Origin of the sequence: Bacteroides sp. ET336 (assembly GCF_024733815.1) — a bacterium.
Lineage (GTDB): Bacteria > Bacteroidota > Bacteroidia > Bacteroidales > Bacteroidaceae > Phocaeicola > Phocaeicola cellulolyticus.
In genome coordinates this window covers 57,672-115,342 of sequence record NZ_JANRHK010000006.1, presented here as the reverse complement: position 1 = coordinate 115,342, position 57,671 = coordinate 57,672, and the positions used below count along the sequence as shown (strand labels likewise).

General features: G+C 39.0%; 42 protein-coding genes and 1 riboswitch (1 of these 43 only partly in view). Of the genes, 27 read left to right on the top strand and 15 right to left on the bottom strand.

The window, feature by feature from the left end; all coding sequences use genetic code 11:
• Together NW213_RS08040 and fucP are read left to right on the top strand one after the other, a co-directional pair.
• Positions 1-71, top strand: partial view of an L-rhamnose mutarotase gene (locus NW213_RS08040; protein WP_375338127.1) — the 3' portion only. 316 nt of this gene lie to the left of the window's left edge; only the last 71 of its 387 coding nucleotides appear in the window; the start codon falls outside the window, past its left edge; the stop codon is at positions 69-71.
• A gap of 51 nt (positions 72-122) precedes the next feature.
• Positions 123-1,421: an L-fucose:H+ symporter permease gene (gene fucP, locus NW213_RS08035; protein WP_258322424.1), complete on the top strand. Its 1,299-nt coding sequence runs from the start codon at positions 123-125 to the stop codon at positions 1,419-1,421.
• Positions 1,422-1,488: 67 nt separating this feature from the next.
• On the opposite strand, the gene NW213_RS08030 is transcribed toward fucP, so the two are convergent.
• Positions 1,489-2,259: an ABC transporter ATP-binding protein gene (locus NW213_RS08030; RefSeq protein WP_258322423.1), complete on the bottom strand. Its 771-nt coding sequence runs from the start codon at positions 2,257-2,259 to the stop codon at positions 1,489-1,491.
• On the bottom strand, positions 2,256-2,999 hold the full coding sequence (locus NW213_RS08025) for an ABC transporter permease (RefSeq protein WP_154044160.1): 744 nt from the start codon (positions 2,997-2,999) through the stop codon (positions 2,256-2,258). The genes NW213_RS08030 and NW213_RS08025 overlap by 4 nt, the downstream gene beginning before the upstream one ends.
• A gap of 204 nt (positions 3,000-3,203) precedes the next feature.
• Here NW213_RS08025 and lptB point away from each other — a divergent pair, with 204 nt between their 5' ends.
• The 19 genes from lptB (at position 3,204) to folE (ending at position 24,849) form a co-directional block, all read left to right on the top strand.
• Positions 3,204-3,959, top strand: a complete 756-nt coding sequence (gene lptB, locus NW213_RS08020; protein ID WP_154044198.1) for an LPS export ABC transporter ATP-binding protein — start codon at positions 3,204-3,206, stop codon at positions 3,957-3,959.
• Between the two features lie 141 nt (positions 3,960-4,100).
• Positions 4,101-5,447 (top strand): trigger factor, encoded by a 1,347-nt coding sequence (tig, locus tag NW213_RS08015; RefSeq protein ID WP_154044161.1) that lies wholly within the window; start codon positions 4,101-4,103, stop codon positions 5,445-5,447.
• Between the two features lie 157 nt (positions 5,448-5,604).
• Positions 5,605-6,276, top strand: a complete 672-nt coding sequence (clpP, locus tag NW213_RS08010; protein ID WP_154044162.1) for an ATP-dependent Clp endopeptidase proteolytic subunit ClpP — start codon at positions 5,605-5,607, stop codon at positions 6,274-6,276.
• Between the two features lie 51 nt (positions 6,277-6,327).
• A complete protein-coding gene (gene clpX, locus NW213_RS08005) occupies positions 6,328-7,578 on the top strand; it encodes an ATP-dependent Clp protease ATP-binding subunit ClpX (protein WP_204392983.1) in 1,251 nt (416 codons plus the stop codon).
• A gap of 133 nt (positions 7,579-7,711) precedes the next feature.
• On the top strand, positions 7,712-9,895 hold the full coding sequence (gene recQ, locus NW213_RS08000) for a DNA helicase RecQ (RefSeq protein WP_154044164.1): 2,184 nt from the start codon (positions 7,712-7,714) through the stop codon (positions 9,893-9,895).
• Between the two features lie 157 nt (positions 9,896-10,052).
• Positions 10,053-11,528: an IMP dehydrogenase gene (gene guaB / locus NW213_RS07995; protein WP_154044165.1), complete on the top strand. Its 1,476-nt coding sequence runs from the start codon at positions 10,053-10,055 to the stop codon at positions 11,526-11,528.
• Between the two features lie 80 nt (positions 11,529-11,608).
• The gene (locus NW213_RS07990) at positions 11,609-12,790 is read left to right on the top strand and encodes a hypothetical protein (protein WP_154044166.1); all 1,182 of its coding nucleotides are present in this window, start codon (positions 11,609-11,611) and stop codon (positions 12,788-12,790) included.
• A 36-nt stretch (positions 12,791-12,826) separates the two neighbouring features.
• Positions 12,827-13,693: a peptidyl-prolyl cis-trans isomerase gene (locus NW213_RS07985; RefSeq protein ID WP_154044167.1), complete on the top strand. Its 867-nt coding sequence runs from the start codon at positions 12,827-12,829 to the stop codon at positions 13,691-13,693.
• Positions 13,686-15,059 carry a peptidylprolyl isomerase gene (locus tag NW213_RS07980; protein ID WP_154044168.1) on the top strand — a complete coding sequence of 458 codons (1,374 nt, stop codon included), beginning with the start codon at positions 13,686-13,688 and terminating at the stop codon, positions 15,057-15,059. Before NW213_RS07985 ends, NW213_RS07980 begins: the two co-directional genes overlap by 8 nt.
• 29 nt (positions 15,060-15,088) lie before the next feature.
• Entirely contained in the window at positions 15,089-16,756 is a 1,668-nt protein-coding gene (locus NW213_RS07975; RefSeq protein WP_154044169.1) for an OstA-like protein, read from the top strand.
• 8 nt (positions 16,757-16,764) lie between these two features.
• Positions 16,765-17,061, top strand: coding sequence for a hypothetical protein (locus NW213_RS07970; RefSeq protein ID WP_258322422.1), 297 nt, complete (start codon positions 16,765-16,767; stop codon positions 17,059-17,061).
• Between the two features lie 24 nt (positions 17,062-17,085).
• Positions 17,086-18,978: a DNA mismatch repair endonuclease MutL gene (gene mutL, locus NW213_RS07965; RefSeq protein ID WP_258322421.1), complete on the top strand. Its 1,893-nt coding sequence runs from the start codon at positions 17,086-17,088 to the stop codon at positions 18,976-18,978.
• Positions 18,979-19,130: 152 nt separating this feature from the next.
• Positions 19,131-19,757 carry a DUF3256 family protein gene (locus NW213_RS07960; RefSeq protein ID WP_204392998.1) on the top strand — a complete coding sequence of 209 codons (627 nt, stop codon included), beginning with the start codon at positions 19,131-19,133 and terminating at the stop codon, positions 19,755-19,757.
• Between the two features lie 233 nt (positions 19,758-19,990).
• On the top strand, positions 19,991-20,899 hold the full coding sequence (locus NW213_RS07955) for a peptidoglycan DD-metalloendopeptidase family protein (protein WP_204393000.1): 909 nt from the start codon (positions 19,991-19,993) through the stop codon (positions 20,897-20,899).
• 137 nt (positions 20,900-21,036) lie between these two features.
• The gene (locus NW213_RS07950; protein ID WP_154044174.1) at positions 21,037-21,579 is read left to right on the top strand and encodes a DUF1599 domain-containing protein; all 543 of its coding nucleotides are present in this window, start codon (positions 21,037-21,039) and stop codon (positions 21,577-21,579) included.
• Positions 21,569-22,891, top strand: coding sequence for a BT_3928 family protein (locus NW213_RS07945; protein ID WP_258322420.1), 1,323 nt, complete (start codon positions 21,569-21,571; stop codon positions 22,889-22,891). The genes NW213_RS07950 and NW213_RS07945 overlap by 11 nt, the downstream gene beginning before the upstream one ends.
• 41 nt (positions 22,892-22,932) lie before the next feature.
• Positions 22,933-23,688 (top strand): triose-phosphate isomerase, encoded by a 756-nt coding sequence (gene tpiA, locus NW213_RS07940; RefSeq protein WP_154044176.1) that lies wholly within the window; start codon positions 22,933-22,935, stop codon positions 23,686-23,688.
• 93 nt (positions 23,689-23,781) lie between these two features.
• Positions 23,782-24,243, top strand: a complete 462-nt coding sequence (locus NW213_RS07935; RefSeq protein WP_375338126.1) for an SPOR domain-containing protein — start codon at positions 23,782-23,784, stop codon at positions 24,241-24,243.
• 27 nt (positions 24,244-24,270) lie between these two features.
• Positions 24,271-24,849 (top strand): GTP cyclohydrolase I FolE, encoded by a 579-nt coding sequence (gene folE / locus NW213_RS07930; protein ID WP_154044199.1) that lies wholly within the window; start codon positions 24,271-24,273, stop codon positions 24,847-24,849.
• Here folE and dnaG read toward each other — a convergent pair.
• The 8 genes from dnaG to NW213_RS07890 form a co-directional block, all read right to left on the bottom strand.
• A complete protein-coding gene (gene dnaG, locus NW213_RS07925; RefSeq protein WP_258322419.1) occupies positions 24,846-27,011 on the bottom strand; it encodes a DNA primase in 2,166 nt (721 codons plus the stop codon). The two genes, folE and dnaG, sit on opposite strands and share 4 nt — an antisense overlap.
• 102 nt (positions 27,012-27,113) lie before the next feature.
• On the bottom strand, positions 27,114-28,115 hold the full coding sequence (locus tag NW213_RS07920) for a malate dehydrogenase (protein ID WP_258322418.1): 1,002 nt from the start codon (positions 28,113-28,115) through the stop codon (positions 27,114-27,116).
• 1,057 nt (positions 28,116-29,172) lie between these two features.
• On the bottom strand, positions 29,173-29,649 hold the full coding sequence (gene nrdG, locus NW213_RS07915) for an anaerobic ribonucleoside-triphosphate reductase activating protein (protein ID WP_154044180.1): 477 nt from the start codon (positions 29,647-29,649) through the stop codon (positions 29,173-29,175).
• A gap of 8 nt (positions 29,650-29,657) precedes the next feature.
• Complete coding sequence (locus tag NW213_RS07910; RefSeq protein WP_204393008.1) at positions 29,658-32,045, bottom strand: anaerobic ribonucleoside triphosphate reductase; 2,388 nt, start codon at positions 32,043-32,045, stop codon at positions 29,658-29,660.
• 26 nt (positions 32,046-32,071) lie between these two features.
• Positions 32,072-32,254: riboswitch (cobalamin riboswitch) on the bottom strand.
• A gap of 246 nt (positions 32,255-32,500) precedes the next feature.
• Positions 32,501-33,919 (bottom strand): CCA tRNA nucleotidyltransferase, encoded by a 1,419-nt coding sequence (locus tag NW213_RS07905; protein WP_258322417.1) that lies wholly within the window; start codon positions 33,917-33,919, stop codon positions 32,501-32,503.
• A 145-nt stretch (positions 33,920-34,064) separates the two neighbouring features.
• A complete protein-coding gene (locus NW213_RS07900; RefSeq protein WP_258322416.1) occupies positions 34,065-36,515 on the bottom strand; it encodes a TIM-barrel domain-containing protein in 2,451 nt (816 codons plus the stop codon).
• A 141-nt stretch (positions 36,516-36,656) separates the two neighbouring features.
• Complete coding sequence (locus NW213_RS07895; RefSeq protein ID WP_258322415.1) at positions 36,657-39,602, bottom strand: helix-turn-helix domain-containing protein; 2,946 nt, start codon at positions 39,600-39,602, stop codon at positions 36,657-36,659.
• Positions 39,602-40,492: an AraC family transcriptional regulator gene (locus NW213_RS07890; protein WP_258322414.1), complete on the bottom strand. Its 891-nt coding sequence runs from the start codon at positions 40,490-40,492 to the stop codon at positions 39,602-39,604. The genes NW213_RS07895 and NW213_RS07890 overlap by 1 nt, the downstream gene beginning before the upstream one ends.
• Positions 40,493-41,101: 609 nt before the next feature.
• On the opposite strand from NW213_RS07890, the gene NW213_RS07885 reads away from it, so the two are divergent.
• Positions 41,102-41,605, top strand: a complete 504-nt coding sequence (locus tag NW213_RS07885) for a YhcH/YjgK/YiaL family protein (protein WP_258322413.1) — start codon at positions 41,102-41,104, stop codon at positions 41,603-41,605.
• Positions 41,606-41,670: 65 nt separating this feature from the next.
• Here the strand turns inward: NW213_RS07885 and NW213_RS07880 are convergent, their stop codons facing one another.
• Together NW213_RS07880 and NW213_RS07875 are read right to left on the bottom strand one after the other, a co-directional pair.
• Positions 41,671-45,771: a two-component regulator propeller domain-containing protein gene (locus NW213_RS07880; protein ID WP_258322412.1), complete on the bottom strand. Its 4,101-nt coding sequence runs from the start codon at positions 45,769-45,771 to the stop codon at positions 41,671-41,673.
• A gap of 117 nt (positions 45,772-45,888) precedes the next feature.
• Complete coding sequence (locus tag NW213_RS07875) at positions 45,889-46,140, bottom strand: type B 50S ribosomal protein L31 (RefSeq protein ID WP_013617874.1); 252 nt, start codon at positions 46,138-46,140, stop codon at positions 45,889-45,891.
• Positions 46,141-46,530: 390 nt separating this feature from the next.
• On the opposite strand from NW213_RS07875, the gene NW213_RS07870 reads away from it, so the two are divergent.
• The 5 genes from NW213_RS07870 to NW213_RS07850 all read left to right on the top strand — a co-directional run bounded on the left by NW213_RS07870 (position 46,531) and on the right by NW213_RS07850 (position 52,842).
• Positions 46,531-47,535, top strand: coding sequence for a class II fructose-bisphosphate aldolase (locus tag NW213_RS07870; protein WP_154044186.1), 1,005 nt, complete (start codon positions 46,531-46,533; stop codon positions 47,533-47,535).
• A 148-nt stretch (positions 47,536-47,683) separates the two neighbouring features.
• The gene (locus NW213_RS07865) at positions 47,684-48,484 is read left to right on the top strand and encodes a UDP-2,3-diacylglucosamine diphosphatase (RefSeq protein ID WP_258322411.1); all 801 of its coding nucleotides are present in this window, start codon (positions 47,684-47,686) and stop codon (positions 48,482-48,484) included.
• Positions 48,481-49,599 carry a glycosyltransferase family protein gene (locus NW213_RS07860; protein ID WP_258322410.1) on the top strand — a complete coding sequence of 373 codons (1,119 nt, stop codon included), beginning with the start codon at positions 48,481-48,483 and terminating at the stop codon, positions 49,597-49,599. Before NW213_RS07865 ends, NW213_RS07860 begins: the two co-directional genes overlap by 4 nt.
• Positions 49,600-49,708: 109 nt before the next feature.
• The gene (locus NW213_RS07855) at positions 49,709-51,769 is read left to right on the top strand and encodes an RNA degradosome polyphosphate kinase (protein ID WP_258322409.1); all 2,061 of its coding nucleotides are present in this window, start codon (positions 49,709-49,711) and stop codon (positions 51,767-51,769) included.
• Positions 51,770-51,903: 134 nt separating this feature from the next.
• Complete coding sequence (locus NW213_RS07850; protein WP_239469100.1) at positions 51,904-52,842, top strand: Ppx/GppA family phosphatase; 939 nt, start codon at positions 51,904-51,906, stop codon at positions 52,840-52,842.
• Between the two features lie 67 nt (positions 52,843-52,909).
• Here the strand turns inward: NW213_RS07850 and NW213_RS07845 are convergent, their stop codons facing one another.
• From NW213_RS07845 to NW213_RS07835, 3 genes are all read right to left on the bottom strand, one after another.
• Positions 52,910-55,321: a TonB-dependent receptor gene (locus NW213_RS07845; protein ID WP_375338125.1), complete on the bottom strand. Its 2,412-nt coding sequence runs from the start codon at positions 55,319-55,321 to the stop codon at positions 52,910-52,912.
• Between the two features lie 85 nt (positions 55,322-55,406).
• Complete coding sequence (locus NW213_RS07840; protein WP_258322408.1) at positions 55,407-55,988, bottom strand: response regulator transcription factor; 582 nt, start codon at positions 55,986-55,988, stop codon at positions 55,407-55,409.
• Positions 55,989-56,021: 33 nt separating this feature from the next.
• A complete protein-coding gene (locus NW213_RS07835) occupies positions 56,022-57,665 on the bottom strand; it encodes an NAD(P)/FAD-dependent oxidoreductase (protein WP_258322407.1) in 1,644 nt (547 codons plus the stop codon).
• Positions 57,666-57,671: the final 6 nt, after the last annotated feature.

The window sequence follows — 57,671 nt, the reverse complement described above, 5'->3', positions numbered from 1 at the left end:
AGTGCTCTGAACCGGGAAGTACATCATCCGAGAAGTGGCAGCCTATGGAAAGGATGTTTTACCTGTATTGATTTTTTTTATACCTTTCTATTAATTCATTAACCTAAACTTTAAAATTATTCATGAAACAATCTATTATTAGCAAAGACGGCGTAAGCTATTTGTTCCCTTTTGTATTGATTACGTTGTGCTTTGCATTGTGGGGATTTGCAAACGACATTACCAATCCGATGGTAAAGGCTTTTTCAAAAATATTCAGAATGAGTGTTACCGACGGAGCTTTGGTTCAAGTGGCTTTTTATGGCGGATATTTTGCTATGGCTTTTCCGGCAGCCATGTTTATAAGGAAATATACATATAAAGCCGGAGTATTGTTAGGATTGGGATTGTATGCTCTCGGTGCATTGGCTTTTTTCCCGGCAAAACTTACAGGTGACTATCATCCGTTTCTGTTGGCATATTTTGTTATGACATGCGGACTGTCTTTCCTGGAGACAAGTTGTAATCCATATATACTTTCAATGGGAACGGAAGAAACAGCTACGCGTCGTCTTAATCTGGCTCAGGCATTCAATCCGATAGGTTCTCTGATGGGAATGTATGTTGCCATGAACTTTATCCAGAATAAATTGAATCCAATGGATACTGCAGAAAGAGCGCAGTTGAGTCAGGCTGAATTTGAAGCAGTCAGAGACTCGGATTTGTCTGTTCTCATTGCTCCTTATCTGGTGATTGGTCTGGTCATAATAGCTATGCTTATAGTTATCAGGATGTCGAAGATGCCGAGAAATGCAGATCAGTCACATTCTATCGATTTTATTCCTACATTGAAGCGTATTTTCTCAAGACGAAGATATAAGTATGGTGTAATAGCACAGTTCTTTTATGTAGGTGCTCAGATAATGTGCTGGACATTCATTATCCAGTACGGTACACGTCTGTTTATGGCACAGGGAATGGAAGAACAAGCGGCTGAGGTACTTTCTCAGAAATATAATATAGTGGCAATGATTATATTTTGTGTAAGTCGTTTCGTCTGTACATTTATGCTCCGTTTTGTCAAACCAGGAATGTTACTTATGGTTTTGTCCGTAGCGGCAATGGTACTTACAGCAGGAGTTATCTGCCTGGAGAATATTTGGGGAATGTATTGTCTTGTCGGAGTTTCAGCTTGTATGTCTCTGATGTTCCCTACTATATATGGTATAGCATTGAAGGGTATGGGCGATGACGCCAAATTCGGTGCTGCCGGGCTGATTATGGCTATTCTTGGAGGCTCTGTATTGCCACCGCTTCAGGCATCCATTATAGACTGCAAGAATTTGTTTGGAATGCCAGCCGTGAATATTTCGTTTATACTTCCGTTGATTTGTTTTGTTGTAATAGTGGCTTACGGATATAAAATGAGAAAAGAAGCATAAATCTTTTATAAAAAATAAAATTTCCCTGTCAATATTTTCATGAGATATCGGCAGGGAAATTTTGTTTTTATAGGTTCTTGTTTTTATTTTCTTCCGTCTTTACTTTCCTTAAAAGGTCGGATGCAAAAATGAAATTGTTCAGCCTTTCATTAGTTGCCGTAAACACTTCGTCTTTTGTACCTGACCATTCTTTGTGTCCCTGATATATGTACAGGATGCTGTCACCTATACCCATCACTGAGTTCATGTCGTGAGTGTTGATTATGGTTGTCATGTTGAATTCTGTGGTGATGTCGTGTATAAGTTCGTCAATCACCAAAGAAGTCTTAGGGTCAAGTCCTGAGTTTGGCTCGTCACAAAACAGATATTGCGGGTTCAATGCTATTGCTCTGGCTATTGCTACTCGTTTTTGCATACCTCCACTTATCTCGCCTGGATATTTATTCTGTGCATCCAGAAGGTTTACCCTATCCAGACAAAATTGTGCGCGTTTTACCCGGTCGCGATATGTGTCGTTCGAAAACATATCAAGAGGGAACATAACATTCTCAAGTACGGACAGTGAATCGAATAATGCTGCGCTTTGGAATATCATGCCCATTTCCTTACGTAGAGTTTTCTTTTCGACCTTTCCCATACCGAGGAGATTTCTGTTGTCATAAAGCACTTCACCTTTTTCTGGTGTCAGAAGTCCCACAATACATTTCATTAGAACGGTTTTACCGGAACCGCTCTGACCTATGATGAGGTTGGTCTTTCCGTTTTCGAAAGTGAAATTGATGTCATCAAGGACTCTTCTTCCTTCGAATGACTTACATATAGATTTTAACTGTATCATCCCATTAATAGTTGTGTAAGAATTAAATCTGAGAATAGAATGAGTACGCTGCTTGAAACAACGGCGTTTGTACTTGCCTTACCTACGGAAATGGAACCGCCGTCAACTGTGTATCCGAAATATGCCGAAACGCTGGCTATAATGAATGCAAAGAACAGTGACTTGATAAAGCTGCACCAGATATACCACTCTATGAAGCAGTATTGAAGACCGTATTCAAGGTCGGTGGCGTTCATTATACCCGCAAACCATGCTGTACAGAATGCTCCTATAATTCCTGCGAATATACTGAATATGACAAGAAACGGAATCATGGTCATAAGTCCCAGAATCTTAGGTAGGATAAGGTATGATGCCGAGTTTATACCCATAATCTCAAGTGCGTCTATTTGTTGGGTGACACGCATTGTGCCTAATTCGGATGCAATGTTGGAGCCTACCTTACCTGCCAAGATAAGACACATTATGGCTGAAGAAAATTCAAGCAACAGGATTTCTCGGGTGGTATATCCTACTACAAATCGTGGCATCCACGGACTTTCTATGTTCAGCTTTATCTGGATACATATAACCGCTCCGATGAAGAATGAAATCAGGAGTACTATACCGATGGAGTTGATTCCAAGTTGGTACAATTCGTTTACATATTGTTTGAAATACATTCTTACTCTTTCAGGGCGTGAAAAAACTCTGCCCATGAGAATAACGTATTTGCCTAGAATACTGATTGGTTTTATCATGATGTCAAAAAATAATTTGTTGCAAAAGTACTGTTTTTTAGCTATTAAATAATAAAAGATAGGATGATTTTAATGTAAATGACCATATAACCCAAGAATTTTACTACTTTTGTGCCCAAAATAAGCTATATGGAAGAATTGAAAGATAAAGAATACGAAGGTAAGTCCGTTAATGCCGGTTCGCAGGCGGATTATAATGAATGTATGGTGCTTCGTACGGAGAATCTTGTCAAGAAATATGGTAAACGAACCGTTGTTAACGATGTTTCCATCAATGTCAAACAGGGAGAAATCGTAGGACTTTTAGGACCTAACGGTGCCGGAAAAACCACTTCATTCTATATGACAACCGGACTTATAGTTCCAAATGAGGGACATATATTCTTGAATGATGAAGATATTACATCATATCCGGTTTACAAGCGTGCACAAAAGGGTATTGGCTATTTGGCACAAGAGGCTTCTGTGTTCAGAAAAATGAGCGTTGAAGATAATATTGCTTCTGTTCTTGAGCTTACAAACAAAAGTCCGGAATATCAAAAGGAAAAACTGGAAAGCCTTATAGCTGAGTTCAGATTGCAGAAAGTGAGAAAAAACTTGGGTGACCAGCTTTCGGGTGGTGAGCGTAGAAGAACGGAAATAGCAAGATGTCTGGCTATTGACCCTAAATTCATTATGCTTGACGAGCCTTTTGCGGGAGTTGACCCTATTGCAGTTGAAGATATTCAGCATATTGTCTGGAAGCTTAAAGACAAGAATATAGGAATTCTGATTACCGACCACAATGTGCAGGAAACATTGAGCATTACGGACAGGGCATATCTGCTGTTTGAAGGTAGAATCCTTTTTCAGGGAACTCCGGAGGAGTTGGCAGAAAACAAAATTGTGCGTGAGAAGTATTTGAGCAATAGTTTCGTGTTGAGAAAAAAAGACTTCCAGATACAGCCTGAACGTGATTGATGAAATCGTGTGAAGACCTGTTTGAAATTTTTTTTGTCCTGACTTTTTGGTAGTTGCAAGATTAAACACTATTTTTGCACACCCCAAAAAGTTTATACTTTTGAAAATAAGAATAAATAATTAATATAAAACAATTAAGAAATGAATATTTCATTACAGAATGTAAGCAACGTAAGTGCTGTGCTTACTGCGCAAATCGAAAAAGCTGATTATCAGGAAAAAGTTGAAAAAGCGTTGAAGACACTTCGTCAGAGAGTAAATATGCCTGGATTCCGTAAAGGTATGGTTCCGATGGGTCTTATCAAGAAACAGTATGGTGTTTCTGTACTTCTTGAAGAAGTTGACAAGCTGTTGCAGGAAAAAGTTGGTGAATATATCCGCGAAAACAAAGTGAACATGTTGGGTACTCCACTTCCAAAGGAAAACAACGCTAACTTCGAAACAGACGAAAACTTCGAATTCTCTTTCGATATTGCTTTGGCTCCTGAATTCTCTATAGAATTGTCAAACAATGATACTGTTGACTACTATGATATCGATGTAACTGACGAAATGGTAGAACAGCAGGTTAATATGTACAGACAGCGTACAGCTAAATATGACAAGGTTGAAGACTATCAGGAAAAGGATATGCTGAAAGGTCTTTTGGCTGAGCTTGATGAAAACGGAAATACAAAAGAAGGCGGTGTTCAGGTAGAAGGTGCAGTTATGATGCCTACATACATGAAGAACGACGACCAGAAAGCTATCTTCAACGGTGCTAAGGTAAACACTGTATTGGTGTTCAATCCTTCTGTAGCTTTCGATAACAACGAAGCAGAACTTGCTTCTCTTCTGAAAGTTAAGAAAGAAGAAGTTGCTAACTACAAAGGTAACTTCAGCTTCCAGATTGAAGAAATCACTCGTATGATTCCGGGTGAATTGAATCAGGAATTGTTCGACCAGGTTCTTGGCGAAGGCAAGGCTTCAAACGAAGAAGAATTCCGTGCTCAGGTTAAGGAAAGCATCTCTACTCAGTTCGTTGCTGACAGCGACTATAAGTTCCTTATCGACTTGCGCGCTTACACTATGGGTAAGGTTGGTAAATTGGAATTTGCTGACGATTTGATGAAACGTATCATGCTTGACAACAACAAGGAAAAAGGTGAAGAATACGTAAACGAAAACTACGAAAAGAGCCTTGAAGAACTTACTTGGCACTTGATCAAGGAAAAACTTGTTGAAGCTAACGGTATCAAGATTGAACAGTCTGATATTCAGGATATGGCTAAGGAAGCTACTCGTGCTCAGTTCGCTCAGTACGGTATGATCAATGTTCCTGAAGAATTGCTTGAAAACTACTCTAAAGAAATGCTTAAGAAACGCGAAAGCGTTGAAGCTCTTGTAAACAGAGCAATTGAATCTAAGCTTGCTGCAGCTGTTAAGGGTCAGGTAACATTGAACCACAAAGCTGTATCTGTAGAAGATTTCAACAAAATGTTTCAGTAATATAATTCCAGGCTGAAGTTAATTGCTGAGGCTTATTATAATGGAAGAGGCTTTTAACCGAGGCTTTTCTGGTTGGTGCAAGCTCTAGTCCTGTACTCGGAAAAGAAATGGCTAAAAGTCTCTTTCTGTATTTTTAAAAGATAAAAAAATATAACTTATGGATGATTTCAGAAAATATGCAACCAAGCATTTGGGAATGAGCAGCATGGTGCTTGATGATGTTATAAAGTCACAGGCTGGTTATCTTAATCCTTATATCCTTGAAGAAAGACAACTGAACGTTACTCAGCTTGACGTGTTCTCTCGTTTGATGATGGACCGTATCATCTTCTTGGGAACAGAAATCAATGATTACACAGCCAATACATTGCAGGCTCAGTTGCTGTATCTTGACTCTATAGACTCAGGAAGGGATATTTCCATATATATAAACTCACCGGGCGGATCTGTATATGCCGGTTTGGGAATATATGATACAATGCAGTTTATCAGCAGTGATGTGGCTACTTTCTGTACAGGTCTTGCTGCTTCAATGGCTGCTGTGTTGCTTGTGGCTGGTCAGGAAGGCAAACGTTCTGCATTGACACACTCACGAGTGATGATACACCAGCCTCTGGGTGGCGCACAAGGTCAGGCTTCGGATATAGAAATTACAGCGCGCGAAATATTGAAGCTCAAGAAAGAGTTATATACTATCGTGGCTGAACATTCGCATACTGATTTTGACAAGGTGTGGGCGGATTCGGACAGAGACTACTGGATGACTGCACAGGAAGCGAAGGAATATGGTATAATTGATGAAGTTATGTCTCGCAAGCCTTCTTTGTAATTTAAAAACTTGCAAACTCAAAAAGAACTAAAGAACTAAAATTTATAGTCATTGGAAAATTCAAAAACAACTAGAAATAGGAACAAATGCAGCTTTTGCGGACGTTCGGAAAATGAAGTAGGTTTTCTGATTACCGGAGTGAATGGCTGTATTTGTGATTCGTGTGTGGAACAGGCTCACGAAATTGTCAAGGAAGCCAATATGCATTCCCATGCAGGGAAAAACGGCAATCTGAAATTGGATGAATTGCCAAAGCCTGCAGAAATAAAGGAATTCCTTGATCAGTATGTTATTGGTCAGGATGATGCAAAAAGATATTTATCAGTGGCTGTTTATAATCATTATAAACGTTTGCTCCAGGTATCGGACAATAATGATGTGGAGATAGAAAAATCCAACATAATTATGGTCGGAAGTACCGGTACGGGTAAAACTCTGTTGGCACGAACTATAGCTAAACTGTTGAAAGTTCCGTTTACGATTGTTGATGCTACTGTCTTGACAGAAGCCGGTTATGTAGGTGAGGATATTGAAAGTCTTCTTACAAGACTTCTTCAGGTAGCGGATTACAATGTGGAAGAAGCTGAACGAGGCATCGTCTTTATTGATGAAATAGATAAGATAGCCCGTAAAGGAGATAATCCTTCAATAACAAGAGACGTCAGTGGAGAAGGAGTACAGCAGGGATTACTTAAATTGTTGGAAGGTTCTATAGTGAATGTTCCTCCTCAAGGTGGAAGAAAACATCCTGAGCAGAAAATGATTCCGGTAAACACAAAGAATATACTGTTTATATGCGGTGGCGCATTCGAAGGTATAGAACGTAAAATAGCGCAAAGACTTAATACGAATGTAGTAGGATATAATTCGGTAAAAGAGTCTGTGAAGATTGACAGGAATAATATGATGCAGTATATTGCTCCTCAGGACTTGAGATCATTTGGATTGATTCCGGAAATAATCGGACGACTTCCTATACTGACTTATCTGAATCCGCTTGACAGAACAGCTTTGCGTAATATTCTGACAGAGCCTAAGAATTCTATTATCAAACAATATATCAAACTTCTTGAAATGGATGGAGTGAAACTTGTTTTCGAACCTGAAGTTCTTGACTATATTGTGGATAAGGCGGTAGAATATAAATTAGGCGCTAGAGGACTGAGGTCTATCGTTGAAACTATAATGATAGATGTCATGTATAATGTGCCTTCTAGCAATGTAAGCGACTTTGTGGTGACGCTTGATTATGCAAAAGAACAAATGGGAAAGACTAATCTGTCCCGCTTGCAGTCTGTTTAAATTATAAATGAAAAAAATACATCTTCAGATGATTTTTTTCACGTTTTATTTGCGTAATATTGAAAGTTGTTTATAACTTTGTTACATAAGAACTTTTCAGAATATCGTTGAATCATTTAATTCATAGGAAGCAATGGCGGAAAAAATCAATTTAGCGGAACAATTGAAGAGGTATTTCGGTTTTGATACTTTCAAAGGAAATCAGGAGGCTATCATAAGAAGTCTTCTTGACGGTCATGATACTTTTGTATTAATGCCTACTGGAGGTGGAAAGTCGTTGTGCTACCAATTACCTTCCTTGCTTATGGAAGGTACGGCTATTGTAATTTCGCCGCTTATTGCGCTTATGAAGAATCAGGTGGATGCTATGCGTAACTTTAGTGAAGAAGATGGAGTTGCGCATTTCATCAACTCGTCACTGTCAAAGTCGGCTATAGATCAGGTTAAGGCTGATATCTCGTCAGGTAAAACAAAATTGCTGTATGTTGCGCCGGAATCTCTTACCAAAGAAGAGAATGTGGATTTTCTGAAACATGTGAAAATCTCATTTTATGCAATTGATGAGGCGCATTGTATATCTGAATGGGGACATGACTTCAGACCTGAGTACAGAAGGATACGACCTATCATAAATGAGATAGGAAAGGCTCCTGTTATAGCTTTGACGGCTACTGCCACACCTAAGGTAAAAATGGATATCCAGAAGAACTTGGGAATGACTGATGCTGCCGAGTTCAAGTCTTCATTTAATCGTCCTAATTTGTATTATGAGGTTCGTCCGAAGACAAATAATATTGATAAGGATATAATAAAATTTATAAAGCAGAATCCTGAGAAATCAGGTATCATATACTGCTTGAGTAGAAAAAAAGTTGAAGAGTTGGCTGAAATACTTGTAGCAAATGGCATTAAGGCGAGACCATATCATGCCGGAATGGATGCAGCTACAAGAAATATAAATCAGGATGATTTCCTGAAGGAAAATATAGATGTCATAGTTGCTACTATCGCATTTGGAATGGGTATTGATAAACCGGATGTAAGATATGTTTTGCATTATGATATTCCTAAAAGTCTTGAAGGATATTATCAGGAAACAGGACGTGCGGGACGAGATGGTGGTGAAGGACAATGTATAGCATTCTACTCGAACAAGGATTTACAGAAACTGGAAAAGTTCATGCAGGGTAAACCTGTGTCTGAACAGGAAATAGGCAAACAGCTTCTTTTGGAGACTGCTGCATATGCGGAATCTTCAGTATGTAGAAGGAAGATTCTGATGCACTATTTCGGTGAGGAATATACGGAAGATAATTGTGGTAATTGTGATAACTGTTTAAATCCTAAGAAACAAGTGGAGGCTCAGGAATTATTGTGTGCAGTGATTGAAACAATCGTTGCTGTTAAAGAAAATTTCAAACAAGATTATATTATTGATGTGTTATTGGGTAAAGAAACATCAGAAGTGTTGGCTCATAAACATGATGAACTGGAAGTGTTCGGTTCAGGAATGGGTGAAGAGGAGCGCCTCTGGAATTCTGTAATACGTCAGGCACTTATTGCCGGATATCTGGCAAAAGATGTAGAGAATTATGGATTGCTTAAAGTTACTCCAAGCGGACATAAGTTCTTGAAGAACCCGAAATCATTCAAGATAGTTGAAGATACAGACTTTGATGAAGATGAAGTTGAAGAAACCCCGATGAGAGGTGGAGCTTCGTGTGCTGTGGATCCTGTATTGTATTCTATGCTTAAGGATTTGCGTAAGAAAATGTCGAAGAAACTTGATGTTCCTCCTTACGTAATATTCCAGGATCCTTCTCTGGAGGCAATGGCTACTATATATCCGATTACCCTTGAAGAGTTGCAGAATATTCCGGGCGTCGGAGCCGGTAAGGCAAAACGTTATGGTCAGGAATTCTGTGATCTGATAAAGACTCATTGCGAGGAGAACGAAATAGACAGACCTGAAGATTTAAGGGTGCGTACTGTAGCCAACAAATCTAAACTGAAGGTCTCTATCATTCAGAGTATAGACAGAAAAGTAGCTTTGGACGATATTGCTGTTGCAAAGGGTATAGATTTCCAGGAATTGCTTGATGAAGTTGAGGCTATAGTATATTCCGGTACTAAGCTTAATATTGATTATTTCCTTGATGAAATTATGGACGAAGACCATATGTTGGATATCTATGATTATTTTAAGGAATCGGAAACAGATAAAATAGAAGATGCCATGGATGAACTTGGTGATGACTATACAGAGGAAGAAATCAGACTAGTCAGAATTAAGTTTATTTCAGAAATGGCAAATTAATTGATATTTTGATGTAAACAACTAGCTTCGCCGGTTTGTAGCCTTGGCGAAGCATTTTTTTTGTCATAAAAATATGTTAATATAATTGTCTGCTCTTATATAATTCGTATAAAAATCGTATATTTGCACGCAATAATAATCAAAAGCATAAAGCCCTATGTCATTTATTGCAGATAAAGTTGTTATGGATGGATTGACTTACGATGACGTTTTGTTGATCCCTGCCTATTCTGAAGTATTACCTAAAACAGTCGAACTTACGACTAAGTTCTCAAGAAACATCGAGTTGAAAATTCCTTTCGTAACTGCCGCTATGGATACAGTTACAGAATCTCAGATGGCTATTGCTATTGCCAGAGAAGGAGGTATCGGTGTAATCCACAAAAATATGTCTATTGCCGAACAGGCTCGTCAGGTTGCAACAGTGAAACGTGCTGAAAACGGTATGATTTCAAATCCTGTTACTATAAATAGGGATGCAAAGGTGATCGACGCCTTGAATATCATGGCTGAATACAAAATCGGTGGTATTCCTGTTGTGGACAACGAGAATTATCTTGTAGGTATCGTTACTAACCGTGACCTTCGTTTCGAAAAGGACATGGAAAAGAAGATACAGGAAGTGATGACTTCTGAAAATATCATCACAACAAAACAGTCAACAGATATGGAGACAGCAGCTCAGATCCTTCAGGAAAATAAGATTGAAAAGCTTCCTGTAGTTGATGAGAATGGTAAGTTGATAGGCCTTATAACTTATAAGGATATAACTAAAGCAAAAGACAAACCGATGGCTTGCAAGGATGCACAGGGACGTTTGCGTGTAGCTGCAGGTGTAGGTGTTACAGCTGATACATTGGAACGTATGGAGGCATTGGTGAATGCCGGAGCAGATGCAATTGTTATTGATACAGCACACGGACATTCAAAATATGTAATAGATAAGCTTAAAGAAGCAAAGAAGCGTTTCCCTAATGTAGATATCGTAGTTGGTAATGTGGCAACAGGTGCTGCTGCAAAAGCATTGGTAGAAGCTGGTGCAGATGCTGTTAAAGTAGGTATCGGTCCTGGTTCAATATGTACTACACGTGTGGTAGCCGGTGTTGGTGTACCTCAGTTGACTGCTGTATATGATGTGGCTAAAGCTTTGGAAGGTACAGGTGTGCCTTTGATTGCTGACGGTGGATTGCGTTACTCTGGTGATGTGGTTAAAGCATTGGCTGCCGGTGGATACAGTGTAATGATAGGTTCGCTTGTTGCAGGTACAGAAGAAGCTCCTGGTGATACAATCATATTCAACGGACGTAAATTCAAGTCATATCGTGGTATGGGTTCTTTGGAAGCTATGGAAAATGGTTCTAAAGACCGTTATTTCCAGAGTTCTACTACTGATGTTAAGAAACTTGTTCCGGAAGGTATCGCAGCACGTGTTCCTTATAAAGGTACACTTTACGAAGTTATCTATCAGTTGACTGGTGGTTTGCGTGCCGGTATGGGATATTGTGGAGCACACAACATTATGGAACTTCATAACGCCAAGTTTACACGTATTACAAATGCTGGTGTATTGGAAAGTCATCCACATGATGTGGCTATTACAAGTGAAGCTCCTAACTACAGCCGTCCTCAATAATATCATTTAGAATATTAGTGTTGGCATGGATTATATATAATGCGTTTACGCTTATGTATGGTCCATGCTATTTTTTTATCATGAGAAGATTATTTGTATTATGTTTTATGTTTATATGGTGCTGTCTCGGACTGTATCCGTATAATCAGTCCGACAAAGTCATATTGAAAATAAATGGTGATGAAATCCTTTTGTCGGAATATGAACAGTATTATAGAAACATATCAAAAATATCAGATTGTTCTGTAGAGGATTATTTTTATTATTTCCTTCAGTTTAAGTTGAAAGTATATGAGGCCAAGAGTAGAGGTATAGACGAAGAGTCCGGTTTTAAGAAGGAATTTGGGCTTTTAAGTAATGAATTGTCGGGAATAGATGATCTTAATGAAAAACAGCAAAGTGGCAATGCTGTTATTCAGGTGATTACTTATAAGCTACGTCAGAATGAAGTGTCTGATAAGGCATTTGCTTTTATGCAGGATGTGTATTCTAAGATTATATCCGGCGAACAGACAGAACGTATTCTTGCCAGAGATGCAGACTCAAGATTAGAGCAATGTGTATATCATGATACAAGGTTTTTGCTGAATGAAGTAAAAGATGCCATGAGTGGCATTTCTGTAGGAGGATGTTCAAAGCCTTTTATCTCTCCGGAAGGAGTTAATATAGTAAGATTGCTTCATGATGAAAGTGATGCTCATTCTGTTTTGAAAATGGCTTATGAAACGTTGCTTGCAGCAGAACTTGATAAGAAGGATGATTTGTTAACTTCTAAAGCATCGAAAAAAGATTTGGAGGAATTCTTCAAACGGAACAGGGGTAAATACAGATGGGAGTTTCCGCATTACAAAGGAGCTGTAATTCATTGTAAAAGCAAAAAGGCAGGTTCTAAAATAAGACGTAAGTTGAAAAAGTTGCCTATGGAGTTATGGAATGATAAACTGAATGAATTGATACGTGAAAATAAAGTTTATGATTCTGTAATTGAAGTCGGTCTTTTTGAAATCGGCGAAAATGAATACATAGATAAATTGGCCTTTAAATGCGGAGAATATAAAGAAATGAATGAGTTTCCATATACTTTTATTCTTGGAAAGAAGCTTGACTATATGGCTGATAATTATCATGATGTATATGATGTGTTGATTCAGGATTATAAACAGGAATGCGAGACGCTTTATTTTCAGGATTTGGAACGTAAATTTAGGGTAGAAAAGTATATAGACGTTTTAAAAACAGTTAATTGTGATGGAAGTAATTGATTTATACAGTATCTTCGTTCACTGATTTATTGAAAAATGTACTACAGATATCTTTTTTGTATTATAACGGCTTTTGTATTGCTTGCTTCCGGGTGTACCGAGACAGTTGACCATAAAGGTAAGACACCACTTGTTCAGGTGGGTGATAATTATCTTTATATGGAAGATGTCATGGCGGTAACACCTCCTGGAATATCTGAAAAGGATAGTGCCGAGATGGCTGACAGATATATCAAAAACTGGATTGATGATATGTTGCTTTATGCAAAAGCTGAGGGTAATATACCTGATGATGCCGGAATAAATGAATTGGTCAATTCGTATCGTAGGGAGTTGATAACTCATACATATATAGAGCAGATTGTAAGTCAGGAAGTTGAAAGCCTAATTCCTGATAGTGAGGTTGAAGAGTACTACAATGAAAATAAGGATGCCTTTCTGGCTGTTGAGCCATACATAAAAGGTCTTTATATAAAAGTACCGAAAACTGCTTCAGGGATTTCTCAAGTAAGGCAGTGGTATAAGGACGGTTCTGAACGCTCAGTTGACAAGATAGAAAAATACGGTTTGCGTAATGCTGTTGATTATGAGTATTTTTATGACAGGTGGAGATCTGTGAATGACTTTTTTCTTAGATTGCCGACTGATGCTGACAAAGAAAAAAACAATATTGGAAAGAATAAGAATATAGAGTTAAGTGATTCTGCATTCTATTATTTCCTTCATATAGAAGATTACCTTGGAAAGGGTGAAATTTTGCCTTTGGAATATGCAGGGAAAGATATTAGAGAAATAATTATGAATAATAAAAGGGTGGAGTTTATAACAAAAATGAAGAAAGATTTGTATGACGAAGCCTGTGATAATAATGATATAAAATATTTTAATGCCTCAAATGAATAAATTAAGTGTAATTCGATTTGGTTTTTTCCTACTATTATCTTTTGTGGGATTGACAGTAAATGCCCAGGACAATGTTATTGACGAAGTCGTTTGGGTGGTTGGCGATGAAGCTATTCTGAAATCTGATGTTGAGAATGAAAGGTTGAATGCCCAATATGAGGGACGACGTTTTGACGGAGATCCATATTGTGTCATTCCGGAAGAACTGGCTGTGCAGAAACTGTTTTTGCATCAGGCAGAGATTGACAGTATAGAAGTTTCAGAGCAGGAAGTTATACAGAAGGTAGAGCAGCAGACTGCATGGCTTATCGATCAGATAGGTTCAAAGGAAAAAATGGAGGAATATTATAATAAGACATCTACTCAAATACGCGAAATGTTGAGAGAAAATATCCGTAACGGACTTATTGTGCAGCAGATGCAACGTGAGCTTGTAGGGGATATTAAACTGACACCGGCAGAGGTGAGAAATTATTTCAAGAATTTGCCTTCTGACAGTATTCCTAGTATTCCTACTCAGGTTGAGGTGCAGATTATAGTACGCGAACCGAAGATTAAAGAGGAGGAAATAGAAAGAGTAAAGAAAAAACTTCGTGATTTCACTGAACAGATATACAAGGGAGAATCTTCATTTTCTGTATTGGCTATGTATTATTCCGAAGACCCGGGTTCTGCACGCCGTGGAGGTGAATACGGATTTACAGGAAGAGGTGAGCTGACACCGGAATTTGCGAATGTAATATTCAATATGACAGATCCGAAGAAGATTTCAAAAGTGTTTGAAACAGAGTATGGATACCACATAGCACAGCTGATTGAAAAAAGAGGTGATAGAGTAAGTTATCGTCATATACTTATGAAGCCTAAAGTTGATGAACAGGAAATAGAAGAGGCGCTCAACAAGCTTGATACCTTGGCTAATGATATACGAAAAGGAAAAGTGACATTCGATGAGGCTGCCACATGGGTATCTCAGGACAAGGATACAAAGAATAATCATGGATTGTTGGCCAATCCTCAAACAGGAACTTCTCGCTTCGAAATGCAGCATCTTGCCGGACTGGTATCTCAGGAAGTTGCAAAGGTAGTTGAAGGTATGCAGATAGGTGAAATATCAAAGCCATTTACGATGATTAACTCGAAAGGTAAGGAGGTGTGTGCCATCGTTAAGCTGAAAAACAGAATTGATGCACACAAGGCTACCATTACTGAAGATTATCAACGCCTGAAGAGTATGGTGACAGCAAAACGCAGTGAAGAGAAAATTCAGGAATGGATTGTTGAAAAACAGAAAAATACATACGTTCGAATTAATCCTAATTGGAGAAAATGTGATTTTAAATATCCGGGATGGATCAAGGAATGATAATTTACATTATTGCCTAAATAGACAGAATGTTTGATATAAAGAAAAAAATAATGTTATTTGGCGGGCAGAGAGTACTGTTGTTATGTACTCTCTGCCTGTTGGGCTTTTGCCTGACGGCTGCCAATATGCAGGACGGCAGGACACAGACTCAGCCGAAACAGAAAAGTAAGGTGTATTTGTTGCGTGCCGACAAACTGAAAAAAGACGCTCTGCATCCAGACGCGCAAATAGTGGTTGGAAACGTAGTCTTCCGTCATGACAGTGTGTATATGTATTGCGACAGTGCATATTATTATGACAAGATAAATTCATTCGAGGCATTCAGCAATGTACGTATGGAACAGGGGGATACTTTGTTCCTATATGGTGACAGATTGTATTATGACGGGCTGACCCAAATTGCGCAGATGCGAATGAACGTAAGAATGGAAAACAGAACAACGACATTGCTTACCGATAGCTTGAACTATGACAGAATATTCAATCTCGGATATTTCTTCGATGGTGGAACAATGATGGACGACCAGAATGTACTGACTTCCGAATGGGGAGAATATAGTCCTTCTACCAAAATGTCTGTTTTCTATTACAATGTGAAACTGGAAAACCCACAGTTTACAATGCTGTCCGACACGTTGAAATACAGTACATTGACAAAGGTGGCAAATATTGTTGGTCCTTCTGATATTTACAGCGACAACAATTATATTTATTCCGAGTCGGGATATTATGATACACAGACCGGTAAAGCAGACCTGTATCAGCGCTCGGTGTTGACAAGCGACAGCAAGCAACTGACGGGAGATTCATTGTTCTATGACAGAAACACAGGTATTGGCGAGGCTTTCTCAAACATAGTAATGACAGATACTCTAAACAAGAACATGATGCTGGGGGACTATGGTTATTACAATGAGAAACTGAAAAGTGCTTTCGTTACGAAGAATGCAGTAGCGATAGATTACTCTCAGGGAGACAGTCTTTTCCTACATGCTGATACCCTCAGTATGAATACTTTCCATCTTGACACAGACTCTATGTATAGGGAGGTAAAGGCATACCATAAGGTAAGGTTTTACAGAACAGATGTCCAGGGAGTAGCAGACTCACTGGTGTTCTCGTCGAAAGATTCATGTCTTATCATGTATAAAGATCCTGTCCTATGGAATGAAAACCAGCAACTTTTGGGCGAACAGATAAATATATACATGAACGACAGTACCATAGACTGGGCACATATCATCAATCAGGCTCTTTCTGTGGAACAGATACCTGTAGATACTACATTGTTCAATCAGATTTCCGGAAAGGAAATCAAGGCGTATTTTGAAGACGGACTTATGGAAAAAGTAGAGGTGATAGGTTCTGTCCGGTTAGTGTATTATCCAATGGACTCCGACAGTCTTCTTATAGGAATGAACGTGTCTGAAACCAGCCAGCTGGATATCTATCTTGAAAACCAGCAATTGGAACGCATGGTGATGAGTCCTAAGTCGAATGGTACTCTATATCCTATGTCTCAGATACCTTTGGAGAAAAGTCACCTTGATAATTTCGTATGGTTTGACTATATTCGTCCTTTGAATAAGAAGGATATATTCAACTGGCGTGGCAAGAAACTTGAAGATCAGCTGAAGAAGAATGTTCGCGGACCGATAGAGTTGCCTAACCAGCATTTGTTTAACGATAAATAGATAATATTATGGGAATGTTTACAATGAGAAAACCGAGAGCGTATCACCATGAGTATATCTATGTGGATGAGCGTAAGGAAAAGCTGCAGAATATAGAGGAAACTGCAAAACGTGAGCTTGGCATGTTGCCTCCTAAGGAGTTTTCTCCTGAAGATATCAGAGGAAAATTTGTTGAAGGTACAAAATATCTGAAACGTCGTAAGGAGAGTGGCAGAAAACCGCTCAGTTATGCAACATTGTTTGTGGCAATTGTGTTATTGCTTTATATCCTGCATTATCTTGTAACAGGTAGCTTTACTTTTTGATTAAATAAAGGAGAAACATAATTTATGAGCGATATAATCCGTTTGTTGCCCGACTCTGTAGCCAATCAGATTGCAGCGGGTGAAGTTATCCAGAGGCCGGCTTCGGTGATAAAGGAACTGGTTGAGAATGCCATTGATGCCGGAGCAGGACATATTGATGTATCTGTGACAGATGCCGGAAAGACATGCATCCAGGTGATAGACAATGGTAAAGGAATGTCGGAAACAGACGCGCGTCTGGCTTTCGAACGCCATGCCACTTCAAAGATACGCGAGGCTTCGGATTTGTTTGCTCTACGGACTATGGGCTTCCGCGGAGAGGCGCTGGCATCTATTGCTGCAGTAGCCGAGGTTGAGTTGCGTACAAGGCAGCACGGTGAGGAGCTGGGTACATCTATTTTGATTTCCGGCTCCAAAGTGGAAAAGCAAGAACCAGTGGCATGCCCTGAAGGAAGTAATTTCATAGTGCGAAATTTGTTTTTTAATGTTCCTGCAAGAAGAAAATTCCTCAAATCAAATCAGACTGAACTGAGTAACATAATATCGGAATTCGAAAGAATAGCTCTCGTAAATCCGGAAGTATCGTTCACATTCCATCATAATGGAACGGAAATTCTGAACCTGCCTGCCATACAGCTTAGACAGCGCATAATGGGAGTGTTCGGCAAGAAATTGAACCAGGATCTGTTGTCGCTGGATATCGATACTACTATGGTAAACATTCACGGTTTTATAGGTAAGCCCGAAACGGCCAGAAAGAAAGGTGCACGTCAGTTCTTCTTTGTGAATGGCAGATATATGCGTCATCCTTATTTCCATAAGGCTGTGGCAGATGCATACGAGCATCTTATTCCGGTAGGTGAACAAGTGTCTTATTTTATATATTTTGATGTGGATCCTGCCAATATAGATGTCAATATCCATCCTACCAAGACCGAAATAAAGTTTGAGAATGAACAAGCCATCTGGCAGATATTATCTGCGGCTGTAAAGGAAACATTAGGCAGATTTAATGCCGTACCTTCGATAGATTTTGATACCGAGGGTATGCCTGATATTCCAGCCATTGATATGGCCGGTTCAATAGGAAGTGAACTTCCGCCTACTTCGTATGACCCTTCATATAATCCGTTCAACCAATCGTCTTCTATTGTTCCCCCGTCGTCTTATTCTTCAGCAAGCAAGAAAAAGACAGAATGGGAGCCATTCTATCAAGGATTGGAGAGACAGACACGTATTGTGGAGGAAGATGTGAGTCCTTTCTCGGAAGAAAACGTTTTCTCGGGAAAATTTCATGAGGATGCAGAAGAGGCTACCATATATGATGAGCATCCGGATGCTGTCATTACGGAAAAAGCTGCGCAGCATTATCAGTACAAAGGAACATATATTCTTACTTCGGTGAAATCCGGACTTATGATTATTGACCAGCATAGGGCACACGTAAGGATACTGTATGACAAGTATATGGATCAGATACAGAAACACGTAGGATTGTCACAGCGTATGCTGTTTCCGGACATGATTCATTTTTCACCTTCCGAAGTTCCTGTACTGGAAGAAATTATGGATGATTTGACATCATTGGGATTTGAACTCAGTCCGCTTGGTGGAGGAACATATTCCATTAATGGTGTACCTGCCGATATTGAGGGACTCAATCCTGAACAGCTGATAACTAATATTGTTCATTCGGCAATAGAGAAAGGCTGTAAGGTGAAAGAAGAGGTTCAAAGCATGATTGCACTTTCAATGGCACGTGCTTCTGCCATTGTTGCTGGTCAGGTGCTTTCCAACGATGAAATGAATGCTTTGGTTGACGGGCTGTTCTCTGCTCCGGCACCAAATTATACACCAGACGGAAAGACTGTTCTTGCACTTATGAATGATGATGATATAGAGAAACTTTTCCGTTGAAAGCATATATCCTGCTGCTGACAGCTGTGAGCAGAGCTTCTGACAATTGTCGGTAGCATTGCCGACCTTGGTCTGCACCACTGCCGACAATTGTCGGTACCAGAATATATCAAGGAGTTTCGATGTTTATTAAATGCTTTTAAAATATAAATATGAGATTAATTCTATTGTTTTCTATACTTTTAAGCCTTTCGGCTAATGCACAAAATATAAACTCAGTATTCGTTTCAATGCCTGACTCACTTTCTCCGCTACTGACTAAGGTAAACCGTCAGGACTTTGCCGATTTCCTGTCATCGGGAATGAAGGCTGTAGTAAAGAACAGATTCGGAGGTCAATCGGAAATGCTTAAGCTTACGGACGATTATCTGAAGCTTAAAACCACAGAGGCATCATCAGAGGAAATGAAACTGTTGCCATTAAACGATTCGGTAAATGTGGTTTGTGTGGTAAAAACATACAACGGACCAGCAGAAGACAGTCAGGTATATTTCTATTCTACCGACTGGAAAGAATTGCCGTTGCATAACTTTATTTCTCTTCCGGGACATGAGGATTTCTATAAATCTTCTAATGACAGTGTAAGCACAGTTTCAAGAGAAGATTTCGCCAATGAAATGTATATAATGAAAGCTGAATTGTCAGACAAGGACAATAGTATTGTATTCAAGTGTAATACTCTTGAAGCTATGGGCAAGGAAAGTGCCGATATCATGAAGCCATATACAGTGGATTCATTAAAATTCAATTGGAATGCCGGAAAGTATGTAAAGGAATAGTAACATCTATATTTGCTCAAAATATGTTACTCAACATATAATACTTGTTTTTACGTATATAGTGTATGAAAATACGTAAAAAATGCTTAATCTGACTTGCCTCGCTCCACAAAAAAACTTATCTTTACAAGGATTTTTTGAAAACCTTTTTAGTTTTGAGTTGTTAGGTATAAGGGATAATATGTATAAAACGTGTATTTCTTATACTCATATATAAAAATATTAACTGTAAAATGCTTATTAAAATTCTTAGAACATTATCGGTCGCAGCTTTTGCTTTGGTGTCTGTAAATACTTCGGCACAGGACTTGTTGGCCAAGCAGGCACCCATAGATAGGAAGCTAAAGTCTGTTGACTCACTAGCTTTGGTACGTCAGATTGAAACAGAACAAGCCTTCTACCCGGCTTATTCGCTTTATCCGGAATGGAGCAATGAAAGGGTTCATGCCTACGGAAACAAAGTGACTGTACCGGATACTTTCAGAATAGATTTAACAGGCTTCTGTATGCCTACACCACATACAAAGATTACTTCGAAGTGTGGCCCCAGATGGAGACGTATGCACAACGGACTTGACATAAAGGTATATATCGGCGATACAATACGTGCGGCGTTCAGCGGTAGAGTAAGAATCGTGAGATATGAACGTTCTGGTTATGGTAAGTATGTGGTAATTCGCCATGATAACGGACTTGAAACAATCTATGGTCACCTTTCGAAGCAGCTAGTCAAGGAAGACCAGTTCGTAAAGGCTGGCGAGGTAATAGGTCTGGGGGGGAATACAGGACGTTCAACAGGTTCGCATCTTCATTTCGAAACAAGATTGCTCGGTCAGGTAATCAATCCTGAGTTCCTTTTCGATTTTCCAAAACAGGATATTGTGGCAGACAGCTATCTATTCATAAAGGGAGCCAATATGTATAATTATCAGCGTACAAGAGCGTTGGCTGCACTAAAGAACGGTGACATGAAGAAGGTTACAGCAGCCGCTAACTCCATACGTTATCATAAAATTAAAAGTGGTGACACTTTGGGCTCAATATCAAGAAAATATCATATCTCAATTGACAAGCTGTGTAGCATGAACGGTATAAAACGTAATACAGTTCTTAGAATCGGACAGGTGTTGCGTTGTTCATAATTCTGTATAATACTTTAATATAGAATCTTATTTGACGTTTATATGATTAAAAAAGGTGGAATGCAAAAGCATTTCCACCTTTTTTATTATGTGTTTATACGAAAAATAAGTAACTTTGCCACATATTCAATTGGTTTATGAAAGATACTAAACAACAGTTTGAACACGTTATAGAAATATGTCGTAGCCTTTACGAAAAGAAATTGCATGATTATGGCGCAGCGTGGCGCATCATGCGTCCGTCTTCGGTAACAGACCAGATATTCATAAAGGCTAACCGCATCCGCAGTATAGAAGTGAAGGGTGTTGCCCTTATCGACGAAGGTATCCGTTCGGAATTCATAGCAATAGTAAATTATGGTATAATAGGACTTATCCAGTTGGAACTGGGTTTTGCCGAGACTAACGATATGAGCATAGAGCGTGCGCTTGAGATGTATGACAAATACGCAAAGAAAGCATTGGAGCTTATGTTGGCAAAAAACCATGATTACGATGAGGCTTGGCGCAGTATGCGTATATCGTCATATACGGACTTGATTCTTATGAAGATATACAGAACCAAACAGATAGAAGAACTTGGTGGTGAGACATTGGTTTCGGAAGGAGTGGATGCCAACTACATGGATATGATTAACTATTCGGTGTTCGGATTAATAAAACTTGAGTTTGGAGAATAAGTATATACATAGGGCTGTTTATGTAGGCGTAAATATATGTCGCTTCCTCTTGGCTATAGTATTCCTGTTTTCGGGATTCATTAAAGCCAATGATCCGATGGGAACAGTCTATAAAGTAGAGGACTATTTTGAAGCTTTCTGGCTGGCCGGATGGATTTACGGTTTTGTACCTTATCTTATAGCCTGGATAATGGCTATAGTGGAATTTACTTTAGGTTCTTACCTCCTGTTTGGGATACGACGTAAATTGGCTTCAATATCCTGTCTGCTTTTTATGCTTGTAATGACTCCTCTTACGTTGTGGCTTGCTGTTTCCAATCCTATTTCAGATTGCGGATGTTTCGGTGATGCCGTTCATTTGTCAAATTGGGATACTTTTTGGAAGAATGTAGTCCTTCTTCTGGCGTCAGTATTTGTCTTTGTGCGTAACAGGAGTGTATTCAAGTTAGTGACTGACAAGATGGATTGGCTTGTAGCCATGTACAGTACTGTCTTTATATTTCTGTTCACATATTTCACCCTTAATCATTTGCCGGTATTTGACTTTCGTCCGTATCATATAGGGGCTGACATCAAGGCAGGAATGGAGATACCTGAGGGGGTGAAACTTCCTGTTTATGAAACCATATTTACATATCAGAAAGATGGTGTGAAGAAGGATTTTACTATAGATAATTTCCCGACCGATACCACATGGACATTTGTAGAGTCGCAGACTGTACTGAAAGAAAAAGGCTATGAACCGCCAATCAAGGATTTTGTTGTGATATCGAATGACGATGGCGCTGATATAACTGAAGAAATTCTGAATAGTAACTATGTCTTTCTTCTGGTTTCGCCATGGCTTGAAAAGGCTGATGACAGTTCAATGGATCTGATAAACGAAGTGTATGATTATTCGTTGGATAATGGATATAAGTTCTATTGTGTAACTGCATCATCGGATGAAGCTATATCAAGATGGCAGGATTATACTGGAGCGGAATATCCGTTTGCTACAATGGACGAGATAACGCTGAAAACCATTATTCGTTCCAATCCGGGTATGATATTGTTGAAAGACGGTGTGGTGATAAGAAAATGGAGTAATTTCTCTTTGCCTGACGAATATCAGCTGTCTGGGCCTTTGGAGGAACTTCCTATAGGACAACTTGACGATAATACATTCTGGACAAAGGTTACAGAAATGTTGGTTTGGTTCTTCGGACCGTTGATATTGTTCATAATCATAGATTTGATATGGTTGAACATACACAGAAAGAAAAAGTTTGTTCCTGCTCCAAATAAAGGAGTAAATGAAAAGAAAGATTGATTATAACCTTTTATATTTAACTATTTAATTATTTCAACAAGATGAGAAAAAACATTGTAGCAGGTAACTGGAAAATGAACAAGAACCTGCAAGAAGGTATTGCTTTGGCAAAAGAATTGAATGAAGTTTTGACTGCTGACAAGCCAAACTGCGACGTGATAATCTGTACTCCGTTCATCCACTTGGCTTCTGTAACTCCTATCGTTGACAGCTCAATCATCGGTGTAGGTGCAGAAAACTGTGCAGACAAAGTTTCAGGTGCATATACAGGTGAAGTTTCTGCAGAAATGGTAGCTTCTACAGGTGCTCAGTACGTAATCCTTGGTCACTCTGAACGTCGTGCTTACTATCACGAAACAGTAGAAATCCTTGAAGAAAAAGTTAAACTTGCTTTGGCTAACAACTTGAAGCCAATCTTCTGTATCGGTGAAGTTCTTGAAGAACGCGAAGCTAACAAGCAGAATGAAGTAGTTGAAGCTCAGCTTGCTTCTGTATTCTCTTTGTCAGCTGAAGATTTCGGTAAAGTAATCTTGGCTTACGAACCAGTTTGGGCTATCGGTACAGGTAAGACTGCTACTCCAGAGCAGGCTCAGGAAATCCACGCTCACATCCGTTCATTGGTTGCTGCTAAATACGGTAAGGAAGTTGCTGAAAACACTTCTATCCTTTACGGTGGTAGCTGCAAGCCTTCTAACGCTAAGGAATTGTTCGCTAATCCTGATGTTGACGGTGGTCTTATCGGTGGAGCTGCTTTGAAAGCTGCTGACTTCAAGGGTATCATCGACGCATTCAAATAATTTATTGCAGACACAGGTCTGTAGTTTAAATAATATGGCAGTATTCCGGAAGTTATGTCCGGAATACTGTCTTTAAAAATTCAATCAACCGGTATGATGAAATATTTTTTATCTTTAGTCTTTACTGTCTCATCGGGAATTGCCGTGGCACAGAGTAATATAGTGGAAAGTTTGCAGACAAACGTTCCCGGTCAAGGTAAGGTGACTGTACATCAGGATGCCCAGATAACCGATATGATAGGCAAACGTTTTGTCAGGACTGGCTCTTCTGAAGCGCAGAGAGTTATAAAAACACGCGGATATCGTGTACAGGTCTATGCAGGCAATAATTCCCGTCAGGCCAGAGATGAGGCTAACATTGTGGCAGAGAAGGTTAAGGAAAAGTTTCCAGATATGCCGGTATATACATTTTTCCAACCGCCTCGCTGGTTATGCAGAGTGGGCGACTATAAAAGTATAGAAGAGGCCCATGTAGCAATGAGACTGCTGAAAGCTGAAGGAAGTTTTAAGGAAGTGGCAATAGTGCGTGAACAGATAAATATTCCTATAGAATAATATATACAGATGATGATGACAACCGATATGATAAACTGGCCTGAAGAGAAGGTTCAGAAATTGATGGGGCATTACAGGGAGATATTGTCATTGCTTGGAGAAGATCCTGAGCGTGAAGGACTTCTGAAAACACCGGAACGTGTTGCAAAAGCAATGTTGACTCTTACAAGAGGATATGAAATGGATCCGAAAGCAGTGCTTAATGCTGCAAAATTCCAGGAAGAATACAGTCAGATGGTCATCGTGAAGGACATAGATTTCTTCTCTTTATGCGAACATCACATGCTTCCTTTCTATGGTAAGGCTCATGTAGCTTATATCCCTAACGGATACATAACAGGATTAAGCAAGATAGCACGAGTGGTGGATATCTTCTCGCATCGTTTGCAGGTGCAGGAACGAATGACTCTGCAGATTAAGGAGTGTATTCAGGAAACATTGAATCCGCTTGGAGTGATGGTTGTTGTAGAAGCCAAACACATGTGTATGCAGATGCGTGGTGTAGAGAAGCAGAATTCAATAACCACTACATCCGATTTTACAGGAGCTTTTAATCAGGCAAAGACTCGTGAGGAATTCATGAATCTTATCAGAAACAACCATTAATAGAGACTGGTGGTACGATCGCCTGCATCTTTCAGAATCATGTTCTGTGTTTCAGTCAAATCCTTGAAATGTGCCATTATCTCTGCGCATTTCTCCGGATTGGAAGCTACGGCAGGATCGTTCAGTGCTTGAAGGGTATGTTTCATCTCTTCCTTTAAAATAGAAATCTTAAAATCCAGCAGCAGGCGGGGAACTAGTTCGTAGAGACGTTCTTCGTCTGTTATTATTTTCTGGCCTTTAGAATGATAATTGCTAAGCTGGTACCTGTCGCTCGACATGTCGGCAGCAACCTTGCTTATCTGCGGATCCGGATTTGACAGAAAATATCTCTCTGCCACAAAGTTTTCATTGTGTACGTTCTCTTCCGCTTCCTTAAGTATCTTTCTGTGTATAGGATTGTGGAACTGTATGTCGTCAACTTTCAGATTGTATGCAATATATTCAGTTACGGTGAATGGCTGTTCGTTGCCTTCTTCGTCTTCTACACAGCACACTACTTTCTCTCCATATCTGATAATCATTTTCACAAGACTTTCTTCCTGCTTGTAGAAAACCTTGTTCTCATTTCCCTGTGCAGGGATGTATGATGAATATGTGTCAACCGGTGATATCTCTTCCGGCATTAATTCTGGAGGGGGTATATTTCCTTCAGGTGGAAGAACGGGAGTTTCGTTTCTATCAATAGTAGGATTACTCACAGGTGGAACAATATCTGCAGTATTGTTACTATTGGCATTACTGTCTGAAGCTATTTTCTCTTCTTTTTGCGTAGTGGAGATTGCCTGCTGCCTTCTGTTGTATTCCTCTCTCTGTCTCTTTCTTTCTTCTTCCTTTTCCTTACTTTCTGCTGCCTGTTCAATAAGTTTGGCTGTAGCTTCAACCAGGATTTTTTCATCCATTTTAAGCAGCTGGCTGCACTCTCTGATATATACAGAACGGACTATGCTGTCGGGAATGACCGATATACTTTTTACTATGCTTGAAATCAGTTCAGCCCTTTTGATAGGATCTTTGCCTGCCTCTTCCATAAGCAGGTTGGTTTTGAAGCGTATAAAGTCAACTTCATTGTTATTGATGTATGCCTGATATTCCGTAGCATTATGTTTTCTGGCGAAGCTGTCAGGGTCCTCACCGTCTGGAAGCAGACATACCTTTATATTCATACCTTCTTCCAAAAGCATGTCAATACCGCGGATACTGGCTTTTATACCTGCACCGTCGCCATCGTATAACACTGTGATGTTGTTCGTAAATCTGTGTATCAGTCTTATCTGATCTGATGTAAGTGCTGTTCCTGATGATGCCACTACGTTCTCAATACCGCTCTGATGCATTGAGATAACGTCTGTGTAGCCTTCCACAAGGAAGCATCTGTCCTGGCGGATTATTGACTGTTTGGCAAAGTATATTCCGTACAACTCCTTGCTCTTATGATAGATTTCGGATTCAGGAGAGTTGACGTACTTCATCTGTACGTTTTTTGTTGCAGCGCTGAGTACACGTCCTCCGAATGCAACAACTTTTCCGGTGATGTTGTGAACCGGGAAAATCACACGTCCCCAGAAGCGGTCGCGTATGGTTTTTCCGTCGTCCTTCATGTAGCACAGTCCGGTTTTGAGTAACAATTCTTGCTTGTATCCTTTCTGTACTGCTGCTTTAGCCAATGCATCTTTTGACTCAGTACAATATCCAAGCTGGAATTTCTTGATAATATCGTCACGGAATCCTCTCTGGCGGAAATAAGTCATACCAATGCTTTGTCCGTCAATGTTGTTGTATAAAATGTCCTGAAAATATTCTGCTGCAAACTGGTTGACAAGGAAAAGACTTTCTCTCAGACTTTGAGACTGCTTTTCCTCCTTTGTAAGCTCTCTTTCCTTTATTTCTATATTATACTTCTTTGCAAGCCATTTCAGAGCCTCATAGTACGACAGTTGTTCGTGTTCCATTATGAAATGTACTGCGTTTCCACCTTTTCCGCAGCTGAAGCATTTGCATACTCCCTTGCTTGGAGAAACGCTGAACGATGGAGTCTTTTCATTATGGAAAGGGCACAAACCTACGTAGTTGACTCCACGCTTGCGCAGAGTAACGAAGTCGGAAACAACATCAACTATTTGTGCTGCATCAAGAATTCTGTCTATGGTGGCCTGATCTATCATACTGGCTGCAAAAGTACATAAAAAATTATGATTTATGGGTATAAAAATAGGGGAAACCACATATGCGGTTTCCCCTGATATAATTTTAAACCTGAATATTAATTATTTAATATTTGGGTTCAATGCGTTCCATTCTGATACTGGAGGAAGAACGCCCATAGCGATAACTTCGTCACGAAGAGCGCACAAGTGTTCGTAGCTCTTATCCAAAGCAGCCTGTTCTTCAGCTGTTCCGTTCAAAGCAGCGCAGTGGCAACCTTCAGTGTCGATAGAAGTTTCCCAAGCCATCATGATATGGTCATACTTATCATTTGATACGTAAGTACCAGCTGGCCAACGGAATGCTTTACCACCCATAGCAGCACCAATCATTTCGATAGAAACGTATGATGGGCTCTGGAATGAAGAACGTCCGCGGAGGTTGATGATGTTAGCACCACCCTTAGTTACTTTCTGCTGGATTTCAGCCCACTGTTCTTTAGTCAAAGCATCTGTACCGATGATGTCAGTCAAAGCTTTGCCGTTAACTTTAGCTGTAGAAGCGAATACAGCCATCTGTTCGCCATGACCACCATATGTACGGCAGTTTTCAACAGCGTCCATAGAAATACCGAAGTGTTTAGCTAATTCGCTGCGAAGACGAGTAGAGTCAAGAGCTGCAAGAGTTGTAACCTGACCTGGCTTCAAACCTGAGTACAACAAAGTGATAAGACCAGTGATATCAGCTGGGTTGAAGATGATAACAATGTGTTTTACATCTGGGCAGTAAGCCTTAACGTTCTTACCGAATTCTTCAGCGATAGCTGCATTACCTTTAAGAAGGTCTTCACGAGTCATACCTGCTTTACGAGCAGCACCACCTGAGTTAACGATATATTTAGCACCTGTCAAAGCTTCTTTGATATCAGAAGTGAAAGTGATGTTTACACCTTCAAAGCCGCAGTGGAACAATTCTTCTGCTACACCTTCCAAACCTGGAGCGTATGGGTCGTACAAGCAGATGTTAGGAGTCAAGCCCATCATGATTGCAGTCTGAGCCATGTTAGAACCGATCATACCGGCAGCACCTACGATAGTAAGTTTTTCGTTTGTTACAAATTCCATAATTCTAATTATTTATGTTATGTTATAAAAGTGTTTTTATTGTCTGTTTTTCTTTCTTGCGCTACAAAGTTAAGAAATAATCGAAGAAATAACAGATTTACCGATGGCAAATAAATAGTATTTTCTGTGCTTTTATACTTAATTACGGAAAAAAATCATTATTTCATTTTAGTTGTATTGAAATTGTAATGATGATGTTGCAATTATGGATATTGATAACTTGTGTGTATTTCGTTTCTTGAGAGATTGTATATGATTTCCTGATGAATGTTCGAACTTATTATATAAAGAGAAAAGTTAGATTGATCAGAATTAAAATAAAAAAAAGGCGTCATTCATCATCTTGAATGCCGCCGGCTTCCTGAAAGAACCCCCCAATTTAGGGTTCTTTGTTTCTTTGGTTTTTCTAGTCTTAATTGTTATCCTTTTTAATCTTTTCTTTTTACCTTAGCACTAAACCTATTGATCTTTTTACCTTTTATCCTTAAACTGAAAACCTTTTACCTTTTTACTAATACCTTTAACTTTAAACCTAATACCTAATCTTTACTTTAAACTAATAACCTTTATCTAATACCTTTTTATTTTTATACCTTAAGTAAGTCTAATACCTTAAATGTTTTGTGCTATTTATTAATTTACTCTCTGGTTTCACAACCACGATACAAAGGTATGGATATTTTTTTATTCTGCAATAAGTTGTGATTGTTTTTTATATTAATATATGTTTTTCTTGATTTATATCATGTTTTCGTATATGTAGGCTCCGTGCCCGCGAACGGAAAAACACAATTAAGTATGTATTATGGTTAATCTTGTGTTTTAGTTGATAAAATCGCAATTAAAAAACGGAGTTTGAAGCGATAATGTTAATTTTAAGATTATATACGGTATTTGATATTTGTGTTGTATAACATATTATATACACCTTATGCCTTCAAATTTGAAAACGTAATAATTATGCGATACAATGTGTATATATATGTTCTTTTATAAAGAAAACAAGGACTGGAGAACTTCCGTAATGGTTTCTTCAGTCCTTTGTATATGGCTTTTCTTATTGTTTAAGTAGTTTCTTAAGGTGTAATATCCTTTGATTGCTGCTTCCTCTGAATTCAAGGGTAGGGGAGTATAAGCTTTCTTCAAATCTCCCATCTACAAGTACATCTATATATTGCAGTAAATTCTTTCTTCTGTTATCGTTTATGAGTTCTTCCAGTGTATAACCGGTGTAGCACCATATATTCAATCCTGTTGATTTACGAACTTTTTCTAGAACATTACCGAATTCTTCAGGATTAAAGAAAGGATCTCCTCCTGTAAAAGTTACTCCGTCTAGTAGAGGATTACCGTTTATTTCCTTTATTATTCTTTCTAATGCTTCTTCGGTAAGTGGTTTTCCTGCTTTGGGATTCCATGATTCAGGATTATGGCATCCTTTGCAACGGTGACTGCATCCGGCCAGATAAATAGAATACCGGATGCCGTCGCCATCGACTATTGTTTCAGGATATGTATATAAATAATGTAGCATGTTTCAGATTAGGCATGTTTTACCCTGTCGCGTTCTTCTGCACGTTTTGCCGAGTTCCAGCTGTTCAAATCACCTGTCAGGTAACCTGTGATACGGCGCATGCGGAGTATGTTCTCGCTGTTACATATCGGACATTTGCTGTAGATCACACCTCTGTATCCACAGTTGTGGCATGTATCAACCGGATGGTTTATCGAACCGTATCCAATGCCCTCGTCGTTCATTACTTTCACTATTTTGGCTATAGCTTTTACGTTTTTCTGAGCCTCACCGTCCAGTTCCACGTATGTAATGTGCCCTCCAAGGGTAAGTGCATGGAAAGGAGCCTCGCATTTAATTTTGTCAACGATGTTGATAGGTTCTTTTACATCAACATGGAATGAATTGACGTAATAATCTCTGTCATTTACTCCTTCTATAATACCATATTTGCGCTTGTCCATTTTTGTGAATCTCCCAGACAGGCCTTCTGCAGGAGTGGCAAGGACAGAATAGTTAAGATGATATTTCTCTTTATATCTCTTGGCTACTTCGTTCATTTTCTCTACAGCTTCGTAAAGGGTATCCCATGATTTTTTGTTGTGTCCGTGTCCCTGGCCGTAGAGTGCAACCATTGCGTTGTGACCTCCGATGAAACCTATACCAAGTGTTCCCTGATTCAGTATGTCACCGACTTCTTCATTTGGATTTACATTGCATCCGCCTTTCCAAACGTTGTTGCCCATCATGAACGGGAACTGTCTTGCCAAGGCTGTCTTCTGATACTGGTATCTTGAATAAAGCTGTTCGGCGATCATTTCTGCCATCTCTTCTACCGATTGAAGGAATACTTCTTTGGCTTTTTGTTCAATAGCCTCCTTGTTGTTTGAATCGATAATACTTTCTGCCTTAATTCTGGCTTCTATAGCCAGTCTTGGCATATTCATAGTGGTGAATGACAGGTTTCCTCTTCCCAGTGATGTCTTTTCGCCATTAATGTTTTCGAATACTCTTGTGCGGCATCCCATTGTGGCAAGTTCGTATTTATATCTGTGTGGATCATCGGCTTTCCATAATTCATGTTTGTTGAATGGAGTATCAAGGAACATGAAGTTAGGAAATAAAGCCTTGGCTGTGGTACGGCATGCTTTTAGGAAAAGGTCGAAGTTTGGTGCCTTGAACTGTAGCTTTCCTTCCATTGCGGCATCGAAGTCGCTCATTGCAAGCTGATAATCCTCTTCCGAATATGATACTCCATCCTTTATCTTGAAAATTTGTATCGGGAATACAGGAACTTCACCGTGAGCTCCAAGACCTTCTATTGTAGATTTAAGCAACTCTTCTATAACCATTCTTCCTTCTGCCGACGTGTCTGTACCATAGTTTATAGAACTGAAAACTACTTGGTTACCGCCTCTTGAGTGCATCGTATTAAGATTGTGGATAAAACCTTCCATCGCCTGGTGAGTATCTTTGCGAGTACGTTCGTTTGCCTTGTTTAATATATGTTCCAGGTCTCCCTTTTCTATGCTTGCACCTATGGATTTTAGCTCCTCTATAAGGTTGTTTTTATCATCTTCAGACGGGATTATTGTCATGAGATGCTTTTTTACACGGTCTTTCAGAGTCTCTTCTGTTATGTCAATGCCTTTCATTTCCATAAAGAAAGACATGATTGAAGCTACACTCTTCTGGTAGCTTTTCAGAACTCCTTTGGCCATAAAGAAATCGAATGCCGGTATTGCCTGTCCTCCGTGCTGTTCGTTCTGGTTAGTCTGGAAGATTATTGTAGCAAGAGTGGCATAACTCTGTATAGACTGTGGAGTACGTATGCTTCCGTTCTTTGTGTGAAATCCTCTCTCGAACAAGTCTTCCAGATCATACTGTATGCATGTGGTAGTCTTTGTCGGATAATAGTCCAGGTCGTGAATATGAATATCACCCAACTGGTGTGCCTCTGCATATTTTTTAGGCAGAAGGTACTTGTAAGTATAGTCTTTTGTAATTTCAGATGCAAAAGTCATCATCTGCCCGGCCGGAGTATGGCTTGACATGTTGGCGTTGCTAAGGTTGACATCATTCTTGTCGATAGCCACAATACCATCCATGATATGTTTTATTTTCGTCTTGCGGTCGCGTTCGGTGTTTCTCCACTGCCTGTAGATGATATATTTTTTCGCTACTTCCGGTCTTACTTTCATCAATTCCATTTCTACAAGGTCCTGTATTTCTTCCACGCCTATGGTAGGTGTATTGAAATGGTTGATTACCCTCTGTGTTATTTCATCGATAAGGGTTTCGCAGTCTGTAAGATCTGATGCTACGAAAGCTTTTGTAATGGCGTTGTAGATTTTTGCAGATGAGAAGTTTTCCCGCTTCCCGTCTCTTTTGATGATGCAGATGTCTTTTGTTTCCATTTTTTGTCTTTTAAATCATACAATTGTTTGTTTTTTCTTTTCAGGGCAGGTCTTCTGACTGATCTTTCCGCGGAACACCTTCCCGCCAATGAGGCAGTGGTCGGAATAACCTTGTTCCGTTTCACCAAGAATCACAGCAGCGGGTACTGTTACCGATTTTCACGGTATTCCCTTTTGAGACTGATGTCACTCTGAAAAAGTATTGCAAAGCTATAAACAAATTTCTGAAATAAAAAACATCAAAATGTTTGGAATTTACAAAAATGGAAATTTTTAATTCTTGAAAATGCTCTAGAGTGGTCTGTGAGCGAAGTTTATGGGAAATTATATTTGATGTGGATTTAAAATATATTAGATTTTTGGTAATTTTGTTTTAGGCTTTGTTTTAGTCTTGTAAAAAAATATCATCCTGTAGATTACAATAATACTACAGGATGATAAAAATTGGGATTATATTATTCATTAACAGGTTTCAAGCCCATCTTTTTTGCTTTTTCCATCATATATTCAAATGCTGCATCGTGTTCGTTAGGTATTACACCGTCCAGAATAGCATCTTTGATATAACTTTTCAAGTCACCTATTTCGCGGCAAGGCTGTAAGTTGAAAACTCTCATAATCTCAGCTCCATCTACAGGTGGTTGGAAATTTCTTATCCTGTCTTTTTCTTCAAGGTCTTTCAGCTTTTGTCTTACAAGCTTGAAATTGTCCAGGAAACGTTGTTTTCTGGCTTCGTTCTTAGAGGTGATATCCGCTTCACACAGACACATCAGATCGTCAATATCGTCACCTGCTTCAAAGAGTAGTCGTCTTACTGCAGAATCAGTAACCTCTTCGTCGGCTATTACTATAGGACGCATGTGGAGGCTCACCATTTTCTGGACATATTTCATCTTCTCGTTCATGGGAAGTTTCATTTTCCTGAATATGTCCGGTATCATCTTCTCACCGATGTAGTTATGGTTATGGAAAGTCCATCCGGCTTTCTGTTCCCATCTTTTTGTTTTGGGTTTGCCTATGTCATGAAGCAGGGCAGACCATCTGAGCCACAGATTGTCTGTAGCTTTCGATATATTGTCGAGTACTTCAAGCGTGTGATAAAAATTATCCTTATGGGCTCTTCCGTTTCTTGTCTCTACACCTTGTAAGGCACATAGCTCAGGGAATATAAGTTCCAGAAGCCCGCATCTGTCAAGATCTACGAATCCTTTCGACGGTATAGGAGATAATATTATTTTATTCAGTTCGTCTGCTATACGTTCCTTTGATATAATCTTGATACGTTCCTTATTTCTTCCTAAAGCTTCGAATGTCTCGTCCTCTATGTAGAAGTTCAGCTGTGTGGCAAAACGGATACATCTCATCATTCGCAGAGGGTCATCGCTGAATGTTATGTCCGGATCAAGAGGGGTTCTTATGATTCTGTCTTTAAGATTCTCCATACCGTCAAATGGGTCAACCAACTCGCCGAAACGGTCTTTGTTCAGGCAGACGGCCATAGCGTTTATTGTAAAATCGCGTCTGTTCTGGTCATCCTCCAGTGTTCCGTTTTCCACTATTGGCTTTCTGCTGTCGTGGCTATATGATTCTTTTCTTGCACCTACAAATTCCACTTCGATGTCTCTGAACTTCACCTGTGCTGTTCCGAAATTCTTGAACACCGAAACATTAGCTCCTTTGCCTAATTTTTTGCCTAGTGCCTGTGCTATTTCTATACCGCTTCCTACCACTACCACATCAATGTCCTTTGAATGTCGTTTCAGGAATATATCTCGCACATAGCCTCCTACTACATAGCATTCCAACCCTAGTTCGTCTGCAGTTTCGGATATTATACTAAATATTTTATTGGAGAAATGTTCTTTTAATTCCATATATAGAAATCTGTTGTTTGAAGTGCAAAGGTACAAAAATGTCTTTTTTCTGCAATATATAAACATAAATAGGAAAGTGAATATTACAATTTATACGCAATATTCACTTTCCTATATGGTTATAATAATAACTTTATTTGTACTATTATATCTTTACATTTATTTTCTTTCCGCTGTATGTAATGACTTTTTCTTTTCCGTCGGCTGTACGTATGGTAAAGTTACGTTTGGTCAGCATACCGTTATATTCACCTTTACGTGCATCAATTGTGAGAATACGTTTTGTGTCGTTCCATTTCATCTGTATTTCAGTGTATGCTCCGGACTCATAATTGTAATTATCACCTTCGTCTTCATAAAGTGTAAATGTTCCGTCCGCTCCCGGATATACGTTTATTATCAGATTATCCCATTTCTTCTCGTTTGTATATTGCACATCCGGACCTATAGGTATGATGCTACCTGCACGGACAAAAAGTGGTATTCTGTCAAGTGATGTCTTGATTTTCAATTTTTGTCCACCGTCGAAATTCTCGTTAGTCCAGTAATTATACCATTTGTTTCCTGATGGAAGATAAACTTCCATTTCTTTAGACTGTGTAAAGTCAACATTTAATGAAAGGTTTACCTGATTGTTTGTTGTCTTATTCCATCCTTCGTTCTCTTTTAAGATATTTTGTTTTTGCTCAGGTGTGTATTGTGCGTGAAGAACAGGCGCTACGAGGAATGCTTTTCCGAACATGTATTCGTTACCTATTTTCCATGTGTTTTTGTCATTCAGGAAATCCATGTAGAGGGCACGCATAAATGTTGACTGTCTGTGTGAAACCTCCCAGGCTGTAGAATAGATATAAGGCAGTAGGGAATAACGTAATTTCACAGCATCTACCAATGCGTCATAAACCGGTTCGCCTGCTTTGCCGTACCAGAAAAATTCACGAGGAGTGTCGGCACCGTGACTACGCATCATCGGACAGAAAACTCCGAATTGTAACCAGCGTACATAAAGTTCCTGATACATTGGGTTTCTTGTGGCACTGGCATTTCCATTAGTGTTATATGAGCCGGCGAAAAAGCCTCCCAAATCAGAATTCCAATGTGGCATTCCTGTGAGTGAGAAGTTAAGTCCTGCAGTTATTTGTTTGCGGAACATATCCCATGATGACTGTACATCGCCAGACCATACGTTTGAGGCATATCGTTGTTGTCCGAGGAAGCCTGAACGGGTTAATATGATAACACGTTTGTCGCTGGTTTCTGCACGCTGATGGTCGTAAACACCTCCAACAGTCATAAGAGGATATGCATTGCGTACGCTGCGGTATGAACCTAAGTAAGTCTGGCGGTCAAAGTCGCTATCTTTCCAGTTGAAATGGTCTGGTTCTGTTGAATCCATCCACCATCCGTCCATACCTAATTGGAATATACCTTTGTTAAGGTAATCCCAGTAAATGTCACGTGCCTTAGGGTTGTAACAATCGTAAACTCTAACTCCTGATGGATATTCCATGTTTGGCGGCCAGCCTTCAACTCCTGATTGTGGCCATGTCTCTATGTTGAATAAGAGTCCTTCTTTATCTAATGTACGGTATGGTTTTGTTGCCGGTCCGAAAGAAGACCATATAGAAATCATCATATGCGCGTTCATTCCGTGTATGCTGTCAATCATGGCTTTAGGATTGTCGAAAGACGGATTGCGGAAGTCCATTGCATTCCACAGATAGTTATGTCCCCAGTATTGCCAGTCTTGTATGATGCAGTCTAATGGAATACCTAATTCTCTGTATTTTTTTACCACACCTACAGTTTCTTCCTGGCTTTTGTATCTTTCCTTACTCTGCATAAATCCGTAGCTCCACAGTGGCATCATCGGTACTTCTCCTGTCAAAGCACGTACTTGTGCTATAACTCCGTCGGCAGAACCACCATACATGAAGTAGTAATCAATACAGTCTCCCACCTCGGAACTGAATGAGGTTTCATTTTCGTTGTCTGTATAAGTAGTCGCGGAATAATTGTCCCAAAATACTCCATAACCTTTTGTTGACTGAAAGATAGGTGACACATCTTCAACATTACCTTGAATTAATACTTTACTCATGTTGCGTTGCATCATCTGTCCGTTTTGTAACTGTCCCAGACCGTACAGTCCTTCTTCCTTATCTGTAATAAATCCCTGATAAACGGTATATGTATCTCTATCGGCATCCTTCATCGGAGTAAAAGGCTTTGAGTTTTCATTCTCTTTCAATAGAACAGTACCGTCTGTTTTGGCATAGGTTATTATACCATTTTCTGTATTGAGAGTAACAGTCAGTACAGGGCTTTTCATTACAATTCTGCTGTTGTCTGATGTGGCGATTTTTACTCCGGACTTATTCGGCTTTGCAATAACGGAGAGACTTTTCTTTTCTACAGTCTTTCCTAGCGGTGTCTTTAAAATTCTCAGACTGTTTGGAGTGAACCACTGAACTTCTACATCTATTTTTTTTTCATTGATGGAAGTCTTTATGCCGTTTTCTGTTTCCTGGTATTTTTGCGACCATACAAAAATCGGCAATGAACATAATGCTAAAATCAATAAACTTTTTCTCATGGTTTGTATGTTTGATTAAGAGATAATTTAATTACACTTTAAAATGTGGATTCAATGTTTTTCGTACATGCAAAATTATCATGATGGCATAAGAAAAAGTTGTAAATATGTTGCAGATAACAATATATTGGTTGAAATTTATCAATGCTTTTTCAGTTGTTGGACGTATTGTGAAGGACGTACACCAAATTCTTCCTGAAAACATTTACACAGATAACTTGAAGTGCTGAAGCCAACACTGTCTGCCACTTCGGCAACAGTATAACCTTTTTCCAGCAGTTGTGCTGCCCGTTTAAGACGAACGGAGCGTATAAAACTGGTAGGCGTTTTTCCAACCAAAGCTATCAACTTACGGTAAAGTCCAGTGCGGTCCATTCCCATGTCGCGACTTAGTGTTTCCACGGAGTATTCCTGATTGTCCAGATTCTGCTCTACATTTTTAAGGACTTTTCGTATAAATGCTTCGTCTGTTTCGCTTAAGAGTTCCTGTTTTTCTTCTTTCTCGTTGATAGTGTTTATTTGTTTCTTTCTCGTTTCTTGCTGTTCCAGCAATTGACGCATCTCAACAATCAGTACATCTAGGTTTATATTGTTTTCATCGGTCGGTATAGGCAATAATGCTCCTTTTGAAAGTTGCTTTACTAATGTTTGTAGTTCTGTAGCATTCTGACGAATAGACTGCAGTTGTAATTTGCTCCTTCCTTCGTCCATGTGCATAATTACAGCATCCAGAGGAGATATTATCTTTTTAATCGGTTCTTCCAGTTCCTGATTAATGTTTTGGATGAATGTTGTTTTCATTTCATCCAGTTTTTCTTTCTGTTCACGTATTATGCTTCGTTTCTTTTTTCTGATATATAGAAGTATGAAAGCTGCTATGCAGCTGCCGGCTAATATTATATAAACGGTATAAGCATATCCGGTTTTCCAAAACGGAGCTTTTACTCGTATTTTAAGCTCGGCATATTTATCTGTCCATCCTTTGCCGTTTCCTGTAGCGCGTACTTTGAATGTATAGTCACTGGGAGGCAAATCTGTGTAAGTGGCTCTTCCTCTACCGTCTGTTGAATGGATTTCCAGTTCTGTCTTGTCTATTCCGTTAAGTTGATAACGATAGTATGTCTGTGTCGGATTTATGTAGTTCATGGCGGCAAACTCTATTGTAAAGAAGTTCTGGTCATGGCGCAGAACAATCTCTTTTGTCGTTGTTATAGGATTTTTTAATATCTGCTTATCATGATAATACATTCCGTTGTTGATTTTCTCTCCAAACAGGTTAAATCCGACGAACAATGGCAAATAAGGGATTTCTTCTGTTTGTGCAGAAGATGTATTCAATATGTTGAAACCGTTAATACCACCCCAGTAGATGGTGTTGTCGGAAGTGATATAGACAGAACGTTCGCAAAACTCATCGGTTATGACTCCATCATATTGATTGAAGTTGACAAATGAGTATCCAAGCGAATCGGCTGTGTTTCTGTTCGCTTGCATGTTGCTTATTCCATTGGCAGTGGAAATCCATACGGAACTGTCAGGCGTTTGTATTATGCTACGGACTGAATTATTTACAAGGCCATCGGATGTGTGAAATCTGTGTTCTTTCCCGGTTTTCACATCCAGTAGCATAAGTCCGTCTTCTAATCCTATCCAAATTTTTCCACTTCCTGCCGTATAAATACAGTTGCAAGGATGACATGTCGGATGGAAATCGGTTTTATTGTTTTGTTTATCAAATATAAACCATCCGTCTCTGGTAATACCTACCAATAAATCTTTTCCGATTTTGGCAGTCTGAAGTATTCTTTTATTATTGAGGTTGTCGATTTTTTCTTTTATAATGGTCGTTTCCTTACCTTTATACACTGAAATGTTGCCTGATTTTGGGCTATATAAATAATTTCCAGTATCAGTCTTTACTATGATATCTTTGTTCCTAGTCTCTTCAAATCCTGTCACGTGCATTGAAGTTTCTTCAGGAAGAGAGAACATAACTTTTCCGATATTTTGAAAACGAAAACGGTTAGGATGGTAATATAGGATACCACGATTTAACGTACCTATCCACATTCCACCCTGAAGGTCATTGTACAGCGTGCTTATTTCTGTGTCAATCTTTCTACCGTCAACCAGTTTAAATGTCTGTATGTATTGCTTTTCTTTCAGGTCGGGTGAAATGTTGTAGAGTCCGTCATGTCCGCTAACCCAAATGCTGCCGTCGCGGTCAATGGAAAGATAGTTGAACCATGAGTCTGTATTCATGACTATTTCCCAGCTCTTTTTATATATGTTGAAATTTAGCATTATGCCACCGCCTGTGCCATTACATAACTGATAAAACGAATCATGGCCTTGTACTACATACGAAGTATTTCCGTATAGTGCTTTGGGCAGGTCGGCCGGTACATTACGTCTGTACAATTCTTTTCCTGACACTATATCATGGCATATCAGCATTCCTGATTTGTAGAATAGATAAAGTTTGTCGTCTATTACTCCTAAATCATAAATCTGATCATTGTCCAGTGAAACCTTATTTTTGAAAATAAATGTATTTTTCCTGTCTTTACTTATGTGTAATAAATCGTCTTTTTCCGTGATAACCCATAAATCACTATATTTGTCCATGAACAAATCTTTCAACGGTGTGTTTATTCCCCATTCTCTGAATATGGAATCCGGACAATTCAGGAACTCTTCGCGTGTAATGTCGGCAACCATTAAAGTATGATTGTTCTTAACCCACACATATCCGCTGTTGTCAACATACGTATGGTTAAATCCAGAATATTCCGATAATCGGCATATGTTGTTCTTATTATAGTGAAGATATGTAAAGCTGGTTCCGTCGTATATGTTTATTTGTCCTTCTGTTGTTATCATCATACGTCCGTCCGGTAGTTGTGATATGTTTCTGACTTTATTGCCGGACAGCCCTTGTGATGCGTCCAATGGTGTGAAAACATAATGCTTTTCAGAAAAGACCGGTTCTGCTGCAAATATCCATAACAGGATTAAGAGTCTTAATGTTGCAGTATTTTTTATATCTATTTTTGTTAGTTTATATTTAATGTATTGTGCTTTCATTAATAGTATATCTTTTTATATTCAATAGGAGTAAATCCCGTATATTTCTTGAACACTTTTGAAAAATACGCTATATCGTAGAAACCAAGATAGTATGATACTTCCTTTATATTACTGTCACTTCCCGACAGTAGCTGTTTAGCCTCCTGTATTTTCAGTTCTTGAATGTAATGTGCAGGTGATACCCCGGTGTAGTCCTTGAAGAGTTTGCGAAACCATGAATAACTCATGTTTATCTTGGAAGCTACATCTTCAGCTGTTATTCCTTTCAGCAAGTTTTCTCTTATAATGATTTTTGCTTTGTCTATTTGTTCTTCAGTAGCCGTGTCGAAACATCTGTTATAATCATAATACATTGTCATACCAAGAATCAGATTTGCTATTCCTGCTAGATATTGTTGGCAGGCAGCTTTTTCTTCATTGGCAACCTTTATGGCTTGATTATACAGGTTAACAATATTGTCCTGTACTCCTATCCTGTATATTATTTGTTCTTTGTTGAAGAAATTGTTTTTGAATCTGCTGTCCATGTTTGCTCCTTCGAAACCGATCCACATTTCAGTCCATCCGGTTTTCTTATCAGGCATGTAGCTGTGCCATTGGTTTGGTCGAAGTATAATCATGTCACCTTCCTTTATTTCCATGCTATCCTCAGGTGAGGTGAAAAATATACCTTTACCTTTTATTATATATAGAAGTTGATAGCTGTCCAGTTTTCTGCCACGCGACGGTGTGAAGAAAAATTGTGCCGGATGACCTGTACGGGGCGGGTATGTTTCGTAGTTCTTTTCAATAGTTTCACATCCTACGGTATTGACATTTATGTCCCAGTCCTCATCACGTTGGCTACTTATAAGATATTTATAGTTTTTCGTAAAATTGTTTTTCATTATATCGTGGTTTTTGCAAAGATATGTAATTCCATCAAATCTTCCATTTCTAACATCATTTTTTACCTGTTGTTTCTTTATATGGTAACTTGTATTTTAAATACAAAGTACGTTTACTGAAAATGAAATAACGTAATATGCGATGACATTTACTTTTCATTTATTTGATTATTACATCATATATTGTTATTATGTTTTTAATGGAAGAGTTTCTGCAGATATGTGAATTCCTATGTAAAACTAACTATTATAATCTAATATAAAAGAAAAAAGGCAGAGGACCTTCCTCGTCTTGCTAAGGCCGCTTATGCAGATGTATGTACTCCTGGTAACCCTCGTGAGGTGACAGAAGAGATAATCCTTGAACTTTACAAGAAGACTTTGTAATTACCCCATATTAGTTTGTTTCCTAATCCTGCAAGGAGTGTTGTGTCCCTTGCAGGATTTTTGTATTTTTGCCATCATAAACTTGTTACATTACATTTATTAAATCTTACCAATATGAAAAAGTCTATTAAATTATTGTTTATTTTATCGTTATCGATGTTGTTTTGCAATTTAACGTATGCCCAGAATTGTTGTTCTAAAATAAATTATACTAATTGGGTTATGCAGAGGGGATGGAGTAACGGATTTCAAGCTTTGCCTGATGTCTGCACAAATCTGAGTGAATTCTATTCACAATATCATAAAAACAAAAAACAATGGGATGCTGTGTTTGCTTGGCTGGCACAGACAGATTTGCAGACTATACCTGCAGGAAAACATCAGATTCAGGATACAGAGTTGTTTGCCAGTGTTGAGGATGGTGTAAACGATCCGTTAGAGAAAAGAGGGTCTGAGTCTCATTATCATCATATTGACCTGCAATATGTTGTAAAGGGTACAGAGCGTTTTGCATTGCTTGACCATGATACTTCATATCCTAATAAAGCGTACAAACCTGATATTATAGGTTACTCGTATGATGCTTCAAAGGCTATGTTTATAGACTCAACTCCAGAACGATTTTTCTTATTCTTCCCGTCAGACTGGCATATAGCTAAAATACAAACTGATAAGGAAGATCAAAATATAAGAGTCGTAGTCGTTAAGTTGGATTATATAAAATAAGATTATTATAAATAAGTAAAACCTCTTAAATGTAACAAGAATACAATTTAAGAGGTTTTATTTTTTCAGTCATTATTCTCTTTCTCAGATTTGTCTTTTTGTGCTTTTTCTTCTTCCATTTCGTATTTCTCGGAAGTGTATTCTTTTGGAGAAACACCGAAAATCTCTTTAAATGTACTAGAGAAATGCGATAGATTGCTGAAGCCTACAGCATAAGCTACTTCTGAAATTCCTAGTTTCTTTTCTTTCAACAGTTTGGCTGCTTGCTGCATTCTTATATTCTTGATAAAGTCGCGTGTTGACAGGTTGGTAAGTTCTTTTAGTTTTCTATGAAGATGAACACGGCTCAAACCTACTTCTTGTGCCAGCATTTCAACATTTAGAGTCGGTTCTGACATATTATTGTTTATTACCGACATAATCTTATCCATCAAAGCTTCGTCTGAAGATTTTATATTTATATCCTTTACTTTTTCTTTTTGCTCCTGAGCGCCACTGAACTTATTTTTCAGGATACGTCTGCTGTTGAGCAAATTTAATATTGTGCTTCTTAGGACTTCAGTGTTGAATGGTTTTATTATATATGCATCAGCTCCATGTTCAATTCCTTCCACCTGTTCTTCTGTTTTACCTTTGGCTGTAAGCAGGATGACAGGTATATGGTTGATGTTTACATTTTGTTTGATTTTCTTGCATAATGTCAGTCCGTCCATTTCATCCATCATAACGTCACTAACCACCAAATCAACATGGTTGGTGAGTATGTGCTTATAGGCTTCACGTCCGTTGCTTGCCAATGATATTCTGAACTCGTCAGACAACTCATCTTTCAGGAATTCCTGAATTTCTTTTTCATCGTCAACTATCAGTATGGTAAAATTGGTTTTTGATTTCTTCTTTATAGTATTTTCTTCTTCGTTTATATCTGATATTGATGACGATATTTGCTGGATGTTGATATCATTGTTCACGTATGTGTCATTCTCTTCTATCTGTTCCAGACTTATATGGTCGCATCCTTTAGGTATTCTTACAGTAAATGTGGAACCTGAACTTCCTATATTATTTTCTGCTGTTATTGTTCCATAATGCATTTCTACGAGTGAGCGTGTCAGATGTAGTCCAACTCCTGTACCGCCCTGATTATGTACGCCATTTCCGCTGATTTGATAGAATCTTTCAAATATACGTTCTTTTTGGTTTTCATCCAGTCCTATGCCGCTGTCTGTTACCTTTATTTCAATATAGTTTTTTAACGCTCCTTTTGCATTCGGATTTTCACCATGGCATAGACTGACACAAACTTTACCATTATCAGGTGTATATTTGAATGCATTTGACAACAGGTTCATCAATACTTTGTCGAAATTGTTTATGTCTATCCATCCCATGAGTGTTTCGTCTTCATGCTCGAAACTGAAGCTTATGTTTTTCTGGCGTGCAGTGTTTTCGAATGTAATCATAAGGTCGTTTATGAAACCTACAAGGTCTGTTTCACGGAAATGCATCTGCATCTGTCCCTTTTCAATTTTTCTTATGTCCATAAGCTGGTTTATGAGACGCAGTATCCTTTTTGCATTTCGGTAAATCATCATGTATGTTTTGCCTGTCTCCTTATCATTATTTGCTGCAATTAGCTTTTCCAATGGGTTTATAATCAGTGTCATAGGGGTACGTATCTCATGTGAGATATTTATGAAGAACTGTAGTTTTGCTTCATTAATTTCTCGTGCATGACGTATCTCCATGAAGTCGCGCTTGCGTCGTATCTTGATTCGTATATAGTTCACTGTCAACCATATAAGTATTATCACAGGTATGGAGAATAGTATATATGCCCACCATGTCTGATACCAAGGGTAGGATATATGAATATTATATACGTATGTATCCGATGTTATATTTCTGTTTACTGCAAAAACTTCTAAAGTATAATCTCCCGGAGGTAGATTGTTGAATGTTATGTAGTTTTCACCGCTTCTTGTTGACAGCCAGTTCTTGCTCAGTTTTCCAATTCTGTATTTATATAGAATATGTGACGTACTTCCATAGTCCATAGTTGTGAAAAATACTCTGAAAGTGTTGTCCTTATGACTTAATCTGAATGTTTTTGCCCGTGTGACATCTTCGCTTATTATCTTTTTTCCTCCTGATAGAGAATTGGTATTTATACTCTTTCCGAAAACCTGGAAGTCTGATATTGTAAGACTAGGTTTTGATATTGAGTCTGTTATCTCAGACGGGTAAAAACATGTGATACCATTTGTACCTCCGAATAAGATTTCCCCATTTGCGGATTTATATGCAGCACCGCGTGTGAATTCGTTACCCTGAAGTCCGTCTTCACTATAATAATTGGTAAACGTATTGTTACGTTTGCTGAATTTACTTATTCCATTGAATGTACTTATCCAGATATGTCCACTGTTATCTTCGCATAAACCACATATCACATCGTTTGACAATCCGTCGTTTATACCAAATTGTTTTATTTCTTTATTTGATTTGTTGAATGAGTATAATCCTTCGGATGTACCTAGCCATATTGTCTTTTCGCTGTCTTCCAATATTGAATAGCACATCTTGTCTTTAATGATATAGTTTGTTCCGGTGAAGTTTATGAAACTTTTGTTTTTAGGATTAAAACAGCTTACTCCTTTGAAATGTCCTATCCATATATATCCTTCACTGTCACAATATAATGTGTTTATCCAGTTGTCTGCCAGGCAATCACCGTTTTCATCCTTGTCGCTTTCCTTGAAATATGTTATTTCTTTACTGTCCAGATTATATACACACATACCTGTACCGTATATACTTATATAAAGATTTCTGTTGTGGTCTTCAGCGATGCTGAATACACTTTCGTTTTCCAGTCCAGATATACGGTTGAATGTTCCGGATTGTGTATCAAATAGTCCTATCCCTTGGCTGTAACTTCCAAGCCAGATATTATTTGATGAATCTTCGAATATGTTTATAATAGTATTCGGGAAAAGAGGCTTTCCTTCTTGCGGAGTATAATGCTTAATTAATCCATAATTTGAATTTAAGAAGTATAGTCCTTTGCTGTCAACTCCTATTAGTATATTGTTTTTGCTGTTCTTAAGTATAGACATTACGCATCCGTCGTCAATGGGACTGTTGTCTATTTGCTTGCCTCCGTAGAATCTGAAAGGATTAGTCTTCTTGGGTATAAGCACTACTCCCTTTTGGAAAATACCAAACCATAAGTTTCCTTCTTTGTCAAAAAGGATACTATGTGCTTTTGTATTTCTCAGGTCTATAGCTGCATCTGCTATATACAGATCTTGTGTTTGTCTTGTGTCTTCTCTGTAAATTTTTACACCTGCTCCGTCTGTTCCTATGTATAGTTTATTATCGCATAATACAAGCGTTTTTATTGGCAGATTGCCCAAACTCGTAATTTTGTCTATGCTGTTTTTTCCTTTGTTGAAAATGTAAAGTCCCTTGGTGAATGTCGCCATGTATATATCACCATTGGCATTTAAGGTCATTGAAGTAATATTACAGTTTTCTACTCCTGGCAGTTGTACTTTATCTATTTTATTGTTATGAGTGTCATATGTAATAACTCCGTGGTCTTCTGTTCCTATCCATATTATACCGTCATTATCTTCAATTATAGTGTTGACTTTATATATGCCAGTCCTTCTTATTTCGTTTATACATGAGCCTGTATTGTTTTCGGTATCAATTCTGAATAATCCTTGATTTGAAGTTGCAACCCATATTTCACCGTTTTTCCTTTCTAGTATATCCGATATGTGTGGTATTGTGATTTTTCCGTTGATATATAATCTGACGTTCATGAAATTGTTCTCGTCACGGTTGTATTTCATCATTCCTGCTACAGTACCTATCCAGATATTGTCGTTCATGTCTTCATACACCACTCTTGAATAGTTGTTGCATATTGATGTAGAGTCATTTTCATCGTGTGTATAAAGTGTAAATCTGTTACCGTCGAATTTGTTCAGTCCATACTCCGTTGCTATCCATATAAAACCTCTCTTGTCCTGATAAATATTGTTTATCAAGCTGCTTGATATATGGTCACCAGTAGTATAAATAACACTTGTTTGTGCTAAAATATTGGTAAAAAAGAATATTAGTATTAGTAATCCTGACAGTTTATATTTCATCGTATTATATTATATGTTTAACTTTTCACAAAGGTAATTAAAAAATGAGAACTACAAAAATAAAAGCGGGCAACCTGTTTTGAAGATTGCCCGCTTTTATCGTAAACTCGTATTAAATTATTTCTTGATACGGTTGTAACGGTTCATGAACTTATCAACACGTCCTGCTGTGTCAACCAACTTAGACTTACCAGTGTAGAACGGATGAGAAGTGTTAGAGATTTCCAACTTAACCAATGGGTAAGTTTCACCTTCGAATTCAATTGTGTCTTTTGTAGCACAAGTTGAACGTGAAAGAAACATATCACCGTTTGACATGTCTTTAAATACTACCGGACGGTAGTTCTCTGGATGAATTCCTTTTTTCATTTCAGTATATACTTTATTTATTATTATTTTGACTAGTTGGTAACACTTAGTCGTGTGTAATGGTCTGTTTCGGGTTGCAAAGATACGCTTTTTCTTTTAAATGAGAAAACTTTATCAATCTTTTTTGTGAAATCTTTTTCTCTATAAATAATATATAATGTGTATTTCCCTTAATGTATAGATTAAAAAAGCATTGTTGTATTCATCGGCTTTGTAAAACTTGCAATATCTACATTGCATTATGCGTACTCAGGTTTGTAATATTTGCCATATTTTATCAATATATGTATGTTTGTGTATATTTTTTTCTTTTAAAATAGAAGTTCTGTATATATAAATTGTTATTTTTGCAATGGAATTTAATCACTAACATTATAAATAGTAAAAACAATGGTTAATTACAAAGACTTAGGCTTGGTGAACACAAGAGACATGTTTGCCAGAGCAATCAAAGGTGGATATGCAATCCCTGCTTTCAACTTCAATAATATGGAACAGATGCAGGCTATCATCAAGGCTGCAGTTGAAACAAAATCACCTGTTATCCTTCAGGTTTCTAAAGGTGCTCGTCAGTATGCAAACGCTACTTTGTTGCGTTACATGGCTCAGGGTGCTGTAGAATATGCAAAAGAATTGGGTTGTGCACATCCTGAAATCGTTCTTCACCTTGACCACGGAGATACATTCGAAACTTGCAAGAGCTGTATCGACTCTGGTTTCTCTTCAGTTATGATCGACGGTTCTCACCTTCCATACGAAGAAAACGTTGCTTTGACTAAGAAAGTTGTTGAATACGCTCACCAGTTCGATGTAACTGTAGAAGGTGAACTTGGTGTATTGGCAGGTGTTGAAGACGAAGTTTCTTCTGACCACCACACTTACACTAACCCAGAAGAAGTAATCGACTTCGCTACTCGTACAGGTTGCGATTCATTGGCTATTTCAATCGGTACTTCTCACGGTGCTTACAAATTCAAACCAGAACAGTGCCATGTTGATCCTGCAACAGGTCGTTTGGTTCCTCCTCCATTGGCATTCGACGTATTGGATGCAGTTATGGAAAAACTTCCTGGATTCCCTATCGTACTTCACGGATCTTCTTCAGTTCCACAGGAAGAAGTTGATACAATCAACCAGTATGGTGGTAAATTGGAAGCTGCTATCGGTATTCCAGAAGATCAGTTGCGTAAGGCTGCTAAGTCTGCAGTTTGCAAGATCAACATCGACTCTGACTCTCGTCTTGCTATGACTGCTGCTGTACGTAAAGTATTCGCTGAAAAACCAGCTGAATTCGACCCACGTAAGTATCTTGGTCCAGCTCGTGACAACATGGAAAAACTTTACAAACACAAAATCATCAACGTGTTGGGTTCAGACAACAAATTGGCTGAATAATATTTTATTTTAATTATATGATTGTGGAGATTGTCCGTACAGGGCAGTCTCCACTTTTTTATGCATAAATGTATTGTTTTGTTAATCTAAAGTACATGTTTTTGTAATATTGATTCCGTTATTTTGCATCAGACAAAAATGAAGAGAAATGGAATTAAGACCACATTACAGAACAATCGTTTTATCGGACATTCATCTTGGTACGTCACATTCAAAGGTGGATGAGGTTAGTGATTTTCTAAGTACGGTTGATTGCGACCGATTAATCCTTAATGGTGACATAATAGACGGATGGCATCTGCAGAAATCGGGTGTAAGAAAATGGAAACCGGAACACACCCGTTTTTTTAAGATAATTATGAAAATGATGGAAAAGTGTGGAACTGAGGTTATTTATGTTCGTGGCAATCATGATGATTTTTTGGATAATCTGGTTCCGTTACGGTTTTCCAATATAAGTATTGTGAGAGACTATATATTGGAAAGTAATGGACGTCATTATTTTGTCACACATGGAGATGTGTTCGATAAAGTTACTACAGAAATGAAGTGGCTGGCTAAATTGGGTGATGTAGGATATACATTATTGTTGTGGATGAACGGAATGTATAATAAATATCGTTCAAAGCAAGGCAAGCCTTATTATTCATTGTCACAAGCAATAAAGCATAAAGTGAAGTCGGCTGTATCTTATATTTCAGATTTTGAGAAGGTCTTGGTTGATTTTGCACGAAAACGTGAATGCGACGGTGTTATTTGCGGACATATACATCATCCTGAAAATAGAGTGATAGATGGAGTACACTACTTGAATTCAGGCGATTGGGTTGAAACACTTTCTGCCTTGACCGAGGATGAAAACGGAGTGTGGGAAGTGGTAAACTATTCTGAGGTGATAAATCAATTAAATAAAACTGCCAAACTAACATTATTATCTGTTGCATCATGAAATTTTTGTTTATCGTTCAGGGAGAAGGACGTGGTCACCTTACCCAAGCTATAACTTTGGAGAATGTATTGTTAAGAAGCGGACATGAAGTCGTGGAAATTCTGGTGGGTAAAAGTGAATCAAGGCGTCTGCCAGGCTTTTTTACACGTAGCGTACATGCTCCGGTAAAACAGTTTGTCAGTCCTAATTTCCTTCCTACACCTGCTAATAAACGTGTCAATATAACTCGCAGTATTTTGTATAATGTAATGAAAGTACCCGAATATTTGGGCAGTATGCATTATATAAACGACCGTATTGTCAAGACCGGTGCAGATATGGTTATAAATTTCTACGAGCTTCTGACAGGTCTTACATATTTCTTTTACCGCCCCCTTGTACCACAAGTTTGTATCGGACACCAGTATCTTTTCCTGCATAAAGATTTCGAGATGCCATACAGACATAAGTTTGGAATGAAACTGCTTAATATGTTTACCCGTTTGACTGCATTGGGAGCAAAGGAATATCTGGCTCTTTCTTTCCGCAGCATGAAGGATGATGACGTTAAAAAGATAAAAGTAGTTCCACCGCTGTTGCGACGTGATGTGTTCCGTCAGGAGGCCACTGATGGTAATTATATACATGGTTACATGGTTAATTCTGGTTTCTCGGAATGCGTGATGAGATGGCATAAAGATCACCCTGAAACGCCTTTACGTTTTTTCTGGGACAGGTGGGAGGAATCGCCTGTCAAGAAAATTGACGACACTTTGTCTTTTTACCAGCTTGACGATTTGGAATTTCTTAGACAGATGTCCGGTTGTAAGGCATATGCCAGTACAGCAGGTTTTGAGTCAGTATGTGAAGCTATGTATTTAGGAAAGCCATTAATGATGGTGCCGGCACATATAGAGCAGGAATGTAATGCTTTTGATGCAATGAAGAGTTCTGCCGGAATTATTGACAGTGATTTCGATTTAAGTAAACTGTTGAAATTTGCAGAGACTTATAAACCGGACGAGAGATTTAAGGAATGGGTTAATTCGGCCGAATATATGATTGTAAACGAACTGGAAGGGCTGGCTTCTGCTGAGTTTATGCCAAATATGTATATGGTGGAAGAGTATATATGAAAACGTAATTATATTTTATTGTAAGAAATAATCCTTGTATCGATTTTTTTTGTAAATTGCAATAACAATGTAATATGTATTACTTTCCTTTGCGCAAAATTTAGTAGTTATGGCAATTAAGAAGAAAGAAGATCCATATCTTGAAAGAGATATAAGCTGGATGTATTTTAACAGGCGTATCTTGCAGGAAGCTACACGCCAACATGTTCCTTTGCTTGAAAGGATGGCTTTCCTTGGAATATATTCGAATAATCTTGATGAGTTTTTCCGTGTCCGTATGGCTTCTCAGAACCGCATAGCTGAATGTGAGGACAAATCTGCAGCCAAGGACAGAGAGAAGGCTAAGAAGATAATAAAGAAAATTACTAAGCTTAATTCCGAATACGCCAAGGAATACGAACAGGCCGTAGAGAATGTTATCTCTGAACTGGAGAAGGAAAATATATATCTGGTAGATAATGAAAATATCACACCTGAGCAGCTGGAATATATACGTTCATATTATAAGGAAAAGCTTAATGGTTTTATAGTACCTGTATGGTTCTCTGCAGTCAAGACTCTTGATTCTGAAACTGATGAAAATATTTATCTGGCTGTAAAGCTTCAGAAGAAAAACGGCTCAAAGGTGATTGCTGACTATGCCTTTCTTGAACTTCCAGTAGGATTGTGCGGACGTTTCGTTCGTCTTCCTGACTGCGATGGAAAGAGCTATATGATGTATCTTGATGATGTAGTAAGGTGTTGTCTTCCTATTGTCTTTGAGGGTCTTGAATTTACAGATTATGAAGCATACGCTTTTAAATTTACCCGTGATGCAGAGATGGAGATTGACAATGACCTTAGAACGGGTACATTGCAGAAGATTTCCAAAGGTGTAAAGAGCCGTAAGCGTGGTGAACCGTTACGTGTAATATATGACGGTGATATGCCTAAGGATCTTATGAAGCGAGTGCTTAATAAGCTTGATGTCGATTCATGGGACACTATTCTTTCAGGTGGTCGCTACCAGAATCATAAGGATCTGATGAAGTTTCCAGACTGTGGCAGGAAGAACCTGAAATATCCGGCTTGGACTCCTATAATGAAAAAAGAATTGGATGGTCCGGAAAGTCTTTTGTCTAAGATTCAGGAAAAGGATCGTTTTATACATGTTCCTTACCATAATTTCGATTCATTCATTAGAGTGCTGCAGGAAGCTGCTGTAAGCAAGAAAGTAAGTAGCATTAAGATAACTTTGTATCGTCTTGCAAAAGAATCAAAAGTTGTAAAGGCTCTTATCGGAGCTGCCAGAAACGGAAAGAAGGTAACAGTGGTCATAGAGCTGCTTGCCCGCTTTGATGAGGCTTCTAACATTAACTGGTCTAAGAAGATGCAGGATGCCGGCATAAAGGTTATTTTCGGAGTAGAAGGCTTGAAAGTGCATTCAAAGATAACACACATCGGAATGAAAACTGGTCCGGATATAGCTTGTGTTAGTACCGGTAACTTCCATGAAGGGAATGCCCGTATGTACACGGACTGTGTCTTGATGACTGCTTCCAGAAGGTTGGTGAATGATGTTGATGCGGTTTTTGATTTTATCGAACGTCCTTATACGCCTATCAAGTTTAAAGAGTTGCTTGTTTCTCCTAATGAAATGAAGAATAAGTTTATAACTCTTATTAATAACGAGATAAAGAACCGTAAGGCAGGAAAACCTGCATATATAAAAGTCAAGATAAATCATATCACAGATCCTGTAATGGTTGAAAAACTTTATGAGGCTTCTCAGGCAGGTGTTGATATTGATTTGTTGGTACGCGGAAATTGTTCTCTTGTACCGGGCATACCTGGAGTAAGCAGTAATATCAGGATTAAAGGTATAATAGACCGTTATCTGGAACATTCACGTATATTTATATTTGCTGCTGGAGGAGAAGAGAAAGTCTTCATGGGTTCTGCCGACTGGATGCCTCGTAATCTTGATAACCGTGTGGAGGTTATAACTCCTGTTTATGATCCTGCTATCAAAGGTGAGTTGAAGCGTATTGTTGACTTTGGACTTAAAGATACTCTTCAGGGACGTATAGTAGATGGATTTGGCGATAACAAGTTTGTTTCTCTTAATGAAGATGAAACACCGTTCCGTTCTCAGGAAGCCCTCTACGATAGTTATCTGGCTGAAAATTGAAATCAACGACGTTAACGAATAGATAAATATAGCTTGATTTTTCACAATGTTGCTTGTCGCTTGCCCGCAAGGGTATGGTGGCAAGCAACTATCTAGTTTATAAACTTATTGTTAAAATATAAAAGGCAAATACTATGAGTAAAGAAATTGAAACAATGCAGAATGGCGTAAATTATGCAGCCATAGACATCGGTTCCAATGCGGTACGTTTGCTTATCAAGCATCTTGAAGAAACAAAAGAAGGAGTGAAATTCTCAAAGGTATTATTGTTGCGTGTACCCCTCAGGTTGGGATTTGATGTGTTCTCAAAGAATAAGATTTCTGATAAACGTGCCAAAAACATGCTTCGTCTGATGAAATCTTACAGTTATCTCATGAAGATATATGACGTAAAGGATTACCGCGCGTGTGCTACTTCTGCAATGCGTGACTCAAAGAATGGTCCGGAGATAATAAAACGTGTTGCCAAGGAGACGGGAATTGAGATTGAGATAATCGACGGTCAGGAAGAGGCAAAGATTGTATATAACAACCATGTTGAGTCTATGGAAGACCGTAAGGGTAATTATATGTATGTCGATGTCGGTGGTGGTAGTACTGAGATCAATTTGCTGTCCAAAGGTCAGTTGGTATGTAGCCGTTCATATAACATCGGAACAGTGCGTATCCTTAATGAGGCAGTGAAAGAAGGCGAGTGGGAGAGACTGAAAAATGACATGGCAGAACTGGCGCAGTCTTATCCGGATACGAATATTATCGGTTCGGGAGGTAATATCAATAAGTTGTACCGCATGATTGAGAAGAAAGACAAGAAGCGTGCCCGTATGACAGTAGCGTCACTTGAGGAGCTTCATAATGAACTGAAGCAATTGACAGTGTCCGAAAGAATGCAGAAATTCAATCTTAAACCCGACCGTGCCGATGTTATTGTTCCGGCCGGTGATATTTTCCTTACCATTGCCGGAATTATTAAGGCTACTTACATTTACGTTCCTGTTATCGGACTTGCTGATGGAGTGATAGACGGTATTTATTTGCGAAACAAATGGAAAGCTTTGAATAATGAGGTGTGATATAACAAACAAAAATGGCAGAACGAAAAACGTGTCCTGCCATTTTTTTGTTTTATGTAGTAAGTAATTAGAATCGGCATCTTAAATCGACACCTATCTGCATCGGGCGTCCCATCTGTGCAAATCCTCTGTTCATTGATTCGAAGTAGAAAGCCTGGTATTTTGTGTTAAGTGCATTGTTAATCCAGATACCTATCTGTCCGTTTCCTTTGTTCAGGCTGATACGTCCGTTCAGTGTACCGTAAAGATTCTGGTATGCGTTATTTTGTTCTGTCCAATATACACGTCCGGCTCCTTTATAGTTGGCATTCAACATTATATTGTCAAGCCAGGCTCCACTTTTCATTCGGAAAATGTACTGTCCGCCAATGTTGAAAGTATGCTGTGGAACGAATGGTACATAGTTGCCGTTATAGTTTACTTCATCGCTTACTACGTAGTCGGTGAATGTGGCATGAGTGTATCCGTAATTACCATTCAGGCTGAATGCATCTGTTATCTGTGCTTTCAGAGCCAGTTCACCACCGATGCTTCTGCTCTTGCCTGCATTTACTGTTATACGTCCCAAGCCGCTTGCTGCAAATCGTGAAATCTGTTGGTCGTGAGTGTCCATATAGAATGCAGCAACATCTGCCTGAAGTCGTCCGTCAAACATGGTCATATGCGAACCTATTTCGTAGTTCCATGAATATTCAGGTTTATACATTGTTGTTTCCTGAATGTTGAATTCATAGTGAGGAATTTTGTCTCCTCCCATTTGTGAAACCATACCGTGACTCTTTTCGTCTAATACAGCTATCATTCCATTTATCATTTCTCCTTGTACTATTTCAGAGAACATTTGTATATTGTATCCTCCTGAACGATAACCTTTAGATACTGATGCATAGATGTTGTTGCTTTTGTTGAAATCGTATTGTAAAGCGAATTTAGGCAATAACTGAATATAGTCATGGCTTATATTACCATTCACTTTCGGTGAAGTGTTCAGTCCCTTGAATGGCATTGGCATAACAGCTATTTTAAAATCGAAATTGATATTGGTGTTAGAGTTATAGTCCAACCAGTATCTTTCGTATTCCATTCTTAAACCTGCTGTAAATGAAAGTCCTTCAAAGATAATGTCATTTATTGTTGATTGGTGGTATATTCCCGTACTTAGCATTGGAGATTTGAAGTTTCCACCAATTAATATGTTTTCATCTGTTATATCAAGACTCATGTCCGGCATCATAGGGTACTCTTCTTTGATTTTCTTGAATATACCGTTTACATTGTTTTCCATTAATGATGAAATACCATCCTCATGGAAAGTCACAGGTCCTTCAGTATCCAGCCATTGGTAGAAACCGCTCACGCCGGTAGTCCACTGCCAGCGGCGTCCCGGTTTTGATTTCAGAACTATTTCTTCGCTTATTGTTTTTGAATTCTGTCTCTGTGACATAGTATAGACATTCTTTCTTGTGAAGTCCTGGTCAAGGTTCATTTCATCTTTCAGATATTGGAAACCTGTAACACTGCTCAGAATGAAGTTATCTGCCTGATGCTCAAGGTTCAACCCACCGTTGAGGAGATGACGCATATATCCGCATTCATTGTTGTATGCTACTTTACCCAAGTCCCCTTTCAAGTCCTGATAGTAGATGTCTGTTTCAGATAGGCTTGTCAGCTGATATGGATAACCTCCCTGGTTGGAATATTCATAATTTACTGTAAAGTCCAGTTTAAGATTGTCTTTTGGCAACCAGATAGCTCTCATTCTTCCACCTACTTCGTCACCTTTATCTATCTTTTCGTTGTTGCGTGCTACATTTTCAAAGAAACCTCCTTCATGTTCATAAAAAGCTCCTGCTGAAAATGCAAATTTGTCAGAAATGCGATGATAGTGGTTTACAGAGGCCTTATAGTTGTTATAAGTAGCTGCTCCTAGGCTTATGTCTGTACCTTGATATGAAAAAGGAGATTTGGTGAATACACGTATAAGACCACCCATAGTGTTGCGTCCGTACAGAGTACCCTGCGGACCGCGCAATACGTCTATACGTTCTATATCTGAATAGTTGAAATCAAAAGCCGATTTGTCAATAAAAGGAATATTGTCAACGTATAGTCCTACTGCAGGGGTATTTATTCTTGAGCCTATACCTCTTACGTAAACTGATGTGGTAAGTTTAGATCCGTAATCAGGTATAAACAGGTTTGGAACAAGTCCGGACAATGATTTTACAGAAGTCACAGAGTTGTTTCTCATATCTCCTTGCGAAAAAGATGTTGCAGAAAGAGGCTGTTGTCTCAGTCTGTTGTTTTCTTTAGGAGTAGCTATTACTATAACTTCTTCAATGTCTATTACTCGTGTTGTGTCTTTTGGAGCTTCTGCTGTTTCCTCCTTAGGCATGCTATATGCCGGCGTCGCAGCAGAGATGACAGTGACACCTGCTGCCATTATCTTCAATGATTTTAGAACTGTACCTTTTTTCATTTTTTAGTCTGTTTGTCGTTTTTGTAAATCCGGATGCAAAGGAAACTCAATTGGTGAAAATGTACAATCCTAATTTATTATGATTTTATATGCTGTCGGCATCAATATATCCGTTCATTACGGCATAAATAGCCAGTCCGGAAACGGATTTTATGCCAAGCTTCTCCGTGATGTTTTTCCTGTGTGATATTACCGTTGTGAGGCTTATGTTCAGCTTATCAGCAATTTCTTTGTTTATCAGTCCTTTGGTTACAAGAACCAGCACCTCAATTTCTCTGGCAGAAAGAGTATTGATGTTTTCGTTTGGTAAAGGTTTGACCGGATGATGTGTCATTTCGTGTCCCTTGCTACGCATATCCATAAAAGCTTTGATCAGCTTTTCCTGTGGCAGAAAGGTGTTGAGCACAGGAACGCCAACCGGAATCTGCGGCTCTCCGGCTGACAACACTATGCTTTTTGGCTTTCTTTCAAGGAAGAAAGCCGTATGTTCGAAATATATTGAAATGGCCACAAAATAGTGTGCATACATGTCTGGAGTATCGTCAATCAGATCTTCGAACGAATGAAACACACGTATGACAGCTTGCGGTATCAGTTCTTCCAGAATGGTTTGCAGTCCCAGTGCCGTAAGAGTGTTTCTTTCTATTATAGCTATTTCAGGAGTCATATTATTTTTGTTTAAACATGGTATAAAAGGTATTTAAACTCGCATGAATGCCGCAACAGCCTCCGCGCATCTCTCTCCGTCAACCCCAGCCGATACTATTCCTCCGGCATAACCTGCACCTTCACCGCAAGGGAAGAGTCCTTCTATTGTGACATGCTGCAGCGTTTCGTTGTCGCGTACAATTCTGACAGGCGCCGATGTACGTGTTTCCACTGCTATCATCACCGCATCGTTGGTGAGGAATCCGCGCGAACTTCTGCCGAACATCTCGAATCCTTTGCTCAGACGTTCGCTGATGAATTTAGGCATCCAGAAGTGTAGTGGTGATGATATGATGCCAGGGCTGTAGGAAGTGACAGGAAGGTCGTAACTCAGTTTCTTTCTTGTGAAATCTACCATTCTTTGTGCGGGAGCAGTCTGTCGCATATTTGCCTGTTGCCAGCATATCTGTTCCAGTCTTTCCTGGAACTGCATCATTGCCAGAACCGACTGTTCTCCATCCTTGGCAGTCTTGCGTATCAATTCTTCTGTCTGCTGTTCTGCAGAGCCTTCAATCACTTCGCATGCCTGCAGTTGCAGGGTAGGGTCGTTCAAGTCTTCAGGACGAATTTCTACCACCATACCCGAGTTACTCCATTTCGTACCACGGTTGCTTGGGCTCATTCCGTTTACAACCAGCTGGTGAGGGCCGCTTGCGGCAGGAACCACAAAACCGCCAGGACACATACAGAAGCTATATACACCGCGTCCGTCAACCTGCTGTACGAAACTGTATTCAGCCGCCGGAAGGTATTTGCCTCTTCCGTTCTTGTTGTGATACTGAATCTGGTCGATAAGCATTGACGGATGCTCCAGACGTACACCTACGGCAAGACCTTTAGTCTCCATTTTCACGCCGTTGGCATATAGCCAGCGGTAAACGTCGCGTGCGGAATGACCGGTGGCAAGTATCACCGGACCTCTGAAGGTCCTTCCGTCGTTGGTCTCAATGCCAACAACCTTATTTTTCTCTATAATAATGGCATCCATTCTGGTCTTGAAGTGAACTTCTCCACCACATTCCAGAATGGTATTTCTCATGTTTTCAATCACCCTCGGCAGTTTGTCTGTTCCGATGTGAGGATGTGCGTCTATAAGGATTGAGGTGCTGGCTCCGTGCTGGCAGAACACATTCAGAATCTTATCCACATTGCCTCGCTTCTTGCTTCTAGTGTAAAGCTTGCCGTCGGAATATGCACCTGCGCCACCTTCACCGAAACTGTAGTTCGATTCAGGGTCAACCTTATGCTCGCGGCTGATTTTTGCCAGGTCTTCTTTTCTTTCGCGTACGTTCTTTCCGCGTTCAATTACTATCGGACGAAGCCCAAGTTCTATCAGTCGCAGTGCGGCAAACAGTCCTCCCGGACCGGCGCCCACAACAATCACCTGAGGCTTTCCGCTAACGTTTTTGTATTCAGTAGGAGTATATTCCTGTGTGTCCGGCACTTCGTTGATGAACACCTGTACCTTAACATTTACATATATGGTACGCTGACGTGCGTCGATACTCTTCTTCAGTACCCTCACGGCATTGATAGTTCTGATGTCAAGCCCCTTTTTGCGGCTGATATATGTCTTCAGCGACTGTTCGCTTGCAGCCTGTTCAGGCAATATTCTGAGTTGATATTCGTTTACCATCTTAAT

What these genes read in the sequence shown, in the direction of transcription:
- clpP (WP_154044162.1), top strand. Translation starts at nt 5,605, where the DNA reads ATGGATGATTTCAGAAAATATGCAACCAAGCATTTGGGAATGAGCAGC.
- NW213_RS07950 (WP_154044174.1), top strand. Translation starts at nt 21,037, where the DNA reads ATGAAAGATACTAAACAACAGTTTGAACACGTTATAGAAATATGTCGT.
- NW213_RS07980 (WP_154044168.1), top strand. Translation starts at nt 13,686, where the DNA reads ATGAATAAATTAAGTGTAATTCGATTTGGTTTTTTCCTACTATTATCT.
- tpiA (WP_154044176.1), top strand. Translation starts at nt 22,933, where the DNA reads ATGAGAAAAAACATTGTAGCAGGTAACTGGAAAATGAACAAGAACCTG.
- NW213_RS07895 (WP_258322415.1), bottom strand. Translation starts at nt 39,602, where the DNA reads ATGAAAGCACAATACATTAAATATAAACTAACAAAAATAGATATAAAA.
- guaB (WP_154044165.1), top strand. Translation starts at nt 10,053, where the DNA reads ATGTCATTTATTGCAGATAAAGTTGTTATGGATGGATTGACTTACGAT.
- nrdG (WP_154044180.1), bottom strand. Translation starts at nt 29,649, where the DNA reads ATGCTACATTATTTATATACATATCCTGAAACAATAGTCGATGGCGAC.
- dnaG (WP_258322419.1), bottom strand. Translation starts at nt 27,011, where the DNA reads ATGATAGATCAGGCCACCATAGACAGAATTCTTGATGCAGCACAAATA.
- NW213_RS07865 (WP_258322411.1), top strand. Translation starts at nt 47,684, where the DNA reads ATGGAATTAAGACCACATTACAGAACAATCGTTTTATCGGACATTCAT.
- NW213_RS07885 (WP_258322413.1), top strand. Translation starts at nt 41,102, where the DNA reads ATGCAGAGGGGATGGAGTAACGGATTTCAAGCTTTGCCTGATGTCTGC.
- NW213_RS07845 (WP_375338125.1), bottom strand. Translation starts at nt 55,321, where the DNA reads ATGAAAAAAGGTACAGTTCTAAAATCATTGAAGATAATGGCAGCAGGT.
- folE (WP_154044199.1), top strand. Translation starts at nt 24,271, where the DNA reads ATGATAAACTGGCCTGAAGAGAAGGTTCAGAAATTGATGGGGCATTAC.
- NW213_RS07990 (WP_154044166.1), top strand. Translation starts at nt 11,609, where the DNA reads ATGAGAAGATTATTTGTATTATGTTTTATGTTTATATGGTGCTGTCTC.
- NW213_RS07955 (WP_204393000.1), top strand. Translation starts at nt 19,991, where the DNA reads ATGCTTATTAAAATTCTTAGAACATTATCGGTCGCAGCTTTTGCTTTG.
- NW213_RS07960 (WP_204392998.1), top strand. Translation starts at nt 19,131, where the DNA reads ATGAGATTAATTCTATTGTTTTCTATACTTTTAAGCCTTTCGGCTAAT.
- NW213_RS07850 (WP_239469100.1), top strand. Translation starts at nt 51,904, where the DNA reads ATGAGTAAAGAAATTGAAACAATGCAGAATGGCGTAAATTATGCAGCC.
- NW213_RS07880 (WP_258322412.1), bottom strand. Translation starts at nt 45,771, where the DNA reads ATGAAATATAAACTGTCAGGATTACTAATACTAATATTCTTTTTTACC.
- mutL (WP_258322421.1), top strand. Translation starts at nt 17,086, where the DNA reads ATGAGCGATATAATCCGTTTGTTGCCCGACTCTGTAGCCAATCAGATT.
- NW213_RS07870 (WP_154044186.1), top strand. Translation starts at nt 46,531, where the DNA reads ATGGTTAATTACAAAGACTTAGGCTTGGTGAACACAAGAGACATGTTT.
- NW213_RS08030 (WP_258322423.1), bottom strand. Translation starts at nt 2,259, where the DNA reads ATGATACAGTTAAAATCTATATGTAAGTCATTCGAAGGAAGAAGAGTC.
- NW213_RS07975 (WP_154044169.1), top strand. Translation starts at nt 15,089, where the DNA reads ATGTTTGATATAAAGAAAAAAATAATGTTATTTGGCGGGCAGAGAGTA.
- recQ (WP_154044164.1), top strand. Translation starts at nt 7,712, where the DNA reads ATGGCGGAAAAAATCAATTTAGCGGAACAATTGAAGAGGTATTTCGGT.
- NW213_RS07910 (WP_204393008.1), bottom strand. Translation starts at nt 32,045, where the DNA reads ATGGAAACAAAAGACATCTGCATCATCAAAAGAGACGGGAAGCGGGAA.
- NW213_RS07835 (WP_258322407.1), bottom strand. Translation starts at nt 57,665, where the DNA reads ATGGTAAACGAATATCAACTCAGAATATTGCCTGAACAGGCTGCAAGC.
- NW213_RS07905 (WP_258322417.1), bottom strand. Translation starts at nt 33,919, where the DNA reads ATGGAATTAAAAGAACATTTCTCCAATAAAATATTTAGTATAATATCC.
- tig (WP_154044161.1), top strand. Translation starts at nt 4,101, where the DNA reads ATGAATATTTCATTACAGAATGTAAGCAACGTAAGTGCTGTGCTTACT.
- NW213_RS07935 (WP_375338126.1), top strand. Translation starts at nt 23,782, where the DNA reads ATGATGAAATATTTTTTATCTTTAGTCTTTACTGTCTCATCGGGAATT.
- NW213_RS07860 (WP_258322410.1), top strand. Translation starts at nt 48,481, where the DNA reads ATGAAATTTTTGTTTATCGTTCAGGGAGAAGGACGTGGTCACCTTACC.
- NW213_RS07900 (WP_258322416.1), bottom strand. Translation starts at nt 36,515, where the DNA reads ATGAGAAAAAGTTTATTGATTTTAGCATTATGTTCATTGCCGATTTTT.
- NW213_RS07890 (WP_258322414.1), bottom strand. Translation starts at nt 40,492, where the DNA reads ATGAAAAACAATTTTACGAAAAACTATAAATATCTTATAAGTAGCCAA.
- NW213_RS07985 (WP_154044167.1), top strand. Translation starts at nt 12,827, where the DNA reads ATGTACTACAGATATCTTTTTTGTATTATAACGGCTTTTGTATTGCTT.
- lptB (WP_154044198.1), top strand. Translation starts at nt 3,204, where the DNA reads ATGGTGCTTCGTACGGAGAATCTTGTCAAGAAATATGGTAAACGAACC.
- NW213_RS07970 (WP_258322422.1), top strand. Translation starts at nt 16,765, where the DNA reads ATGGGAATGTTTACAATGAGAAAACCGAGAGCGTATCACCATGAGTAT.
- NW213_RS07920 (WP_258322418.1), bottom strand. Translation starts at nt 28,115, where the DNA reads ATGGAATTTGTAACAAACGAAAAACTTACTATCGTAGGTGCTGCCGGT.
- NW213_RS07875 (WP_013617874.1), bottom strand. Translation starts at nt 46,140, where the DNA reads ATGAAAAAAGGAATTCATCCAGAGAACTACCGTCCGGTAGTATTTAAA.
- NW213_RS08025 (WP_154044160.1), bottom strand. Translation starts at nt 2,999, where the DNA reads ATGATAAAACCAATCAGTATTCTAGGCAAATACGTTATTCTCATGGGC.
- NW213_RS07855 (WP_258322409.1), top strand. Translation starts at nt 49,709, where the DNA reads ATGGCAATTAAGAAGAAAGAAGATCCATATCTTGAAAGAGATATAAGC.
- fucP (WP_258322424.1), top strand. Translation starts at nt 123, where the DNA reads ATGAAACAATCTATTATTAGCAAAGACGGCGTAAGCTATTTGTTCCCT.
- NW213_RS07840 (WP_258322408.1), bottom strand. Translation starts at nt 55,988, where the DNA reads ATGACTCCTGAAATAGCTATAATAGAAAGAAACACTCTTACGGCACTG.